We start from the raw sequence: 55,773 nt of genomic DNA on the forward strand, positions 1-55,773 counted from the left end.
AGTTGCCCTGCCCCGGGCCGGCCGTCGTCCGAGGGCGTCCTGTCTGCGGGGTCGTTCGCGGGGTCGGGGCCTTCCGTCGGCGTCGGCGATGAGCCTGATGTGCGGGCGGCGGGATGGACGGGGGACTTGTCTGGGGTTGGTCCGCGGGGGAGTTGCCCTGCCCCGGGCCGGCCGTCGTCCGAGGGCGTCCTGTCTGCGGGGTCGTTCGCGGGGTCGGGGCCTTCCGTCGGCGTCGGCGATGAGCCTGAAGTGGGGGCGGCGGGGCGGACGGGGGGCTCGTCCGGGAGTTGTCCTGGTGGGGCCGGTCCGTCGCTCGGGGGCGTTCTGTCCTCGGGATCGTCCGCCGGGTCCGGGCCCTCGACCGGCGTCGGCCCTCGGCCTGGTCCGTCGGGGCCGGGGGGCTTCGGGGCTGGTGGGTCCGGGAGTTGTCCTGGCGGGGGCGAGGCGGCCGGCGTGCCGGGCTGCGGGGGCGGCGACGTTGCCGTGCTGCTGGGTGCGGCCGAGCAGCTCGGTACCGCTGTCAGGGTCGGGGAGCTCGCTGTGCAACACGCCAGGGTGCGGGAGCAGTTCGGGCAGCCGATCGGGGCCTTCCAAGCAGTCAAGCACCTGTGCGCGCAGATGCTGGTGCGGACCGAGACGGCCCGGGTCGCGGTGTACGCCGCCGCCGTGACCGCGGACCCGCTGGACATCGCCGCGGCCCGGCTGCTGGCCGACGAGGCGGCCGAGCGGGGGGCCCGGGACTGCCTCCAGGTGCACGGCGGCATGGGCTTCACCTGGGAGTGCGAGGTGCACCTGCATCTGAAGCGGGCCTGGGTGCGGGCCCGGCGGGCCGGTGGCGGTGCGGAGAGTGAGGAGTCGCTCGCCGTGGATCTGTTGGCCTGAGGCGGCCCCGACCGGCCCGCTCTCCGAGGCTCCCGCAGCGGATGTCGCGGATTGTGGCACACCGGAATCACGGAGCGTTGATATCGGGTTGTGTCCTATGTGTGACTCGTCACGTCCTGGAGTCGGTGCCCCGCTCCGGTACCTTGTGTGAGATGCGAGTGGTTCCGAGCACGAGCCGTGCCGGTGTTGCCGATGGGGCGGCGCCGGACCCGGCGATGCGCGCCGCTGCTCGCAGGGCGGGAAGGCCCGTGGCCACCGCATGTTCGACTCCCCGCGGCGAGCGTCGCACAGTATCCCGCAGGGGTACTCCTTCGCGCTGGAATATGCCCGAAGCGCTTGTTGGCGTGACTGTACGTCAACCATGCTGTCCCGTAAGGGATTCACGTTCTGTGACCCCGGTTTCGGTCATTGTTCTGGTCATGCAAAAAATGGCTACGATCGTGGCCCTCGTGAGGCGCGAGGCCATGTGCCCGCCGGTTCGGATGGTGTGAGCGGTGCAGGTGCTTCAGGTGCAGCTTGAGATCCGGCCCGACCCCGCAGAGGTGGGGCGAGCCCGGAGGTGGGCCCGCTCGCGGCTCGCCGGCTCCGGGATAGAGGTCGACGAACCGCTCGCCGAGACACTGATCCTGCTCGTGTCCGAACTGGTCACCAACGCCGTGGTGCACACCGGCCGGCCGTCCGTCCTGCGGCTGTCCCTGCCGGGCGCCGAGGGAGAGTGGGCCACGGTCCGCCTCGAGGTCGCCGACCGCAGCGACCGGGCCCCCGTGCCGCGCTGCGTGGACGGTGACGCGACCGGCGGCCGCGGCCTGGCCCTCGTCGACGGGCTCGCGGACCGCTGGGGCTGGAGCCCCGAGGGCGCCGGCAAGAGCATCTGGTGCGAACTCGACCGCTGTGACCGGCCGCGCAAGGCCATGGAGGTCTACGGCATCGACGCCTCGGCCTACGAGGGGCTGGCGTTCGAGGCGGTGTGACGGCGCACGGTGGCAGAGACCGCCCGCACCCCTTTCCCGCCGCGGGGCGGTGCGCCGGGACGTGCACCCGTGCGCGGTCGTGACAAAAGGGTCGTAAGTAATAAATCCCCGTACGGGTGTTGACGCACCGTGTTCGATTGATGACGCTGGTGGTCAGCGATTCGCCGCGAGGGGACGTCGAGGGGTTCGGTGACGGGAGCCCTCGGCGAGTGCGGATCGTGACGCGGTGTCGATTTCCTCAGGGCGGAAGGAAGTCGATGACGGCGGCGCGCGATGCCGTGCTCGGGGCGGACCTGCGCGCCGCCGGCCGACCTCACAGAACGGCCACCGGCGCCACGGGTGTTCCGGTGGCGCCGACGAACGGCTCGGGCATCGCCGACAGCAGGAACGCGTACCGGCCGCTTTCTCCACAGGCTGTGGACAACTCTTCCAGATTCCAGTTCTGGCCCTGGAGCATCCCCATCTCCACGAGGTCCAGCGCGTGCACGGGCAGCCACAGGTCCTCGATCTCGGGCGGGAAGATCTCGAACGTGAGGGTGTCGTCGGCGACCGCGGCCAGGTCGCGCGCGTGGAACCACTCCGGAGTACGGATCGACAGACCTGGTGACGGATAGGCGTACGCCTCGCGGTCGCCGGCGAGATACACCTGGATCTGCCCGGTGCGTACGAGCACGACGTCCCCGGCGCGCACCCGCGTGCCCGCGAGTTCCTCGGCGGCCTCCAGGTCCTCCGGCGTCACGGCGTGCGCCCCGTCGAGCCGGTCCACGCCCCGCGCCCGGGCCACGTCGAGCAGCACCCCGCGCGACACGACGTGCCGGGCCTTGTCGATACCGCCGAACTCGGCGCCGCCGTGCGGGGTGATGGTGCCGGCCGGGCGGCCGTTGTAGAGCATGCCGGAGTGCGAGACATGGGTGAGGGCGTCCCAGTGGGTGGCCGCCTGAAGGCCCATGGTCACCGCGTCGTCGCTGCACGCGACCGTCCCGGGGCCGAAGATCTCCTGGTTGATCTGCACCATCGCGTGCAGCGGGTTCACCCGGCCGGGCATCATCCCGGTCTGCACGCCGTCCTGCCGCAACGGCAGCGCCAGCGGGACGCGGCGGCCGGTGCGGACGGTCGCGGCGGCCTCGCGGACGACCTCGTCGGTGATCAGGTTCAGGGTGCCGATCTCGTCGTCGGCGCCCCAACGCCCCCAGTTGTTCACGCGCTTGGCGATGTCGTGGAACGCGGCCGGAAGTGACATCGGGCCCTCCCCGGGGCTTGTGTCCGCACATCTGACGGGTCATAAAATCTAACGGTCCGTCAGAAACCGCGGGAAGGGGCCGGGCGTGGGGAACTTCTTGGCAGGCAGGGTCGTCGCCGTGACGGGCGCGGGACGCGGGATCGGACGGGCGGTCGCGCTGGCCGCGGCGGGCGAGGGAGCGCGGGTCGTCGTCAACGACTACGGCGTCTCCGTCGACGGGGCGTCCCCCACGAGCGAGATCGCCTCAGGGGTGGTGAAGGAGATCGAGGCGGCCGGCGGTGAGGCCGTCGCCGTCGCCGACGACATCTCGACGATGGCCGGTGGGCAGCGGGTCGTCGACACCGCGCTGTCGTCCTACGGGCGGCTCGACGGCGTGGTCTGCGTGGCCGGCATCCTCCGGGAGCGAATGCTGTTCAACATGTCCGAGGAGGAGTGGGATCCGGTCCTCGCGACCCATCTGAAGGGTACGTTCACCGTCTTCCGGGCGGCCTCCGCGGTGATGCGGCAGCAGCGGTCGGGGACCCTGATCGGGTTCACCAGCGGCAATCACCAGGGCTCCTACTCGCAGGCCAACTACAGCGCGGCCAAGGGCGGGATCATCTCGCTGGTGCGGAGCGCGGCGCTCGGGATGCACAAGTACGGGGTGACCGCGAACGCGGTGGCGCCGGTCGCCCGTACGCGGATGTCGGCGAACGTGCCCTTCGACCTCACGGAGATCGGGGAGCCGGAGGACGTGGCCGCCATGGTGGTCTACCTGCTCTCCGAACGGGCCCGGGAGATCACCGGGCAGGTGTACACCGTGGCGGGGCCGAAGATCGCGGTGTGGGCGCAGCCGCGGGAGTTGCGCGCCGCGTACGCCTCCGGCGGGTGGACGCCGGAGTCGATCGCGGAGTTTCTGCCGGGGGCGGTGGGGGTGGATCCGATGCCGTTGCTTTCGGGGCCGGGGGCCTGAGGGGGTGGGCGCCTGAGGGGGTGGGGCGCGTGGGGGTTGGCGGGTGCGGGTTGTCTGTGGCTGGTCGCGCAGTTCCCCGCGCCCCTAGGTAGTTCGCCCTGGCCGGTGTGGAGAGGAGAGCCCTGTGGACTTCGGGTCTGCCGCTGAGGATGAGGAGTTCCGGGAGGAAGTGCGGGAATGGCTTGCTGCCCACGCCGATGGTTCCCAGGACCGTCGTGCCTGGGAGCGGGCCCTAGGGAAGGCCGGGTGGATCGGGCTGGGCTGGGGAGAGGCTGGCTACGGGAACCGGACGGCCACGCTCACGCAACAGGTCGTGTGGGCCGAGGAGTACGCGCGGTCCGGGGCGCCCGCGCGGTCCGGGCACATCGGGGAGAAACTGCTCGCGCCGACCCTCCTCGCGCACGGCACCGACGAGCAGAAGGCCCGGTTCCTGCCTCCTGTCGCCGCCGGGGACGAGCTGTGGTGTCAGGGGTACAGCGAACCCGGGGCGGGCTCCGACCTCGCCGGGGTGCGGACCAGGGCCACGCGTGCCGGGGACGGGACGTACCGGATCAGCGGGCAGAAGATCTGGACCTCCCTCGCCCACGAGGCGGACTGGTGCTTCGTGCTCGCCCGGACCGATCCGGAGTCCCGTCGGCACCACGGGCTGACCTTCCTCCTCGTGCCCATGGACCAGCCGGGGCGCATCGAGGTGCGGCCCATTCGGCAGATGACCGGGACCAGCGACTTCAACGAGGTCTTCTTCGACGGGGCACACGCGCGTGCCGAGCATGTCGTCGGCGGCGAGGGGCAGGGCTGGCGGGTGGCGATGAGCCTGCTGGGCTTCGAGCGGGGGGTGTCCACCCTAGCCCAGCAGGTCGGATTCGCCGAGGAGTTGAGCGCGGTGCTGCGGGCCGCCGTACGGACGGGCGCCGTGGCCGATCCGGTCGTACGCGCTCTTCTCGTGCGCCAGTGGGCCGAGTTGCGGACCATGCGGTGGAACGCGCTGCGGACACTGGGGGGTTCGGGAGACGCCGGGGCCGCCAGCGTGGCCAAGCTGCTGTGGGCGGGCTGGCACCAGCGGCTCGGGGAGCTGGCGATGCTCGTGCGGGGGGCGCGGGCCACGGTCGGCCCCGCTGACTGGTCCCCCTCCGCGCCGTACGAACTCGACGCGTCGCAGCATCTGTTCCTGTTCTCGCGGGCCGACACCGTCTACGGCGGCTCGGACCAGGTGCAGCGCACCATCATCGCCGAGCGGGTGCTCGGTCTGCCCAGGGAGCCCAAGGGGGTCGTCTGATGCGCGGCGTGCTGTTCGACGGAAGACAGGTCCAGGTCGTCGACGACCTGGAGGTACGGGACCCGGGGCCGGGCGAGGTGCGGGTCGCGGTCGCGGCGGCCGGGCTGTGCCACAGCGATCTGTCCGTCGTGGACGGGACCATCCCGTTCCCGGTCCCGGTTGTGCTGGGGCACGAGGGCGCGGGCGTGGTGGAAGCGGTCGGGCAGGGGGTCACGCATGTCGTGCCCGGGGACCATGTGGCCCTGTCCACCCTCGCCAACTGCGGTGCCTGCGCCGACTGCGACCGGGGCCGGCCGACCATGTGCCGCAGGGCCATCGGGCGCCCCCAGAAGCCGTTCTCACGGGGCGGGGAGCCGGTGTTCCAGTTCGCGTGCAACTCCGCCTTCGCGGAACGGACCGTGGTGAAGGCCGTGCAGGCGGTCCGCATCCCGGCGGACATCCCGCTGCCGTCCGCCGCGCTGATCGGGTGCGGGGTGCTGACCGGGGTGGGGGCCGTGCTCAACCGGGCCCGGGTGGACCGGGGGGAGAGCGTGCTGGTCATCGGGACCGGCGGGATCGGGCTCAACGTGATCCAGGGCGCCCGGATCGCCGGGGCCTCGCGGATCGTGGCCGTGGACGCCAACCCGGCCAAGGAGGCGGTGGCCCGGCAGTTCGGGGCGACGGACTTCCTGGCCTCGGCGGAGGGGGTGCGGGAGCTGCTGCCGCACGGAGTGGACCACGCCTTCGAGTGCGTCGGACGCGTCGAGCTCGTACGGGCCGCCGTCGACCTTCTCGACCGGCACGGTCAGGCGGTCCTGCTGGGGATGCCGGCGGCGGGCGCGGAGGCGTCCTTCGTCGTCTCCTCGATGTTCCTGGACAAGGCCATCCTCGGCTGCCGCTACGGCTCCTCGCGGCCGCAGCGGGACATCCCGCTGTACGCGGAGCTCTACCGCCAGGGACGGCTCCTCCTCGACGAACTGGTCACGGAGACCTACCCGGTCGAGGACTTCGAGAAGGCGGTCGGGGACGCGGAGGCGGGACGGGTGGCGCGGGGCGTGCTCATGTTCTAGCCGGGCTGCTCCTGTTCGGGACGGGGGGACGGACCGGGAGCTCAGTGCGGGGCGGCGACGGCGGTGCGGTGCCGGGCGGGGGTATCGGGGCCGCCGCTTCCGGCGCGGAACGTCCGGCGGTACGCCGTGGGGGTGACCCCGAGGGCCGCCTGCAGGTGCTGGCGCATCGACTGGGCGGTGCCGAAGCCCGCGTCGTGGGCGACCTGGTCGACGGAGAGGTCGGTGGACTCCAGCAGGTGCCGGGCGCGCTCCACCCGCTGCTGGGTGAGCCACTGGCCGGGGCTGACGCCGACCTCCTCGCGGAAGCGCCGGGTGAAGGTGCGCACCGACATGGCCTCCTGCGCGGCCATGTCCCGCAGTTGGATCGGCTCGTGCAGCCGGCCCAGCGCCCAGGCGCGGGCCGAGGTCGTGGTCGACTGCTGCGGCTCCGGCACGGGCCGGTGGATGTACTGCGCCTGACCGCCGTCGCGGTGCGGCGGTACGACGGTGCGGCGGGCCACGTCGGTGGCGACCGCGGTGCCGTGGTCGCGGCGCACCATGTGCAGGCACAGGTCGATGCCGGCGGCGACGCCCGCCGAGGTCAGCACGTCGCCGTCGTCGATGAACAGGACGTCCGCGTCGACCCTGATCCGCGGGAAGAGCCGCTGGAGACGCTCGGAGTCGGCCCAGTGCGTGGTCGCCGGACGGCCGTCGAGGAAGCCCGCGGCGGCCAGGACGTAGACGCCGGTGCAGATCGAGGCGAGCCGGGTGCCGGGGCGGATGTGGGCGAGGGCGGCGGCCAGTTCCTCGGTCAGCACGCCCTCCTCGAAGACCGGGCCCATTTCGTACGACGCCGGGACGAGCACGGTGTCGGCGGTGGCCAGGATCGCGGGGCCGTGCTCCACCTGGACGGCGAAGTCGGCGTCGGTCCGCACCGGGCCCGGCGGGCGGATCGAGCAGGTCACGACCTCGTACAGATGACGTCCCCGGGCGTCCCGGGGCCGCCCGAAGATCCGGTGCGGGATGCCCAGCTCGAACGGCAGGACGCCGTCCATGGCGAGGACGACCACGCGGTGTGGGCGGAACTCCCGGTCCTGACGGTCACTGCTCATGGCCCGATCCTAACGAATGCTGTCCTTCGGGCCAATGGATCGCGGACGGCGCAGACCGCAAGCTCTATGGCGTGACCCAGACAACCGAAGCCGCCGTCCGGACGTCCGGGACGGAGAAGCGGCCCGCACGCGTCCACCGCGCCTGGTTCGTGGCCGCCGTCACCTTCGTGACGATCATCGGCGCGGCCGCCTTCCGCTCCCTGCCGGGCCTGCTCATCGACCCCCTGCACGAGGACTTCGGCTGGTCGCGCGGCACCATCGGCGCGGCCGTCTCCGTCAACCTCGCGCTGTACGGGCTGACCGCGCCCTTCGCGGCCGCCCTGATGGACCGTTTCGGCATCCGGCGGGTGGTCGCGGTCGCGCTGACCGTGATCGCGGTCGGCTCGGGCCTGACCGTGTGGATGACGGCCGCCTGGCAGCTCATGCTCTACTGGGGCCTGCTCGTCGGCCTCGGCAGCGGCTCGATGGCGCTGGCCTTCGCCGCGACCGTCACCAACCGCTGGTTCACCGAGCGGCGCGGCCTGGTCACCGGCATCCTGACCGCCGCCTCCGCCTCCGGCCAGCTCATCTTCCTGCCGGTGCTGTCCTGGATGGTGGAGAAGCACGACTGGCGCCCGGCGGCGATCACGGTCGCCCTGGCCGCCCTCGCGGTGGTCCCCTTCGTCTGGCTGCTGCTGCGCGACCACCCGGCCGACGTGGGCCTGAAGCCGTACGGCGCCGTGGAGTTCGTGCCGAAGCCGGAGCCGGTCCAGGGCGCCGCGCGCCGGGCGGTCACCGTCCTGTTCAAGGCCGCCCGCACCGGGCCCTTCTGGCTGCTCGCCGGCACCTTCGCGATCTGCGGCGCCTCCACCAACGGCCTGATCCAGACCCACTTCGTGCCCGCCGCCCACGACCACGGCATGCCGGTCACGGCCGCCGCCTCGCTGCTCGCGGTCATCGGCGTCTTCGACGTGGTCGGCACGGTGGCCTCCGGCTGGTTCACCGACCGCTTCGAACCGCGCCGCCTGCTCGCCGTCTACTACGCGCTGCGCGGCATCTCGCTGCTGTTCCTGCCCATGCTCCTGGCCCCGTCGGTGCACCCGCCGATGCTCTTCTTCATCGTCTTCTACGGCCTCGACTGGGTCGCCACCGTCCCGCCCACCGTCGCTCTGTGCCGGGAGCAGTACGGCGACGACAGCGCGATCGTGTTCGGCTGGGTCCTCGCCTCCCACCAGGTCGGCGCGGCCCTGGTCGCCTTCCTCGGCGGTGTGGCCCGGGACGTGTTCGGCACGTACGACATGGTCTGGTACGCGTCGGGAGCGCTGTGCGCGGCGGCGGCCCTGATGGCGCTAGTGATCCGGCGGCGCCCGGCCGCGGTGCCCCTGGCCGCGACGGCCTAGCGAAAGCCGCGCGGCGGCGCTGCCTGGCCCCTACCGGAACCGTCCCCTGTGGAACAGCAGCGGAGCCTCGCCCTTGCCCGTCCCCAGCGCCTCCACCCGTCCCACCACGACGAGGTGGTCCCCGCCGGTGTGCACCGCGTGGATCGTGCAGTCGATCCACGCGAGCGTGCCCGCGAGGCGCGGGGAGCCGGAGGCGGGGGCCGGCTCGTGGGGGACGCCCGCGAACTTGTCGGCGCCGCTCACCGCGAACGCCCGGCACAGCCCGCCCTGGTCCGCGCTCAGCACGTTCACGCAGAAGACGCCCGCCCGGGCGATGCGCGGCCAGGTCGTCGACGTACGGCCCACCATGAACGCCACGAGCGGGGGGTCGAGGGAGAGGGAGGAGAAGGACTGGCAGGCGAAACCGGCCGGAGGGGTGCCGGGGGCCGTGATCACCGTGACCCCGGTCGCGAACTCGCCCAGCACGCGCCGGAACTCGGCCGCGTCGACCGGCGCCCGCTCGTCCTCCCGGACGCACCGCAGCTCCGGGCGGGGCAGCGCCTCCACGGCGAGTGCCTTCCCGGACCTGAGATAGCGGACGGCCGCCTCCGCCATTCCTGCTTGTCCCATCACATCCCCATTGAAGCTGACGGGCCGTCAGATGTGAAGGGGCGGGCCGGCCGTACCGGGGGCCTCAACGCCCGCGGAACACCGGGGACCTGCGCTCCACGAAGCTCGCCACGCCCTCCTTCGCGTCGACCGTCGCCATGTTGATCTCCTGGGCGGCGGCCTCCGCGGTGAAGGCGGTGGCGCGGTCGGTGTCCAGGGCGGTGTTCACGAGCTGCTTGGTGAGGGCGAGGGCGCGGGTGGGGCCGGTCGCCAGGCGCTCGGCCCACTCGCGGGCCGTCCCGCCCAACTCCTCCTCCGGCACGACCCGGTTGACCAGGCCCAGGCGCTCGGCTTCGGCGGCGCCGAGCGCGTCGCCGAAGAACATCAGCTCCTTGGCCCGCCGGGGCCCGACCAGGCGGGTCAGGAGATGGGCCCCGCCGCCGTCCGGGACCAGCCCGCGGCGGACGAACACCTCGATGAACCGCGCCGACTCGGCGGCGAGCACCAGGTCGCAGGCGAGGGCGAGATGGGCGCCGAGGCCGGCCGCGGTGCCGTTCACCGCCGCGATCACCGGCTTCTCGCAGTCGAGGACGGCCGCGATCAGTCGCTGGGCGCCCAGCCGGATCGTCCGGGCTACGTCGCCGGGGGCCGTGGCCGCCGGTGCGCCGCGCAGGTCCGCGCCCGCGCAGAACCCGCGCCCCGCGCCGGTGAGGACCACCGCCCGTACGTCCGGGTCGGCCGACGCCCCCGCCAACAGGTCGATGATCCGGTCCCGCCCGCCGGGCGTGAGGGCGTTGAGGACCTCCGGCCTGTTCAGGGTGAGGTACGAGACATGGCCGTCGACGGTGTGGGTCACCTCACTCACCGGCACACCACCAACGCGTCCAGCGCCACCGCCCCCTGCCCCCGGGGCAGCACCATGAGCGGGTTGATGTCGAGCTCCGCGAGGTCGTCCCCGAGCTCCAGGACCATGCGCTGCACGCGCAGCACCACTTCCACGAGCGCGTCGAGATCCGCGGGGGGCCGCCCCCGCACCCCGTCCAGGAGCGCCCGTCCGCGAAGGTCCTCCAGCATGTCCCGGGCCTGCCCCTCACCGAATGGCGGCACCCGTACGGCCGTGTCCCGCAGCACCTCGACCAGGACCCCGCCGAGCCCCACCGTCACCGTCGGCCCGAACAGCTCGTCGTGCGCGGACCCGACGACCGTCTCGACACCCCGCTCGACCATCTGGCAGACCAGGACGCCGTCCAGGGGGACGTCCTCGTAGCGGGCGATGTCGGTCAGCTCGCGGTACGCGTCCCGCACCTGGCTGGCGGAGGTCAGGCCGATCTTCACCAGGCCCAGCTCGGTCTTGTGGGCGATCCTCGCGCCCGACGCCTTCATCACCACCGGGTAGCCCACCAGGCCGGCCGCCCGGACGGCCGCCGCGGCGCTGGTCACCAACTGCTCGCGCGGCACCCGGATGCCGTACGCCCGCAGCAGTTGCTTCGCCGCGTGCTCGCTGAGCTGCTGGCCGGGGCGCATCAGGGCCTGGGCCTTGCGGAAGGAGGGCGAGGGGGTGCGCGGGGCCTCGTCGAAGGGGGAGCGGTAGCCGGTGACGAAGCGGTGGTGGTCCAGGTAGGCGCGCACGGCGGTGATGCAGTTGCCGACCGTGCGGAAGGTGGCCACCCGGGAGGAGCCGAGCAGGACCTCGCGGTAGGCCGGTTCGGTGCCGACGGGCGAGCCCCACACCACGCACACCAGCTTGTCGGTCTCCTCGGCCGCGTCCACCAGGTCCTGTACGAGCCGGTCGCTCAGGGGCGGGAAGGGGCCGGTCACCGGGCAGATCAGCACTCCCACCGAGGGGTCGGCGAGGATCGCGTCGATGATCTTCCGGCCGCGTTCGTCCCCGACCGGGTGCCCGCCGTTGTCCACGGGGTTGGCCACGCTCAGGAACTCCGGTATCCACCGGTGCAGCTCGGCCTGCTTGGCCGCCGAGAGGACGGGCAGCGCCAGCCCCGCCTCCGTGGCCAGGTCGGCGAAGTGCGCGCCGGTGCCGCCGGAGATCGAGTAGACGACGACGCCCTCGGCGCGCGGCGGCCTCGCGCGGGCCAACAGGGCCGCGGTGTCCTGGAGTTCGTCGAGCCCGTCGACGCGGATCACGCCGTACTGCCGCATCGCCGCGTCCACCACCGTGTCGGCGCCGGTGAGCTTGCCGGTGTGGGAGGCGGCGGTGCGGGCGCCGGTCTCGGTGCGGCCGACCTTGACCGCGACGACCGGAACCTTGCGGCGGGCGGCGCGGTCCGCGGCGAGCAGGAAGGAGCGGCCGTCCTTGAGGCCCTCCAGGTAGCAGGCGACGGCCCCGACCTCGGGGCGTTCGGCGAAGTAGGAGAGGAAGTCCGCGGTCTCCAGGTCGGCCTCGTTGCCGGTGGGCGCCCAGTGGGTGAGGCGGATACCGAGTTCCTGGAGGGCGAAGACGGGGCGGCCCTGGTGGCCGGACTGGGTGATCAGGGCGATCCCGGGGCCGTCGAGGTCCTCGCGGAAGCGCTCGAAGGCGTTCAGGTTGGTGTTGGGTCCGAGCAGCCGCATCCCGGACTGTGCCACGGCGGCGGCGAGTCGTTCCTGCGCGGCGGCTCCCGCCGTGCCCGTCTCCGCGAACCCGGAGGCGAAGACGACCGCGAACCTTGCCTTGGCCTCGCCCAGTTGCGCGATCACCGGCAGGGGGTCGGCGATCAGCAGGACGGCGAGGTCGACCTGCTCGGGCAGGTCGGTCACGGACGGCACGCACGGGACGCCGAAGACGGCCGTGCGCGTCGGGTGCACCGGGTGCAGCCGGGCCCCGACCCGCTCCGCCCACTTGAGCAACTGCCGGGTGACACCGGTGTTGGGGCGGCCCTCGGTGTCGGAGGCGCCGATCACGGCGACCGACTCCGGCCGGAAGAAGCGGTCCAGGTCGGGGACGTCGGCGTACAGCGGGCGTCCGCTGACGTCACGGTCGTCGACGGCGGCGGGCCGGCCGTGGACGGCGGGTCCGGGTTGCTCACCGCACGCGATGGCGCGGGCCCGGCGGGAGTCGGTGGTGAGGGTGCCGTGGGTTGATCCAAGCATCGGTCCGCCCGCTCCTGTGTGACAGCCTGAATAACTGACGCTGTGTCAGATTACAGAACTGACGAGGTGTCAGGAATGGTCGTGCACACAGAAACGAGCGGACCGGCAAGGGCCGCTCCACGCCGGGGACCGGCGGGGACCGGTCCTACAGCACCGCCAGGACCTCCTTCGCCACCCGCTCGCCCGAGCGCACCGCGCCGTCCATGAAACCCATCCAGTGGACCGAGGTCTCCGTCCCGGCCCAGTGGATGCCGCCGACGGGGGCGCGCAGGGCGGGGCCGTACTGGGTGAGCACCCCGGGTGCGCCGATGGCGACGGGGCCGCCGCGGGTGTAGGCCTCGTTGTTCCAGCGTTGCAGGACGAAGGAGGTGGGGGAGGCCGCTTTCGAGCCGAAGTAGGTCACGTAGTCCTTGAGGACGGCCGCCTTGACCTCCGCCTCGCTCGCCGCGTCGTACCTGCGCGCCTCGTCGGCCTCGATGAAGCCCATCAGGGCGCCGTAGGAGGCGTCCGGCGGGGAGTTGTCGAAGGTCGAGCTGATCACGCCGGTGTCGCTGACGACCTGGCCGTTGAGGCCGTCGGCCCGCCAGAAGGGCGTGTCGTAGATCGCGATCGCCTTGCCGACCGAGGCCATCGGCAGCCGCTGGGTGAGCTGGTCGCGCGCGGCGGGCAGCAGCGGGTCGTAGGTGATGCGGGCCGCGAGCGGCGGGGGTACGGCGACGACGACCCGCTTGGCGGTGACGGTGACGCCGTCGGCCGTGACGACGTACTTCGCGCCGGACCTGGCGATCGTGCGCACCGGGGCGTTGAGGACGACCCGGTCGCCCAGTGTGGCGGCGAGCTTGACCGGCACGAGCTGGGAGCCGCCGACGAAGCGCAGTTCCTGGGCGCCGCCCGCGGTCTCGGTGAGGCGCTCCAGGGTGCCGGGGGTGGACTCGTTGCCGGCGGCGGCGATGTAGAAGAGGACGAACAGCAGGGACAGTTCCCGGGGTTCGGCCGAGAAGATCGACGTGCAGGCCACGTCCAGGAGGAACTTGGCCGACGGGACCACCGCGTTGGCGCGCAGCCAGGTCTCGAAGGTCTGCCGGTCCCACTCCGCGGCCTTGGGGGCGGTCCAGGGGGCGTCGACCGGGACCTGCTTGGCCATGTCGTCGAGGGAGGCCTGCACGATCGCCGCGTTGGCGAGCCCCGCCGCGTCGATCGGCGGGACCGAGCCGAGGATGCCGTCGGTGGCGTACGGGGTCCTCTTGCCGTCCTTGTAGAGGAGGTTGTTGCCGGTGTTGTAGGTGGCGAAGGTCTGCACCCCGAGCGAGTCGGCGAGCGCCTTGATGCGGTCCTGGGTGGGGCCGATGAACTCGCCGCCGCCCTCGGTGACACCGCCGTTGGCCAGCTTCAGGTTGAGGACCCGGCCGCCGACCCGGTCACGGGCCTCCAGTACGGCGACGGTCCTTCCGCCCGCGACCAGGTCACGGGCCGCGGTGAGCCCGGCGAGACCGGCGCCGACGATCGCGACGTCCACGTCACGGGTGGCGGCGGAGGCGGGGGCGGCGGCGGTGCCGGTGAGGGTGACGGCCCCGGCCGCGGCGGCGGCACCGCCGAGCAGGGAGCGGCGGGAGAGCCGGGGGAGCGGGGGGAGCTGTCTTTCGCGTGCCACGTGCGTCCTCCGTAGTGGAGAGAGTGTGGAGCTAGAACATGAGAAGTGTTCACATTCTGGCCCCGTACGACCGCACACGACAACGCTCCCGTCACATCCGGCACGTGAGCAACGGGAGTCGTCGGGAGGAGAGTTGGGGTCCCGCGCGTCAGACGGGGAGCCGCGAGAGGCTGTCCGCCCCGCCCTTCACCACGGCCTTCGCGATCTTCTCCGCGTCGATCGCGACCTCGCGGAACGTCCCGCTGATGGGCGTGACGTAGCCCGTGAAGTAGAGGCCCGGGGCCTGCTCGGGGGCCCGGGCGCCGTTGACGACCGGGTGGCCGTGCGGGTCGAGGACGCCGAGATGGCCGACCAGCCCGTCCAGGGCCCGGGTGTACCCGGTGGCCGCGATCACCGCGTCCGGGGCGAGACGGCTGCCGTCGGCGAGCAGCACCTCGCCGTCCTCGAAGCCCTCGACGGCGGCCACGACCTCGACCCGGCCCGTGCGGACCGCGTCGACGAGACCGACGTCCTGGACCGGGATGGCGCCCTCCTTGACCCGGCTGTAGAGCCCGGTGTCGGGGCGGGGCAGGCCGTGCGCGGAGAGGTCCGGCACGCTCAGTCTGGCGAGGGGCCGGGCCAGCCGGTCCACGAGGCCGACCGGCAGTCGTCGTACGAGCACGCCCGTGTACTGGGCGGCCCAGCCGGCCGTGGAGCGGCGGACGATGTGCGGGACGGTGCGCACGGACAGCCGTACCCGCGAGGCACCGCCCTCGACCAGGTCCACGGCGATCTCCGCGCCGGTGTTGCCGACGCCGACGACCAGGACGTCACGGCCCGCGTAGGGCGCCGGGTTGCGGTACTCGCCGGCGTGCACGAGCTCGCCCTTGTACTCCTCGCGGCCCGGCCAGTCGGGCAGCAGCGGGGTGTGGTTCCAGCCGGTGGCCACGACCACGGCGGCGCCCGTCAGTTCGCGGCCGCCGGTGGCGTGCAGCAGCCAGCCGGTGCCGTCGGGGGTGCGCTCGACGCGGGAGACCTCGACGCCGGTGACGGTCTCCAGCTCGTGGTGCTCGGCGTACTTCTCCAGGTAGCGCACCACGTCGTCGCGGGAGACCCAGCGGCCGAAGCGGCGGGGCATCGGCAGGCCGGGCAGCGCCGACAGCCGGCGGGTGGTGTGCAGGTGCAGCCGGTCGTAGTGGCGCCGCCAGGACGCGCCGACGTGCTCGGACCTCTCCAGGACGACCGCGCGGACGCCCCGGGCCCGGAGCGCGTACGCGACGGAGAGCCCGGCCGGGCCCCCGCCGACGACGTACACGGGACGATCGGGCTGCTCGGGGCGGGTTGGGGGTGTGGAGTCGGCCATGAGCGCGAGCGTAATCAGACAGCGCGTTGATGGGTCTCGGTCAAGACGGGAATTGGTTGCGGATCGATCACGCCTGTAGGAGAGGGGGGTGGGGCCTGTGGCGTAGGTCACCTGGTTGTGGGGGTACGGAAAAGACCACGGCGCCGGGCCCGCCGGAGCGGGGCTCGACGCCGTGGGGTGCGGCGGCCGGAGACTGACGGGAAACCGGGGCCGCGGTCGGGGGTGCCGTGGGGTGCCCGGCTACTTCTTCCGGGCCTTCTTGTGGCCGGTGACGTCCGCGATCCAGGTGATGAAGTCGCCCGGGTCGGTGTTGGCGCCGTGGCCCTGGTCCCAGTAGTAGAGGTGGTTCACGTCGTCGCCGAGGCCGGCCGCGGCGGCGGCGAGGTTCGCGGAGACCGTCAGCGAGGTGTCCGAGTCCTTGGTGCCGAGGCGGATCCACCAGTGCTTCGAACGGCCCTCGTTCCCGCGCTCCAGGAAGTACATGGGGTTCATCAGGTTGAGCTTCTCGGGGATGTCGCTCGCGACCCGCTTGCCGGTCAGGCCCGTGGTGTCGTTCTCCGCGCCGTACGCCGTGAAGTGCCGGCTGATGGTGGTGCCCGCGCCGAACTCGTTGTTCTCGCCGGCCGACAGGTCGAAGGCGTCGAAGGCGGGGGCAGTCTTCTTGCGGGCGCCCACGTGGGTCAGGAAGTCGGCCCAGGAGAAGGTGGCCCGGCCGCCGGACCAGGTGATGAAGGTGTTGGCGGCGAGGTAGCTCTCGCGGGCGGAGTCCGACAGGGCGGCGAGGTAGGTGGTCGCCGAAGGTTCCAGGTACTGCTTGACCAGGTACTCGTCGTAGTTGCGGGCGTTCAGGGCACCGAAGCCGTTCAGGCCGCGCAGCTTGAGCTTCGCCTGGTACTCGGCGAACTGCGACCGCAGCTCCTTGGACACCGTCTGGTCCACCTGCTTGCCGGTGCTCAGCGCGTTGCCGCCCCAGCACCACTCGTAGGCGCCGTCGGCGTGCTCCAGGTCGGTGATCGGGCACCAGGCGCCGGTCGCGAAGATCGCGTCGGAGGCGTCGGCGGCGCCGATCTCCTTGAGGTAGGTGTCGTAGGCCGGGCTGTCGCCGGAGGCGCCGAGCAGCGAGGACAGGGCGCCGCCCGCGCTGGTGCCGGCGGAGACGATCCGCTCGACGTCACCGGGAATGCGGCCCTTGTTGGCCTTGATGTACCGCACGGCCGCCTTGAGGTCGACGATCGCGGCGGGCGCGGTGCCGTAGTACTCGCCCGCGGAGTTCTTGAGGGTACGGCCGCGGGCGCCGGGCTCGATCACGACGTACCCGGCGGCCAGTGCGAGGAGCTGGTTGCTCGCGGTGGCGCCGCCGGTGGCGTTGGTGTTCTCGTTGGCGTTGGGTGCGGCCGAGGCGCTCGCGGAGGTGCTGCCGGTGGGGGCGGCGCCGCTCGGGGCCCCGCCGCCCATGCCGCCGGCGCCGACGCCGGTGGCGTCCGCCACGGAGGACGGCATGTAGCCGCCGACGGAGTTGGCGAGCAGGATCGGGGCGTTGCTCGCGTCGACCGCGGTGCCGTCGATCTCGACCGGGGCGCTGACGATCAGGGACTGGTAGGTCGCGTCGACCGGCTTGGAGACGTAGGTGATCGCCTTCCAGAAGTGGTAGGTGACCGAGTGCTCGGTGCCCGCGGTGTCCGTGACGCTGGTCGTCAGTCGCGTGTACGCGTCCGGGTCGAAGACGAGGCTGCCGTCGCCGCTCGTGGTGGAGCTGTCGGTCGACGCGCTGGCGTTCAGGGCCATGCCTCCGACGGCCGCGGCCCCGGCCGTCGCGCCGATGCCGATGACGACGTTCCTGCGCTTGATTGCCCTGTGCTTCACGGTTGGCTCCCTAGGCGGTGTGGCTGGCGGAAACGAACGTATCCAGGTCTCCGACAAAATTGCCAACAATCCGGGGGTATTCACGGGGGACCCACAGCTTCTCAGGGAGCGCACAGCCGTCTCTCATGGATTCTTACCGTGGGCGCGGTCTTCCCGGGTCCTCGTATCTGACGTACCGTCAGATTCCATGGACACCATCTGGCTGACCGGCGCGCAATGGCTGGCCGTCCTGCGCATGGGCCTCGGCCTGTGGTGGCTGGAGAGCTGGCGGCACAAGGACAAGAGCACGTGGTTCGAGGGTGGCGGCATCACCTGGGCCGCGGACATCGCCGCCAAGCACCGCTGGACCCCGGTCCGCAGCGGCTTCGACGTGCTGGTCGCACCGCGTCCGAAGACGATGGCGTACGTCGTCGCCTACGCCGAACTCGCCCTGGGCGCGGGCCTGATACTCGGTTTCCTGACCCCGCTGGCCCTGGCGGGCGGTGCGCTCCTCAACGTCCTCTACTTCACCCTGATGATCCACGACTGGGCCGAGCAGGGGCAGAACTCGATGATGGCCCTCATCTCGGTCGTCGCCCTGTTCGCGATGTCCTGGCAGACGTGGTCGCTCGACGCGGCGCTGGGCTGGTTCTGATGGGCGCGAGGTACGACCTGCCGGAGACGGACGCCTTCACCCGGACCTACTGGGAGGCGGCGGCGCGCGGTGTCCTGCTGCTCCGGTACTGCGGGGCTTGCGCCCAAGTGCACCACTACCCGCGCGAGTTCTGCCCGCGCTGCTGGAGCGAGGACGTCACCTGGCGCCCGGCGACCGGCCGCGCCACGCTCCACACCTGGTCCGTCGTCCACCGCAACGACCTGCCCCCCTTCAGGGACCGCACCCCGTACGTCGCCGCCGTCGTCGACCTCGCCGAAGGCCCCCGCATGATGACGGAACTGATCGACTGCGACCACGAGTCCCTACAACCGAGCCTGGCCCTGACAGCGGTGTTCCCGGAGGGGGTACCGAGGTTCCGGCCTGTGGGGGAGGGGGAGGGCGGGGGGTAACCCACCGACGGGGAGCTGCGAGCCCTCGCGCCGACGCTCAGGTCTGCGTCGTGGAGGTGCCGTAATTGGGGCTGCGTGGGACGGGGGCGGACGTTTGAATGGGCTGATGGACGACGTCGACGATCAGCACCTCATACCTGCCTTCACCCCCCTGCACGGCCACGGACTGCGCCTGTGCGCCTGGGACGCGGACTCGGACGCGCAGGCCGAGGACTGGCTGCGTGCCGCGCTGGACCCCGAGTTCGGGCGCTGGAACACCCCCCTCACCCTGATCCGCGATCTCGACGGCGCCCGTGACGCCCTGCGCCGCCGGGCCGAGCAGGCGGAGCAGGGCACGAGCGTGTCGTACCGGATCACGGACGAGTCGAGCGGTACGACCCTCGGGCACCTCGGCCTCAACATGATCGACCACGTCTTCCGCACCGCCCGCGTCGGCTACTGGGTGCTCCCCGAGGCCCGAGGCCAGGGCGTCGCCACCCGCGCCCTGCGCCTCGCCGCCCGCGGGGCCCTCACCGACCTCGGACTGCACCGCCTGGAACTGGGGCACGCCCTCGGCCACGAGGCCTCCTGCAAGGTCGCCGAGCGGTGCGGCTTCCGCTACGAGGGCACGCTGCGCGGTGCGATGTTCGAGGCGGGGCGGCACGACGCGTTCCGGGACGTGCACCTGCACGGCCGGCTGGCGACGGACCAGGAGCCGGACCCGGAGCCGGCGTAATTCGGAGGCGTCCGGCGCGGTCGCGCAGGACCATGAGACATGCGCCCCACTGGATGGCACACCACCGACGACCTCGACGAGTTCCTCACCCGCGCCGGTGACTTCCTGCGCTCCCGGCCGGACCTGCACACCGTCCTGCTCACCGTGACCGACGTGCTGCGCACCCGGGGCCCGCGCGCCTACGGGAGCCAGGCACCCTTCTTCGGGCTGCTGGAGGAGGACGGGAGCGTGCGCGGGGCGTACTTCCGGACGCCACCGCACCGGCTGCACCTCACCCCGCTGACCGCGGAAGGGGCCGACTCCCTCGCCGCCCACCTGGAGGCCCTGGGCCGGACCGTCCCCGGCGTCGGCGCCGAGACCGCGACCGCCACCGCCTTCGCCGAGTCCTGGCGGCGCCGCACCGGGGCCGCACCCTTGCCGTACCAGCGGCAGCGGTTGTACCGGCTCGGCACCCTCACCGTGCCGCAGCCGCTGCCGCGGGGGCGGCCGAGGATCGCCGGGGAGCGGGACCGGGAGCTGCTGGCGCGCTGGTTCACCGAGTTCAGCAGGGACGTCGGCGAGAGCGGGAACGTGCGCGCCGAGGCCTGGGCCGACGCCCGCCTCGCCCACGCCGGCGTCACCCTCTGGGAGGACCCCGACGGCACCCCCCTCGCCATGGCCGGCCTCACCCCGCCGGTCGCCGGCCAGATCAGGGTGGCGCCCGTCTACACCCCGGCCCCGCTGCGCGGCCGCGGCTACGCCGGTGCCGCCACCGCCGAGGTCAGCCGGCTCGCCCGGGAGCGGGGCGCCGAGCAGGTGCTGCTCTTCACCGACCTGGCCAACCCGACGAGCAACGGCCTCTACCAGCGCATCGGTTACCGCCCGGTGGCGGACTTCGCGGTGTACGACTTTCAGGGCCAGAGCAGTTCCTGAGCCCAACCGCTGTCCGTGCGCCGGTAACTGAGCCGTACGTGCCGTCTGCGCTCGTCCCCCTGGAAGAACTCCACCTCATCGGGGAGGAGCCGGTACAGCGTCCAGGACGGGACGGGCGCCGCGGGCTCCCGCTGCGCCCGCTCCCACGCCTCCTCGGACGCCCGCGCCAACTCGTCGAGGGAGCCGAGGACTTCGCTCTGCCGGCCGGTGAGCGCGGCGGCCAGGGCCCCGGTGGAGCGGGCGTGCAGATCCGCCGCCGCCTGCGCGGAGGGCGCGGTGGTCACCGGCCCCCGCACCCGCACCTGCCGGCCGAGGACCGGCCAGTAGAAGCCGAGGGCGGCGTACGGCCGGGCCGTCAGGTGCCCGCCCTTGCGGCTGTGGGCGTGGCTCGCGAAGGCCCAGCCGTCCGCGTCGGCTCCGTGCAGCATCACGGTCCGTACGTCCGGCAGGCCCGCCGCGTCCGCCGTGGCGAGGGACATGGTGTGCGGCTCGGTCTGCCCGGCGGCCACCGCCTGCGCGAACCACGCGGTGAAGAGCTCCAGCGGGGTCGCGGGTGCGGTGGCGGGGTCGAAGGAGGGCAGCGAGGTGACCTCCGGGTCCCACACCCGGAGCGATCTGAGCAGCTCGTGAAGATCCGTTCCCATGCCTCAGACGGTACCGAGGTCGGACGTCACCCACCGCTCGGGCCGCATCCGGACGATGACCTGCTCGCCGTGGTTCTTCGCGGCGAACTCCACGTACCCGTCGACCTTCTCGGCCGGCAGGTAGCGGGCGGAGATCTCCCGGAGGTGGGCGAGGGTGCCCGGCTGCGTGTCGAGGACCGGTCCCTCGACGGACACGTACCGGATGGTGGGTTCGATTCGCTCGACCAGCAGGGAGAAGCGGCCGGCCACCCGGATCAGCTCGTGCTTGCGGGAGCCGGCGCCGGTCAGGATCCAGAGGTCGCCGCCCGGTTCGTACTGGTACCAGAGGGGCACGGTGAGCGGTCCGCGCCCCTCTCCCGCGTCGACCGCCAGCGCGGCGACATGCGGCTCGGCCAGGAACTGTTCACGTTGCGCGCGAGTCAGGGCCATACCGTGCAGGGTACGCGGGCCGCTGCGGAGGCCCCAGGGGACGGAGGGGAAGAAGCGGTGAACCGCTGGTCGGGCACGGCAGTCGGCGTCGCCCACCAGGGGAGGGGTTCGGCCGGACCGTGGGACGTGGTCCGCCGGGACTCGGACGTCTCCCCTGGTGGCCGGGCGACCGTCCGGGTCGTGCCCTAACGGCCCAGCACGACCGTCCCCGACGAGCAGAACCAGCCGCCCGTGCCGGACGCCACCGCCAGCCCCGGCACCGAGCCGTCCCGGCGCCGCACCTGCCGTGCGCCCGCCTCCCCGCGCAGTTGTCGTACGGCCTCCACCAGCAGGAACAGGCCGCGCATGCCCGGGTGCTGGGCCGACAGTCCGCCGCCGTCGGTGTTGACCGGCAGGTCCCCGCCCTCGACGAGCAGCCGCCCCTTCTCCACGAAGGAGCCGCCCTCGCCCTTCCCGCAGAACCCGAGGTCCTCCAGCGTCACCAGCGTCATGTAGGTGAACGCGTCGTAGATCTCGGCGAGTTCGATCTCCCCGGGGCGTACCCCGGCGCGCTCGAAGGCCAGCCGGCCGCTCACCGCCGCCGGGGACACCGTGAAGTCGGGCCACTCGGACATGCTGACGTGCGAGACGTGCTCCCCGGTGCCCAGCACCCAGACGGGCGCGGTACGGCAGTCCCGGACGTACTCCTCGGCCGTGAGCAGCACGGCCGCGCCGCCGTCGGAGCGGATGCAGCAGTGCAGCTTGGTGAAGGGGTCCGCGATCATCGGGCCGGACAGGACCTCGTCGACGGTGATCGGGTCGCGGAACATCGCCTCGGGGTTGAGGGCGGCGTTCGCCCGGGCCTGGACCGCGACCTGCGCCAACTGCTCGATGGTCGTGCCGTGTTCGATCATGTGGCGGCGGGCCGCCATCGCGTACTTGGCGATCAGGGTGTGGCCGTAGGGCACCTCGAACTGGAGGGGGCCGCGGGCGCCGAAGGAGAGGGTGCCGGTGCGGCGGCCCGCCTTGATGTCGGCGCGGGCCGTGGACCCGTAGACCAGCAGTACGGCGTTCGCGTGTCCGGCGGCGATCGCGTCGGCCGCGTGGGCCGCCATGACCTCCCAGGTGGCGCCGCCGACCGAGGTGGAGTCGACCCAACTGGGGCGCAGGCCCAGGTACTCGGCGATCTCGGCGGGGGCGAGGGTGCCGGTGCCGGCGGAGGCCAGGCCGTCGACCAGCCCGCGGTCCAGGCCCGCGTCGGCGAGGGCGCGGCGGGCGGCCTGGGCGTGCAGGGCGTAGGGGGTCGTGCCGTCCACACGGCCGCAGTCGGCCAGGGCCACACCGGCGATCGCGACTTTCCGGCTCCCGGGGGGCATGAGGGCCTCCTGCCTCTGGGCATCTGGTGCGGGCGCTCCTAATATGACGGACCGTCAGATCGGGAGGGAAGAGGAAGAGCCATGGACGCTCGCTTCACCGCCGAACAGGACGAGATCCGGGGCGCGTTGCGGGAACTGCTGCGCAAGCGGTGCGGGCCCGCGGAGTCGAGGAGCGCGGCCGACACCCCGGCCGGGTACGACCCGGCGCTGTGGACGGCCCTCGCCGAACAGCTCGGGCTGCCGGGGCTGGCCCTTCCCGAGGAGTACGGCGGTGTCGGGTGCACGGTCACCGAACTCGCCCTGGCCTGCGAGGAGACGGGCCGGGTGCTGGCCCCCACCCCCCTGCTCGCCACCGCGGTCCTCGCCGCCCCCCTGGTGCTGGCCCTGGGCACCCGGGCCCAGTGCGCGGACCTGCTGCCGCGGATCGCGTCGGGCTCCCTGACGGCCGCCCTGGCCGTTCCCCCGGGGCCGGCCCTCGCCCTGACCGCCGACAACCACGGCGACTGGGCCGGAGGCGGCCGCGCGGGCGGCGTACAGGCCCGCCCAGCCACGGCAGGGGCGGACCGGGCGGCGACGGCGGGGGCGGACCGGCCGGTGACGGCGGGGGTGGATCGGGTGGCGGGGGCGGACCGTCCGGCCACGGCGGGGGCGGACGGGGCGGCGGGGGTGGACCGGGCGGCCGCGGCGGGGGTGGACCGGCCGGTGACGGCGGGGGTGGAAGGGGTGGCGACGGCGGGGGAGGACCGGGCGGCCATGGCGGGGGTGGACCGTGCGGCCACGGCGGGGGAGGACCGGCCGGCGACCGTCCCCGGCGGGCCCCAAGCGGTGGCGGGCGCAAGGGCGGCGGTGGGCGGCGGCGGGTGGCGGCTCTACGGGCAGGTGGATCAGGTGCTCGACGGGCACAGCGCCGACCTCCTCCTGGTCGCCGCGCACGCCGGGGGCTTCGCCCGCTCCCGGACCCTGCTCTTCCTCGTCCGGGGCGACGCCCCCGGACTCGTCCGCACCCGGCAGACCGCCCTCGACGCCACCCGCCCCCAGGCCCGGGTGCAGCTCCGGGACGTCGAGGCCGAACTGCTCGGTGCCGACGGGGCCGATGTCCTCGGGGCGCTGGCCCGCACCGGGGACACCGCCGCCGCTGTGCTCGCCTGCGAGGCCGTCGGGGCGGCCGACCGGGTGCTGGGCACGACCGTCGAGTACGTCGGGCAGCGGGAGCAGTTCGGGCGGCCGATCGGGTCCTTCCAGGCCGTGAAGCACCGGCTCGCCGATGTGTACGTCCAGCTCCAGGCGGCCCGCTCCGCGGCCTGCTTCGCCGCCTGGGCGGCCGCCCACGAGGAGCAGCGGGCCGGCGGGCTGGCCCTGGCCCAGGCCCTGGAAGCCTTGCGGACGGCCGCCGCCGAGGGGATCCAGTTCCACGGGGGAATCGGCTTCACCTGGGAACACGAGGTGCAGCGGTACTTCAAGCGCGCCGCAGCCGACGAACTCCTCTTCGGGCCGGCGCACCGGCTGCGGGCGCACGCGGCCGACACGGCGCGGCTGTTCGAGCGGACGGAGGTGTCGGTGTGATCGGCGAACGGCTCATCCAGAAGGTGTCGTCCACGCGCGGCTTCGCCAAGGTCGCGCCGCATGTGATCCCCGCGCTGGACCGGCGTGTGCACCGGCTCACCCGGGGCCGGGTGCTGCTCAGCGCCCGGATGCTGCCGGGGGTGATCCTCACCTCCACGGGGGCGCGGAGCGGCCTGCCGCGCCGGACCCCGCTGGCCTGCATGCCCGAGGACGACGGCCGCACCTGGATCCTGGTCGGCTCCAACTTCGGCCGTGCCGGGCACCCCGCCTGGACCGCCAACCTGATCGCCCACCCCGACGCCGAGGTCAACTGGAAGGGTGCGGACATCCCGGTGCGGGCGACGCTCTTGACGGGGGAGGAGCGGGCGGCCGTGTGGAAGACCGCGCTGGCGTTCTGGCCGCCGTACGCCACCTACCAGGCGCGGGTGGAGCGGGAGATACGGCTCTTCCGGCTCGTACGCACGACAGGCGGCCGTCCACCGTGTGAACAGCCGCCTGCCTGACAGGACGTGGAACCGGGAGCGTGCCGAGCTACTTGGTCGGCTTCTTCCCGGTGACACCCAGGTGCACCAACAGCGCGAGATTCGGCTTGAGTTCGGCCTGCTTGACGCCCCAGGTCTGGAAGCCCTTCTGGTGCGAGGCCACCGCCGCGAGCATCGCGACGAGCGACCCGGCGACCGCTGCCGGGTTGACGTCCTTGTCGACCCTGCCCTTGGCCTGGAGCTCGGCGACGGCGTCCGCGAGGGAGTTGTTCACCGAGTTGAGGATCTTCATGCGGATCTTGTAGAAGCGTTTGTCCCCCTCGGCGGCCCCGAGATCGACCACGCGCAGGATGGCGTCGTTCCTGCGCCAGAACTCCAGGAAACCGTCCACGAGTTCCTGCGCGGTCTGCCAGCCCGCCTTGCCGACCCACGACCGGCCTTCGAGCAACTGCGTCAACTGGCCGCCCTCGGTGGCCATTTGCTCGGCGATCTCCAGGACGGCGCCCTCGACGTCCGGGAAGTACTGGTAGAAGGTCGCGGGTGAAGTGCCCGCCTTCCGGGCGACATCGATGACCTTGACGTCCCGGTAGGGGGAGGAGCTGAGCATCTCGCTGAGGCAGTCGAGCAGCTTCTGCCGGGTCGCCTGCCCACGCCGGCCGGCCACCCGGCCGTCGACGGTACGCACTTGTCCTGTCATGCCGTCAGCTTACCGAGGGGTGATCGGAGCGCGATTCGGCCGACTGCAAATGGGGTGCACGAGGTCCTGGAGGCGGGTGTGCCTGGTCCTGCGGGGTACGTGCGTCGCCGTTACTTTGACGGTATGGCCGAAAACAGGGCATCCGCAGACGGAACGGGATACGGCGAGGGAGTCCCCTGCTGGGTGGACGCGCAGTTGCCCGACGTGGCAGCCGGGAAGCGCTTCTACGGTGAGCTCTTCGGGTGGACCTTCCGCGACCGGCCGGAGGCCCCCGGCGGCTCGGTGTGGGCCCACCACGAGGGCCGTCCCGTCGCCGCGCTCGCGCACAAGGCGGACGGCCGCATGCCCACCGTGTGGACGGTCTACTTCGCCACCCCGGACATCGAGAACCTCGCCGACCGGATCTGGGCGGCCGGCGGACAGGTCGTCACCGCGCCCATGCCGGTCGCCGAGCTGGGCACGTCCGCCCTGGTCACCGACCCGGAGGGGGCCGTCTTCGGACTCTGGGAGCCGGCCGGCCACCTCGGCTTCGGGGTCCGTCACGAGCCCGGCACCTTCGCCTGGGCCGAGCTGTACGCGCGCGACACCGAGGCCGCCAACACCTTCTACGGCGGGCTCTTCCACGACGCCCTCTTCGGGCCCGAGGCCCACCCCGACTTCGGCCGCGCCCCCGTCTCCGACGTCTTCCCCGCCGAGATGCCGCCCCACTTCCTCGTGCACTTCGCCGTCGAGGACTGCGAGGGGGTGCTCGGGACGGTCGGCCGGCTCGGCGGGCGGGTCCAGGCGCCGCCATTCGAGACGTCGTACGGAAAAGTGGCCGTCGTCACCGACAATCAGGGGGCGTCGTTCGCCGTACTGGAGCGATCGGAGCGGTAGAAGGTACCGCTTTGAGGTGTGACACCCTGTTTGACCCCGGGTTCGCCACCAGGCCTCCGGCCAGGAAGAATCAGGGTTGCGTGCCGCCATGGCGGTGCGGTGGTGAGACGCTGCACGGGGTCGCGTACATATGTGGGTGGCGCGGCTTGTACGGGGAGGTGGCAGGCAGAGTGGTGGATCAGCTAACGCAGCACGATCCGCGCAGGATCGGGCCGTTCGAGGTACTGGGGCGACTCGGTGCCGGCGGCATGGGGCTGGTCTATCTCGCGCGTTCGGCGTCGGGCCGGCGCGTGGCGATCAAGACGGTCCGCACGGAGCTGGCCGAGGACCAGCTCTTCCGTGTCCGCTTCACCCGTGAGGTGGAGGCGGCCCGGGCGGTCTCCGGCTTCTACACGGCGGCCGTGGTCGACGCCGACCCGCGCGCGGCCGTGCCCTGGCTCGCCACCGCGTACGTCCCCGCGCCCTCCCTCGAGGAGATAGTGAACGAGTGCGGGCCGCTCCCGGCCCAGGCGGTGCGCTGGCTCGCGGCGGGCGTCGCCGAGGCCCTGCAGTCCATCCACGGCGCCGGGCTGGTCCACCGCGACCTCAAGCCCTCCAACGTCCTGGTGGTCGAGGACGGGCCCCGGGTGATCGACTTCGGCATCGCGTCCGGTGTCTCGAACACCCGTTTGACGATGACCAACGTCGCCGTCGGCACCCCCGCCTACATGTCGCCCGAGCAGGCCAAGGACTCCCGCAGCGTCACCGGCGCCAGCGACGTCTTCTCGCTCGGCTCCATGCTGGTCTTCGCCGCCACCGGCCACCCGCCCTTCCACGGCGCCAACCCGGTCGAGACGGTCTTCATGCTGCTGCGCGAGGGCCCCGACCTCGAAGGCCTCCCGCACGAGCTGCGCCCGCTGATCGAGTCCTGCATGCAGATGGAGGCCACCGGCCGGCCCAACCCGGCCGACCTCCAGGCCCAGCTCGCCCCCCATCTCTTCGGCTCCGGCTCCGACGACAGCGGCACGGCCTCGGCCTGGCTGCCCGAGAAGGCCGTCGCCCTGATCGAGTCGCGGCGCGGCGGCCGCGCGGCGCCCACGCAGGTCGGCGGTGCCCGCAACGGAGGCGGCCGCCCCGCCGTACCGCCGCCGCCCTCCTACGACCCGCCGCAGCCCGCCCCGGTCCCCGTGGGCGCCCCCGACACCGGTCCCGTGCGCCTCGCCGGCGCCCAGGTGCCCATCGGGCCCGGACCGCGCGTCGCCGACGCCCGGGCCGCCGCCGTGCAGGCGCCCCCGCCGGAGGCCGGCCTGGTCGCCTCCTGGTCCCGGCCCCGCCCCGGTGTCAACGGCACCGACGCCGCCGTGGGCCCGGCCGTACCGGCGCCCCCGCCCGCGCCGCCGGAGACCGCGGCCGGCTGGCGGCCCTGGCGGTTCCGCATGTCGAACGACGTGTGGGGCACCCCGGCCGTCGCCGGGGACCTCGTCTACGTCACCTCCTTCGAGGTGCACGCCCTGGACGTCGGCACCGGCCGCCGCCGCTTCAAGACGCGGGACGTGGCCTGGTCGATGGCGGTCGCGGACGGCCGTATCCACGCCTCCGACGGCCCCACCCTGTTCGCCCTGGACGCCCGCGAGGGCGCCGACCAGTGGCGGATCGGCACGGACGCCTGGGTGTACTCCCTCAAGGCCGAGCGCGGCACCGTCATCACCGGCACCCGCGGCGGTGGCGTCCAGGCGTGGGACGCCTCGGGCGGCCAGAAGCTCTGGGAGATCTCCGGCTGCCAGACCGACTTCGAGTCCCCCGAGGCCGGACCCGCGCTCCACGAGGGCACGGTCTACGTCTGGCAGGAGGGCCGCCTGCGGGCCCTGGACGCCCGTACCGGCGAGGAGCGCTGGGCGATCCCCATCGGTGACGCGGCCTCCTGCGGCGGGGTGCCCGTCCGGGTGGCCCAGGCCCACGACGGGTTCGTGTACATCTCGGCCGGCACCCGGGTCATGGCCCTGGACGTGGCGAGCGGACGGGTGCGCTGGCACTTCGAGGCCCCGGCGGTCTTCCTGTGCCCGCCGACCTTCGTACCCGGCGCCGCGGTGACGGGCGGCGGGGTGTACCTCGCCGACTACCTCGGCACGGTGTACGCCCTCGACGCGACCGACGGCCGCGACCGCTGGCGCATCGCCACCGAGGCCCGGTCGTCGGTCGAGCCGGTGCTGGTGGCCGGGGGTCATGTCCACGTGGGCAGCGGCAAGGGCCTGTACACCCTGGACGCCGTCACGGGCACGCCGAAGTGGCGGTTCCAGGCCGGCGGGGACATCGTCGGGGCGCCCGCGGTGGCCGAGGGCCGGATCCACTTCGGGTCCACCGACCACCTGCTCTACACCCTGAAGGCCGACGACGGCCGACTGCGCTGGAAGCTCGCCACCGGCGGGGAGATCACCGGCTCGCCGGTGGTCAAGGACGGCGTGGTGTACGCGTGCAGCAAGGACCGGTGCGTGTACGCGCTGGACGCGGAGAAGGGGACGGGGACGGCCCGCACGAACTAGCCCGCCCGCGGGGCCGCCGGGAAGCATACGCCCGCGCGGGGCGTCGACTTTGCTAACGCAATCGAAATCCGGGCTGCCGGGAACGGAACAGTCCGGACTGTTCCTCCGGTGGCAGGTTCCCGAGCGCGACGAGGTGCGGCGCCTGCGCGAACCCCCGTTGCACGGCGGCCTCCTTGGCGGCCCAGAGCGCGCGGACCGTGCCCTGCACCCCCTGGGGCGGATACCCGGCGACGAGCTCCGCGGCGGCGGTCGCGGCCGCCAACGCCCCGCCGGGAACGGTGACTTCGGTGACCAGGCCGATGGTGTGGGCGCGCTCGGCGGAGAGCCGTTCCGCCGTTCCCATGAGCGCCAGCCGCGCGGCCTCCCCGTGGGGCATGACCTGGGCCATGAGCACCGACTCGTAGGCGCTGACCATTCCGTAGGCGGTGTGCGGGTCGAAGAAGGTGGCGGCCGGGTCGGCGACGAGGAAGTCGCACTCGCCCAGGAGGTAGAAGGCACCCCCGCAGGCCATCCCGTTCACCGCCGCGACGACCGGCTTCCACAGGTCGTTGGACTTCGGGCCGACGCGCAGCAGCGGATCGTCGGCCATGTAGGGGGAGTTCGGCTGCGGGACCTCGGCGTCCCGGTCGAGGCCGGTGCAGAAGGCCCGCTCCCCGGCACCGGTCAGGACCACGGCCCGTACCGAGTCGTCGCGGCGCAACTCCTGCCAGGCGGTGACCAGTTCGTCGCGCATTTCCAGGTCGACGGCGTTCAGCCGGTGCGGCCGGTCCAGGGTGACGACCGCGACCCCGGTGTCCTTGTCGGCGGCGACCCGCAGGCCCGTCACGCCGGCACCCACTGCGGCAGCCCGTCCGAGAACACCACGTGCACCCGGGCCCCGACGCGGATCCGGCCCGGATCAACGGAGTCGAGGGCCGCCCCGGCCGCGGCGACCAGATTGCCGACCAGGCGGATCCGGGGAGCCTCCTCCAGCTCGACCACGATCACGTTGTACGGCGCCAGCGCCGCGTAGTCGGGCAGCAGGGGCGGGTGGGGGACCACCCAGGACCAGACCCGGCCGCGGCCGGAGACCTGCCGCCACTCGGCCTCGAAGGACTGGCAGTGCGGGCAGCAGGGCCGGGGCGGGAAGCGGAGCTCGCCGCAGTCGGCGCAGGCCTGGACGCGGAGTTCGCCCCGGGCGGCGTACTGCCAGAAGGGGGCGCCCGAGGCGTCCGTCACCGGTTCGAGCATGGTCAGCTCCTGTTGGTCAGCAGCAGGGCGGAGGTGGGGACGCCCTCGCCGGCGGTGACGAGGCAGGTGGCGGCGTCCGGGACCTGCGCGGTGCTGGTGCCGCGCAGTTGCCGTACGCCCTCGTCGATGAGGTTGAAGCCGTGCACGTACGCCTCGGAGAGCCCGCCGCCGCCGGTGTTGATCGGCAGCCGTCCGCCGATCTCCAGGGCGCCGCCCTCGGTGAAGGCGCCGCCCTCTCCTCGCCCGCAGAAGCCGTAGCCCTCCAGGGAGAGCGGGACGAGGGAGGTGAACGCGTCGTAGATCTGGGCCACGTCGACGTCCTGCGGGGTGAGGTCGGCGTGCTTCCACAGGTGCCGGGCGGCGGTCCAGGCGGGCCCGGTGAGCGGGTCGTCGTTCCAGTAGTTGACCATGCCGTGGTGCTGGGCGGGCAGGCCCTGGGCGGCGGAGTGGACGTAGACGGGGGTGCTGGGGCAGTCCCGGGCGCGGTCCCGGCTGACCAGCACGCAGGCCAACGCCCCGTCCGTCTCCAGGCAGTTGTCGAAGAGGCACAGCGGCTCGCTGATCCAGCGGGAGGTCATGTACATCTCGCGGGTCAGGGGGCGGTCGTACATGATCGCGGCGGGGTTCTGGTTGGCGCGGTTGCGGCAGGCGAGGGCGACGTTGAACAGGTGGTCGCGGGTGGCGCCGTACTCGTGCATGTAGCGGCGGGTGAGCATGGCGATCTCGTCGGCGGGGCGGAGCAGCCCGAAGGGTCTGGTCCACTGGGCGGGGGTCGGGAGCTGGACGGTGGTGTTGGTCCAGGGGCGGGGGCCCGAGCCGCGCTTGCGGGACCGCCAGGCGACCCCGACGGTGGCCTGGCCGCTCGCTATCGCCGCCGCGAGGTGGGCGACCGTGGCGCACGAACCGCCGCCGCCGTAACCGACCTTGCTGAAGAAGGTGAGGTCGCCGAGGCCGACCGCCTTCGCCAGCTCGACCTCGTCCGTCTCCTCCATGGTGTACGAGGCCAGGGCGTCGACCTCGCCGGGGGCGATCCCGGCGTCGTCGAGGGCGGCGAGCACGGCCCGGCAGGCCAGGGTCCGCTCGTCCTCGGCGAGGTGTTTCGCGAAGGGGGTCCGTCCGATGCCCACGATCGCCGTGGCGTCCTTGAGGGTCACGCTGCACGCACCTCCGCACGCTGTGAGGCCTGCTGACAGCCCGTCAGGCTACAGCTAATCTGACGGGTAGTCAGCTAATGTGTTTCCGCTTTCGGGGAGGCCGATGTGGAGTGGCGGAGCGTCCCGGAGCTGGTCCGGTGGGCGGCGGAGCGCTACCCCGCCACGGAGGCGGTCGTGGAGGGCCGGAACCAGGTCACCTACGCCGAGTTGGGCGCCCGTGTGGAGCGTGCGGCGGCGGCCTGCATCGCGAACGACGTGCGTCCCGGCGACCGGGTGGCCGTCTGGGCCCCCAACTCCCTGGACTGGATGGTCTCGGCACTGGGCGCGGTGTCGGCCGGAGCCGTCCTGGTGCCCCTCAACACCCGCTTCAAGGGCACCGAGGCCGCGGACGTGCTGCGCAGGAGCGGGACCCGGCTGCTGTTCGTCACCGGGACCTTCCTCGGCACCTCGTACGTGGCCTCGCTGCGCCGGGCCGTCGCGGAGGGCCCCGGCCTGCCCGACCTGGAGCAGGTGGTGGTGCTGTCCGACGACGCCCCCGCCGACTACCGCACCTGGAAGGACTTCCTGGCGAGCGGCGACAAGGTGGGCCGGGCGCAGGTCCGGGCGCGGGCCTCGGCCGTCGAGGGGGCCTGGCCCTCGGACATCGTCTTCACCTCCGGCACCACCGGCCGCCCCAAGGGCGCGGTCATCACCCACGAGCAGACCCTGCGGGCGTACGACGTCTGGTGCGAGCTGGCCGGGCTGCGGCACGGCGACCGCTATCTGATCGTCAACCCCTTCTTCCACACCTTCGGTTACAAGGCCGGGGTGATCGCCTGCCTCATGCGGGGCGCGACGATGATCCCGCAGCCGGTGTTCGACGTCGACACCGTGCTCGCCAACATCGCGGCGGAACGCGTCTCGGTGCTGCCCGGCCCGCCCACCCTCCACCAGTCCCTCCTGGACCACCCGGCACGGACCTCCCACGACCTGTCCGCGCTGCGGCTGGTGGTGACCGGCGCGGCGGTCGTGCCGCTCAGGCTGGTCGAGCAACTGCGCGGCGAACTGGGCGTGGAGACGGTCCTGACCGCGTACGGCCTCTCGGAGGCGAGCGGCATCGTGACCATGTGCCGGCGCGGCGACCCGCTGCCCGTGATCGCGTCCACGTCCGGGCGGGCCATCCCCGGCACCGAGGTGCGCGTGGCGGCCCCGGAGGGGCAGCCCGGTGAGATCCTGGTCCGCGGCTTCAACGTGATGCGCGGCTACTACGAGGACGAGGCGGCGACCGCGGAGGCGGTGACCGAGGACGGCTGGCTGCGCACCGGCGACATCGGCGTCCTGGACGCGGCGGGCAACCTGCGGATCACCGACCGGCTGAAGGACATGTTCATCGTGGGCGGCTTCAACGCCTACCCGGCGGAGATCGAGCAACTCCTCGGCCTGCACCCGGCGGTGGCCGACGTGGCCGTGGTCGGGGTGCCGGACGCGCGGCTCGGCGAGGTCGGCAGGGCGTACGTGGTGCGCCGCCCGGACGCGGTCCTGACCGCCGACGACCTGATCGCCTGGGCCCGCCGGGAGATGGCCAACTACAAGGTGCCCCGGACCGTGGCGTTCGTGGCGCGACTGCCCCGCAACGCGAGCGGAAAGGTGGTGAAGGGGGAGCTGCGCCGGCCCTGAGCGGGCCGGGCCCCGGACACGCCTCGGCCGCGACGGCTCCCCCTCCGCGCCGCCGCGGCCGATCCCCGTGCGTACGGAAAGGTCCTCGTCAGACCGTCTCGTCCGTGGCGTGGTTGTCGAGCGGCTTGACCGTGCCGTCCGTGGTGCCGACCGCCAGGGTGACGACCTTCTCGGCGCCCGTGGCGTGGTTGTCGAGGGTGGTGACCTCGTCCTCGGTCCCCGTGGCGTGGTTGTCGAGCGGCTTGACGGTGCCGTCCTGCTTCTCGGTTTCACTCATGGGTGGTGACTCTCCCGTTCGATGATGGGCCGGACCGCCCGGCGACTCCCCCGAGGGCCGCCGGGCGGACATGTCAGGGTCGGTAACCCTAGCGATGGAGTCCACCGCTGACCCGTCTGCCCCCCGACGCGACGGATCGACAGGACTAGTCTGCCGAGCGGCGATAAACGAACGATGAACGTCCGTCCCGCAGGTCCGTCCCCGCACCCGGCGGCACGGTCTACACGGTGGCCGACGGCGTGAGCAGGTGCCGTACCTCGGCGGCCTCCGGCGAGCCGAGTTGCTCGAAGATGCCGAGCGCCTCCTGCCAGCACGCCACCGCCCGGCCGGGCTGCCCGAGCCCGCTCAGGGCGCGGCCGAGGACCGTCAGGACGTTGCCGCGCCGCCACTCGCCGCCGATGCCCCGCAGCACGGCCAGGGCCTGCTCGGTCAGGGCGGCGGCCTGCGCGGGGCGGCGCCCGGCGAGGTGGGCCTCGGCGAGCCGGAAGAGCGTCATGCCCTCCCACAGCCGCTGCCGGCTGTCGCGGAAGACCTCCAGCGCCTCCGTCAGCCGGTCCACGGCGGCGTCCAGCCGCCCCTGCCCGGTGAGCGCGAGACCGAGCGCGTACCGGCCGTTCGCGCCGCGCAGCGTGTGCCCCAGCCGGTCGTAGATGACGATGCCCTGCCGGGCGAGCTCCACGGCGCTGGTGCTGCGCCCCATGGCCAGGTGGATCCGGGAGAGGTTGCACAGCGCGCTGGCCTCGCCCGCGGGGTTCCGGTCGCGCCGGAAGCTCTCGATGGCCTCCTTCAGGTACGCCTCGCCCTCGGGGTGGCGGCCCTGGTAGAGCGCGATGATGCCGCGGTCGTTGGCGGCCCAGCAGCTCGGCGCCAGGTCGTCCGCCGCCCGGGCGAGCTCCATGGCCAGCCGGGCCACCGCGTCGGCCTGGTCGAAACGGCCGGCGACGATGTGGACGTTGGTCAGGGCGGTGAGCACCCGCGCCCGGGTGCGCGGGTCGTCGGCCGCGTCGGCCGCGTCCCGCAGGGCGACGGCGGCGACCTCGTACTGCTTGGCGTTGGCCCCCGACTCGGCCAGGTCCTTGGCCACCCACAGCAGGTCCACCGCGCGCCGCAGCAACGTCCCCTGCGCGCACTGCTGGACGAACGCGAGCAGGGCGTTGGCCTCCGCGTACAGCCAGTCCTGGGCGGCGTGGCGGTCCTCGAAGGACAGTCCCGGGTAGCGGATCTGCTCCAGGTGGTCCACCAGCCGGTCCCCGGGCCGCTCGATGGCGTACACGCCCGCCGTGGTCGCCAGGTAGAAGTCCAGCAGCCGCGACAGCGCCGCCTCGCGCTCGCTGGGCGGCCACTCGTCGCGTTCGGCGCACGCACGCGCGTAGAGCCGTACGAGATCGTGGAACCGGTAGCGGCCGGGCGCCGCCGACTCCAGCAGCGAGGTGTCGACGAGGGCCTCCAGCAGGTCCTCGGTGTCCTCGACGGGCAGGTCCAGTACGGCGGCGGCCGCGGCCAGGGAGATGTCCGGGCCGTCGGCGAGGCCCAGCAGCCGGAAGGCACGGGCCTGCGCGGGTTCGAGCTGGCCGTAGCCGAGTTCGAAGGTGGCCTTCACGGCGAGGTCGCCGGCCTGGAGTTCGTCGAGGCGACGGCGTTCGTCGGCGAGCTTCGCGGCGAGGACGGAGACCGTCCAGGTGCGGCGGGCCGCCAGGCGGGAGGCGGCGATGCGGATGGCGAGCGGGAGGAAGCCGCAGGCGGCGACCACGTCGAGGGCGGCCTTGCGCTCCGAGGCGACCCGCTCCTCGCCGACGATCCTGGTGAAGAGCTGGAGTGCCTCGTCGGGGGACATGACGTCCAGGTCGACCAGGTGCGCACCGGCGAGGTCGACCATCCGCACCCGCGAGGTCACGAGGGCCGCGCAGCCCTCCGTGCCCGGCAGCAGGGGCCGTATCTGGGCCGCGTCACGGGCGTTGTCGAGCAGGACGAGGACCTGGCGGCCGTCGAGGACCGAGCGGTACAGGGCGGCGCGTTCCTCCAGGGAGTCGGGGATCGCCGAGTCGGCGGTGCCGAGGGCCCTGAGGAAGGCGCCGAGGACCGTCTCCGGGTCGGCGGCCCGGGCACCGGCGCCCTGGAGGTCGACGTACAACTGCCCGTCGGGGAAGGCCGAGCGGGCCTGGTGGGCCACGTGGACGGCCAGCGTGGTCTTGCCGACGCCGCCGATGCCGGCCAGCGCGGAGACCGCCATCACCCGGCCCGCGGCACCGGAGGCGAGCACCTCGCTCAGTTCGGTGACGAACGCGGCGCGGCCGGTGAAGTCGGGCACGGTGGCCGGGAGCTGGGCGGGGCGGACGGGGGCCGCGACCGGTTCGGGCTGCGGGGAGGAGGGCTCCGCGAGGCCGGGGTCGGCCTGGAGGATGCGCTGCTGGAGCTCGCGCAGTCCGGGGCGCGGGTCGACGCCGAGTTCGTCGGCGAGCAGCCGGCGGGTGTCGGCGTAGACCGCGAGGGCCTCCGCCTGCCGGCCGCTGCGGTACAGGGCCAGCATGAGCAGTTCGCGCAGGCGCTCGCGCAGCGGGTGCTCGGCGGTGAGGGCGGTGAGCTCGGAGACCGCCTCCGCGTGGCAGCCCTGCTCCAGGTCCATGTCGAGCCGGGACTCCAGGAGTTGCAGCCGCCACTCCTCCAGCCGGACGCGCTGTGCCTCGGCGTACGGTCCGGGGACGCCCGCGAGCACCTCGCCGTCCCACAGCGCCAGCGCCCGGGTCAGCACGTCCCGCGCGTGGCACAGGTCCCCGGCGCTTCTCGCCTTCTCCGCCCCGGTGGCGAGTTCCTGGGCGGCGGCCAGGTCCAGCGCGTCCTCGCCGAGCCCGCGGATCGCGTAGCCGCCGGACTCGCTGACCAGGATCCCGGGGTCGAGGATCTTGCGGAGCCGGGAGGCGTAGGTGCGCAGCGCGGCCAGGGCCTGCTCCGGCGGTTCCTCGCCCCACAGGGCGGAGATCAGCTCGGCGGCGGTCGCGGTGCGGCCCTCGCGCAGCAGCAGGGCGGCGAGCAGGGCGCGTTGCTGAGGGGAGCCGGTGTTCAGCAGTTCCTCGCCGCGCCGGGCGCGCACCGGTCCGAGCACGCTGAAGCGCAGCGGCGCGCTCTGCGCCGCGGAACCCGTGTCCTGCCCGGCCCCCGCCGGGGAGCCGGGACGCCTCTGCTCCGGCACCCGCGGTACACCGTCCATCGCCGTCCCCCTAGGGCCTGTTTACAACCCCGTCAGTCTGCCTTGTCCACGGCGGCCGCGTCAGCCGTGGAGAGCCTGATCACAGGAGGACGCGCGGGATGTCACAAGGCCCTCACCCGCCCTCCGCACACGTCCGCACACGATCCGTCGCGATCGGCCGCCGTCCACGGAGCTGACGGGTCGTCAGATCGGCGCTACCGTGAGCGCCATGGAGACCACGACGGCACTTCCGAAGATCATCTCCGTCGACGACCACACGGTGGAGCCCTCCGACGTCTGGCAGAACCGGCTCCCGAAGAAGTACCTGGACACCGGCCCGCGCGTGGTCCGCGCCCCGCTCAAGGAGATCAGCTTCCTCGGCGGCCGGTTCAGGCCCGTGATGGGCGCCCCGGGCGACGACGGCCCGCTCGGCGACTGGTGGCTCTACGAGGGACTCCAGCGCCCCCTCACCCGCCTCGACACCGCGGTCGGCTACAGCAGGGACGAGATCAAGCTGGAGGTCATCACCTACGAGCAGATGCGCCCCGGCTCCTACGACGTCCCGCAGCGCCTCGCCGACATGGACGTCAACCACGTCCAGTCCGCGCTCTGCTTCCCGACCTTCCCGCGCTTCTGCGGCCAGACCTTCACCGAGGCCGAGGACCACGAACTGGGCCTGCTGTGCGTGCGGGCCTACAACGACTGGATGGTGGAGGAGTGGTGCGGCCCCCAGGCGCGGGGCCGGCTCATCCCGCTCACCCTCGTCCCGCTCTGGGACGCCGAGTTGGCGGCCGCCGAGGTCCGCCGCAACGCCGCCCGCGGGGTACGGGCCGTCGCCTTCTCCGAGATACCCCCGCACCTGGGCCTGCCCTCCGTCCACTCCGACGACTGGGACCCTTTCCTCGCCGCCTGCGACGAGACCGGCACGGTCGTCGCGATGCACATCGGCTCCAGCAGCCGGATGCCCTCCACCTCCGCCGACGCCCCGCCCGCCGTCGGCTCCACCATCACCTTCGCCAACTGCTGCTTCTCGATGGTCGACTGGCTGATGAGCGGCAAGTTCGAGCGCTTCCCGAACCTCAGGGTCATGTACGCCGAGGGCCAGATCGGCTGGATCCCCTACATCCTGGAGCGCGCCGACGTGGTCTGGGAGGAGAACCGGGGCTGGGGCGGCGTCGCCGACAAGGTGCACCGCCCGCCGTCCGAGCTCTTCGCCGAGCACGTCCACGGCTGCTTCTTCGACGACGCCTTCGGGCTGCGCAACCTCGACGCCATCGGCGTCGGCAACGTCCTCTACGAGACCGACTACCCCCACTCCGACTCCACCTGGCCGAAGTCGAAGGAGGTCGGCGAGGCCCAGATGGGACACCTGGACGCCGAGGTGGTCGAGCGGATCGTGCGGGGCAACGCCATCGACCTGCTGGGGCTCACCCCGGTCGGCCTGTGGGACGGCCCCCGGTGACCGCGTACGGCATCCAGCTCCCGATCCAGTCGCAGAGCACGATCTACGCCGAGCCCTGGGAGGCCGGTGCCGGCCCCGGGGACCTCGTCGAGGTGGCCCGCGCCGCCGAACGCGCCGGCTTCGCGTACCTCGCCGCCTGCGACCACGTGGCCGTCCCGCGCCGTCTCGCCCCCGCGATGAGCACCGTCTGGTACGACCCGGTCGCCACCCTCGCCCACCTGGCGGGCGTGACCGAACGCGTACGGCTGCTCAGTCATGTGGCGGTGGTCGGACTGCGGCACCCGCTGGTCACCGCCAAGCAGTACGCCACCCTCGACCACCTCAGCGGCGGGCGGCTGATCCTCGGGGTCGGCGCCGGGCACGTGCGGGAGGAGTTCGAGGCGCTCGGGGTCGACTTCGACGGCCGCGGGGCCGTCCTCGACGAGTCGATCGACGCCCTGCGCACCGCCCTCGGCCCCGAGGAGTTCCCCGAACACCACGGCAAGCTCTACGACTTCGCGGGCCTCGGCCAGCGCCCCCGGCCCGCGCAGGCCCGCGTCCCGGTGTGGGTCGGGGGCTCCTCCCCGGCCGCGGTGCGCAGGGCCGCCCTCAAGGGCGACGGCTGGCTGCCCCAGGGCGACCCCCGAGACGAACTGCCCGCGCAGATCGAGCGGATCCGGCGGCTGCGGGCGGAGGCGGGCCTCGAAGGGCCGTTCACCGTCGGGGCCATCACCGAGCCGCTCTACCTCGGCACCCCCTCCTGGGACGTCGGCCGCCGGACGCTCAGCGGCGCCCCCGACGCGGTCGCCGAGTCCCTGCGCGCCTACCGCGCGATGGGTGTGGACCAGATCCAGGTGCGGTTCCGCAGCCGCGACCGCGCCGAACTCGTCGACCAGATAGCGGCGTTCGGCGCCGACACCGCCCCCCAACTCTGAGGAGTCACCGCATGGGCAAGCTGGACGGACGTGTCGTCCTCGTCACCGGTGCGGCACGCGGGCAGGGGGAGCAGGAGGCCCGCCTGTTCCGGGAGGAGGGCGCCGAGGTCGTCGTGGGCGATGTGCTGGACGAGCAGGGCAAGGCGCTCGCCGAGGAGATCGGGGCGCTGTACGTGCACCTCGACGTGGGCCGGGAGGCCGACTGGCGGCGGGCGACGGAGGCCGCCGTGGCGGAGTACGGGCGGGTCGACGGGCTCGTGAACAACGCCGGCATCCTGCGCTTCAACGCCCTCCTGGACACGCCTCTCACGGAGTTCATGGAGGTGCTGCAGGTCAACCAGGTCGGCTGCTTCCTCGGGATCAGGACCGTGGGGCCGGTGCTGTCCGACGGGGGCACGATCGTCAACACCGCCTCCTACACCGGTGTGACCGGGATGGCCGGCGTGGGCGCCTACGCGGCCTCCAAGCACGCGATCCTCGGGCTCACCCGGGTCGCCGCGCTGGAGCTGGCGCCGCGTGGCATCAGGGTCAACGCGATGTGCCCCGGGGCCGTCGACACCGCGATGTCCAACCCGGCGGCCCTGGACCCGTCCGCGGACGGCGCGGAGGCCGCCCGGGGGCTCGACCGGTTCTACCGCAAGCTCGTGCCGCTCGGCCGCATCGGACGGCCGGAGGAGGTGGCCCGGCTCGCGCTGTTCCTGACCTCGGCCGACTCCTCGTACATCACCGGCCAGCCGTTCGTGATCGACGGCGGTTGGCTCGCCGGGGTCTCCGTCATCTGAGTGACCGTCAGCTATTGACGGTGTCTGCGCCCGGTGCCACAGTCGGCGGCAGATCAGGAATCTGACGGAGTGTCAGAAACAGGAGTGTCAGAGACAGACTGGGGACGGTGAACCTCCTTGGAATTCGGGCTCTTTGTACAGGGATACGTGGGCAAGCGCGCCGAGACCGACCCGCTGGCCGAGCACAAGGCGCTGATGGAGGAGACCGAGTACGTCATCCAGGCGGACCGCTCCGGCTTCAAGTACGCCTGGGCCTCCGAGCACCACTTCCTGGAGGAGTACTCGCACCTCTCCGCCAACGACGTCTTCCTCGGCTACCTGGCGCACGCGACCGAGCGCATCCACCTCGGCTCCGGGATCTTCAACCCGCTCGCCCAGGTCAACCACCCCGTGAAGGTCGCCGAGAAGGTCGCCATGCTCGACCATCTCACCGGCAACCGCTTCGAGTTCGGCAGCGGCCGCGGCGCCGGCTCGCACGAGATCCTCGGCTTCCTCCCCGGCATCACCGACATGAACCACACCAAGGAGATCTGGGAGGAGACCATCGCCGAGTTCCCGAAGATGTGGCTCCAGGACGAGTACGCCGGCTTCCAGGGCAAGCACTGGCAGTTGCCGCCGCGCAAGGTCCTGCCGAAGCCGTACAGGAAGTCGCACCCCGCGATGTGGTACGCCGCCGGGTCGCCGCCGTCGTACGCCATGGCGGCCAGAAAAGGGCTCGGGGTGCTCGGCTTCAGCGTGCAGAAGGTCTCCGACATGGAATGGGTCCTCGAGCAGTACAAGACGGCGGTCGTGGACGCCGAGCCGATCGGGGACTTCGTCAACGACAACGTCATGGTGACGACCACCGCGATCTGCGCGCCCACGCACGCCGAGGCGATCGACATCGCGGTGCGCGGCGGCCTGCACTACCTGCCCTCGCTGGTCTTCCGCTACCACGACACGTTCCCGCGGCCAGAGGGGTTCCCGGTGTGGCCCGAGACGCTGCCCGAGTACACCGCGGAGTTCGTCGAGGTGCTCATCGAGGAGGAGCTGCTGATCTGCGGGGACCCCGACGAGGTGGTCCGCCAGTGCAAGCGCTGGGAGCAGGCCGGGGCGGACCAGCTCAGCTTCGGGCTGCCGGTGGGGGTTCCGAAGGAGGAGACGCTCCAGACGATTCGGCTGATCGGGGAGCACGTGATCCCGAAGATCGACACGGATCCCGTGCACCGGACATCCCGGTTCCGGGGTGCCGCGTAATCGCCGTTGCGGTGTGCGGGCGCGTTGTGGCTGGTCGCGTAGTTCCCCGCGCCCCTGAGTAGGACGATCCCCTGTATGCCAGGAGGCGAACCCCATGCTCGATCACGTCATCAAGGGTGCTGCCGTTGTCGATGGGACCGGTGCGGCCGCCTTCGGAGCCGATGTCGGCATCCGTGACGGACGTATCGCCGTCGTCGGCAACGTCACCGAAGATGCCCGTACCCGCGAGGACGCCTCCGGGCTCGTCCTCGCCCCCGGGTTCGTCGACCCCCACACCCACTACGACGCCCAGCTCTTCTGGGACCCGTACGCCACTCCCTCCCTCAACCACGGGGTCACCACGGTCGCCGCCGGGAACTGCGGGTTCACGCTCGCCCCGCTGAACCCGGCCCGCCCGGACGACGCCGACTACACCCGCCGCATGATGTCCAAGGTCGAGGGGATGTCCCTGGTCGCCCTGGAGGAGGGGGCGCCCTGGAGCTGGCACTCCTTCGGGGAGTACCTGGACGCCCTGGAGGGACGGATCGCCGTCAACGCCGGTTTCATGGTGGGGCACTGCGCCCTGCGCCGGTACGTCATGGGACCGGACGCCGTCGGCGGACAGCCGTCCGAGGCCCAACTCGACGAGATGCTGCGGCTGTTCCACGAGGCGATGGACGCCGGTGCCTGGGGGTTCTCCACCACCCAGTCGTCCACGCACTCCGACGGCGACGGAAAGCCCGTCGCCTCCCGGCAAGCGCTGCCCGCCGAACTCCTCGCACTCTCCCGGGCCGTCGGGGAGCACGAGGGAACTCAGATCGAGGCCATCGTGGCCGGCTGCCTCGACCAGTTCAGCGACGCCGAGATCGAGCTGTTCGTGGAGATGAGTGCGGCGGCCGGACGGCCCCTGAACTGGAACGTGCTGACCATCGACGCGGCCGTCCCGGAGCGGGTGCCCAGGCAACTGTTCGCGAGCGAGCAGGCCCGCAAGGCGGGCGGCCGGGTCGTCGCCCTCACCATGCCGATCCTCACCCCGATGAACATGTCCCTGGGCACCTTCTGCGCGCTGAACCTGATCCCCGGCTGGGGTCCGGTGCTCGCACTGCCCGTCCCCGAGCGGATCGGGAGACTGCGCGATCCGGACGTACAGCGGGAACTGCTCCGGCACTCCCAGTCCAAGGAGGCCGGCGTCTTCCGGCGACTGACCAACTTCGGGCGGTACGTCATCGGGGACACCTACAGCGACACCAACCGCGGGCTCAGCGGGCGGGTCGTGGAGGACATCGCCGCCGAGCGCGGACAGGAGCCGTTCGCCACCCTCGTGGAGATCTGCGCGGCCGACTCGCTGCGCACGGTCCTGTGGCCCATGCCCACCGACAACGACCCGGCGTCCTGGGCCCTGCGGGCCGAGACCTGGCAGCACGAGGACGTGCTGCTCGGCGGGTCCGACGCGGGCGCGCACCTGGACCGGATGTGCGGGGCGCCGTACACGACCCGCTTCCTCGGGGACTGTCTGCGCGGGCGGCGACTGACCTCGCTGGAGCAGGCCGTGAAGATGCTCACCGACGACCCGGCCCGGCTGTTCGGGCTGCGCGAGCGGGGCCGGATCGAGGAGGGCTTCCATGCGGACCTCGTGCTCTTCGACCCGGAGCGCATCGCCGCGGGTCCGGCCACCCTGGTGCACGACCTGCCGGGTGACAGTCCGCGGCTCGACTCCCGGGCGATCGGCGTCCGGGCCGTGTGGGTCAACGGCGTCGAGGCGATCCGGGACGACGTGGTGAGCGGAGCCGTGCCGGGCCGGGTGCTGCGGTCAGGGCGGGACACCAGGACGGTGAGCACCAGGTGAGTGCGCCGGAGGAGGGGCAGCCGCTGTTCGTCGGCGGCGCGTGGGTGGCCCCCGACGCCGGGCACTACGCGGTGGTCGACCCGGCCACCGAGGAGACCGCCGGATGGGCTCCGGAGGCCTCGCGGGATCAGGTGCACGCGGCCTGTGCCGCGGCCCGCGAGGCCTTCGGGCCGTGGTCGCGCACGGCACCCGAGGAGCGGGGCGCCGTGCTGGCCCGGGCCGCCGACCTCATCCGTTCCCGGCTGGAGCCGTACGCCGAACTGGCCCGGGCCGAGACCGGCGCGACCACGGGGGTGGCCCGGGGCATGCAGGTCGGCGTGGCCGCCGCCCGCTTCCGAAGGTACGCCCGGGTGGAGCCCGCAGAGTGGGCGATCCCGCCGCAGGTCAACGAGGCCGGGCCGATGGGCAGGGCCGCGGTGATGGGCGCGCTGGCCGTCCGCCAGCCCATCGGGGTCGTCACTTGCGTCACGTCGTACAACAACCCGTGGGCCAACCCCGCCGGGAAGGTCGCCCCCGCGCTCGCCATGGGCAACACGGTGGTGGTGAAGCCCGCCCCGCAGGACCCCCTCTCCGTGTACCGCATGGCGGAGGCGCTGGAGGCGGCCGGGGTGCCGCCCGGGGTCGTGAACGTGGTGAGCGGGCGTTCCGTGGCGGTGGGCGAGGCCGCCGTCGACTCGGCCGACGTCGACATGGTCAGCTTCACCGGCTCCACGGCGGTCGGCCGGCGCATCGCCGAGGTGTGCGGGCGGTCCATGAAAAGGCAGTTGATGGAGCTGGGCGGGAAGGGCGCGGCACTCGTCCTCGACGACGCGGACCTCGGATCGGCCGTGGCCGGGATCGGCACCACCTTCTCCTTCTACAGCGGACAGATCTGCACGGCGCCGACGCGGGTGCTGGTGCAGCGGGCGGTCCACGACCGCCTCGTGGAACAACTGACGGCTTTCGCATGCCGGTTGAAGGTCGGCGACCCGCGCGCGCCCGGGACGGTCGTCGGTCCGGTGATCTCGGCGGCACACCGCGAACGGGTCGAGTCGTACGTCGAACTGGCCCGCAAGGAGGGCGCGACGGTGGCCGCCGGTGGTGAACGCCCGCCGCTGGACCGGGGTTTCTACGTCGCCCCGACCCTCCTCGTCGACTGCCGACCCGACATGCGCGTGGTCCGCGAGGAGATCTTCGGCCCCGTCGTGACCGTGACGCCCTTCGACGACGAGGAGGAGGGCATCGCCCTCGCCAACGACAGCGACTACGGCCTGATCGACTACGTCTGGTCGGCGGACGTCGGCCGCGCCTTCCGCGTGGCACGGCGGCTGCGGGCCGGGGGAGTCGGGGTCAACACGGTCGGCCGGAACATGGAGGCGCCGTTCGGCGGCTTCCGCAGCAGCGGGGTCGGCCGGGATTGCGGGTCGTACGCGCTGCACGCCTACAGCGAGGTGCAGTCGATCGTCTGGCCGGGCTGAGTGGCCCCCGGGGCGGGCTTCGGCCAACTGGCCGGTAACCGGCGGGAGGGACCGTAGAGTCCCGGAGCGGAGGGCGGCGGCTTTCGGCCCGACGCCCTGACCGACCGTCAAGATCCTTACCGGAGAACCGACTTGAAGCTCACCAAGCGACTCGCCCTGACCACCGCGGGCCTCGCCTGCGCGACCGCCCTGCTGGGCGCGGCCACCGGTCACGCCACCCCCTCGGACCCCGCGCCCAGGCCCGTTAAGGCCCCCGCCGCGCTCAAGGTGCCCGACGGCAACAAGCTGACCGGCGTGTACCCGGCCCGGGGCGTCCAGACCTACACCTGCACCGACGGCGCCTGGAAGCTCCTGGAGCCCGCCGCCACCCTCTCCGACCGGAGGGGCCGCACCGTCGCCCTGCACTCCCGCGGCCCCGTCTGGGTCTCCACGGTGGACGGCAGCGCGGTGAACGCCACGGCGGTCGCCAGCTCGCCCAAGGCCGGCACCATCCCCGAACTCCTCCTCCAGGCCACCGCGACCCGCGGCGCGGGCGTCTTCGGCGGCGTCTCCTACATACAGCGCCTCAACACCACCGGCGGCGTGGCCCCGACCACCGCCTGCACCGGCACGGACCAGGTGAGCGTGGCCTACACGGCGACGTACGCCTTCTACAAGCCGGCGAAGTGACCCACGCGCCTCACTGAGCGGCGCGGCGGCCCCTCCGCCCGGGGTCGCCGCCGCGCCGCCCCTCACCCGTCCAGATCCACCCGTACGGTCAACTGCCCCGCCCCTATGGCCCGTACCGCCGCGCTGTTCAGCGCGGGCAGCGAGCGCAGGCGTACGGCGATGTCGTCGTCCGGCAGGAGACGGGCGGTCCCGGTGTGCCAGCGTCCCCGGATGCGCACCCTGACCCGTGCGTCCGCCTTGATGTTGCGGACGTACTGCGACCGTTCCCCGAACTCCGAGACCAGCCAGAAGGAACCGCCGACCCGCCTGCCGCCCACCGGGGTCCGGCGGGGCAGCCCCGAGCTGCGGCCGGTGGTCTCCAGGACGGTCTGCAGGGGCAGTCGGCGCATGACCGGGTTGAGGAGGCGCTGAACGGCCCTGGCGGCACGGTACTTGCGCTCGGCGTCGCGGGACATGGGTGGTGAGACTCCTGTCTCTTGTCTTCCGTAACCTGACCGGAGGCCCCGATGATCTCAGGGTGCGGCCGGGTGGACGAAGGGTGTCGGCGATGCGCGTGGTGACCTGGAACCTGTGGTGGCGCTTCGGCCCCTGGGAGGAACGGCAGAAGGCGATCCTGGCCGTGCTGCGGGAGCTGCGGCCCGACGTGGTCGGCCTCCAGGAGGTGTGGTCGGCGGGCACCGAGAACCTCGCCGAGTGGCTCGCCGGAGAGCTGGGCCTGCACTGGGCGTGGGCCGCGTCGCCCGCCTCGGAACGCTGGCAGCGGCGGATCGGCGACCCCGGGGTGGAGGTCGGCAACGCGGTGCTGAGCCGCTGGCCGGTGATCGACCGGGCGGTCCTGCACCTGCCCGCGCCCCAGGACCTGGACGACGGCCGGGTGGCCTTCCACACCCGTCTGGCGGGACCTTCCCACGAGATCCCCTTCTTCACCACCCACCTCGCCTCGGCCCCCACTGCCTCGGCGGTCCGCTGCCAACAGGTCACCGCGCTGGCGGAGTTCGTGGCCGCCCACCGCGCCGGCACCGACTTCCCGCCGGTCGTCACCGGCGACTTCAACGCCTGGCCCGACTCCGACGAGGTCCGCCGCTTCGGCGGCTACAAGACGGGCCCGGCCGCCCCCGGCCAACTCTTCCTGGACGCCTGGGAGTACGCCGACCCCACGGCCCCCTCCGCGACCTGGGACCCCGCCAACCCCTACGTCCGCCACGACCCGCCCGTTCGCATCGACTACATCCACGTGGGCCCACCGAGCGCGACGGGCCTCGGCCACGTACGAGGAGTCCGCCGCGCGGGCGACGCCCCGGTGGACGGGGTATGGCCGTCGGACCATCTGGCGGTGGTGGCGGATCTGGCGGACGGGTCGGACTAGGCCGGCGCGGGGGGCGAGAGAAAGGAGCACCGGTGGGCATCTACGTGTCGGTCAGAGGCTGGCTGGAGTGCGACGAGGACCAACTCGCCGCGGCGCAGGAGATCATCAAGGCCCACGAGGACGGTCACTACTCCCACGGCTGGGGCTCCCCTCGTCGGCACGTGAACTGGACCCACTACCTGTTCTACGGCGCTGACATCCGCGAGTCGGGCGTGGACTGGCTCGTGCACCAGATCCGCGAGATCGCGGCGATCCCGGCCAACGAGGACGGAGACCGCGTCTCGGGTCTCTTCCTGGCGAGCCACGAGATCGACGGCCCGTCCGAATGGCAGGTGCGGGAAGGCGAACTCCACATCTCACCGGGCGACGGCAGACACCGCTACCTCGACGGGTGACCCGTCACCACCCCCGCCCCAACCAGCAGCACCCCACCCCCTCCCAGCAATCCCGACCAGTCGGTATGGACATCCCCGGCCCGGCCCGGTACAGATGCCTCATGCGTATTTCCGTGACGATCTTCCTCACCGACGAGACCATCACCCCGACCCGGCTCGCCCGTGAGCTGGAGGCGCGGGGCTTTGCCGGGATGTATCTGCCCGAGCACACCCACATCCCCGTCGAGCGGGTCACCCCGTACCCGGCCGGCGGTGAGCTGCCGCGTGAGTACGGCCGTACCCTCGACCCCTTCGTCGCGCTCGGCCAGGCCGCCGCCGTCACCGAGCGGCTCGGTCTCGGCACCGGCATCACGCTGGTCGCCCAGCACGACCCGATCGACCTCGCCAAGCAGATCGCCACGCTCGACCACCTCTCCGGCGGACGGTTCACGCTCGGGCTCGGGTTCGGGTGGAACGTCGAGGAGGCCGCCGACCACGGCGTCGAGTGGCGCACCCGGCGCGAGCTCGTCCGCGACCGGATGGCGCTCATGCAGGCCCTGTGGGCGGACGAACCGACGGCGTACGAGGGGGAGTTCGGCAGCGTCAGGGCCAGCCACGCCTTCCCCAAGCCCGTCCAGAAGCGGACCCTGGTGGGCGGCGCCGCCGGGCCCAAGCTGTTCTCCCACATCTGCGCCTACGCCGACGGCTGGCTCCCCATCGGCGGACGGGGCCTCACCGAGTCCGTGCCCGCGCTGCGCGCCGCCTGGACCGACGCGGGCCGCGACCCCGGCGCCCTCCAGGTCGTCCCGTACGCCGTCCTGCCCACCCCCGGCAAGCTCGCCCACTACGCCGAGCTCGGCATCGAGGAGGTCGTGCTGCAGTTGCCGCCGGCGGGCGAGGCCGAGGTGCTCAAGGTGCTGGACGAGTATGACCGTTATGTCCAGAACGGCACCGGCGGTGTGTGACCGCCCCCCGACAGGGCGGCACTCCTGCGCTGATCACACCGCTCGTATGCTCGAAGGATGACGACTTCCGCGACCTCCGGAACCGGCCCCACCGAGAACTCCATGCGTCGCGCTCTCAAACGTGCCCGGGACGGCGTCGCCCTGGACGTGACAGAAGCGGCGGTCCTGCTGCAGGCGCGCGGCGAGGCCCTCGCCGACCTCACCGCCTCCGCCGCCCGCGTCCGGGACGCCGGCCTCGAACAGGCCGGCCGCCCCGGTGTCATCACGTACTCGAAGAGCGTCTTCATCCCGCTGACCCGGCTGTGCCGGGACAAGTGCCACTACTGCACCTTCGTGACCGTGCCCGGCAAGCTCCGCCGGGCCGGCCACGGCATGTTCATGTCCCCGGACGAAGTCCTCGACGTGGCCCGCAGGGGCGCCGCGCTGGGCTGCAAGGAAGCCCTGATCACCCTCGGCGACAAGCCCGAGGACCGCTGGCCGGAGGCCAGGGAGTGGCTGGACGCGCACGGCTACGACGACACCCTCGCCTACGTCCGGGCCGTCTCCGTCCGCATCCTGGAGGAGACGGGCCTGCTGCCCCACCTCAACCCGGGCGTGCTGTCCTGGACCGACTTCCAGCGGCTAAAGCCGGTCGCGCCGAGCATGGGCATGATGCTGGAGACGACCGCCGAGCGGCTGTGGTCCGAGCCAGGGGGCCCGCACCACGGCTCCCCGGACAAGGAGCCCGCCGTACGGCTGCGGGTCCTGGAGGACGCCGGGCGCTCGTCCGTCCCCTTCACCTCCGGCATCCTCATCGGCATCGGCGAGAATTACGAGGAGCGCGCCGAGTCGCTCTTCGCGCTCCGGCGCACAGCGCGGGCGTACCACAGCATCCAGGAACTGATCATCCAGAACTTCCGCGCCAAGCCGGACACCGCGATGCGCGGCATGCCGGACGCGGAGCTCGACGAACTGGTCGCCGCCGTGGCCGTCGCCCGTCTCATCATGGGCCCGGCCGCCAACATCCAGGCCCCGCCGAACCTCGTCGACAGCGAGTACGAGCGCCTGATCGGCGCGGGGATCGACGACTGGGGCGGCGTCAGCCCGATCACCATCGACCACGTCAACCCCGAACGCCCCTGGCCGCGGATCGAGGAGCTCACCGAGCGGTCCGCCGCGGCCGGCTTCGAGCTGCGCGAACGCCTGTGCGTGTACCCCGAGTTCGTCCAGCGCGGCGAACCCTGGCTGGACCCGAGGCTGCGCCCGCACGTGGCGGCGCTGGCCGACCCGGAGACGGGCCTCGCCCGCCCCGACGCCCTCCCGCGGGGACTGCCCTGGCAGGAGCCGGAGGAGGTCTTCGTGGCCACCGGCCGCACGGACCTGCACACCTCCATCGACACCGAGGGCCGTACGTCCGACCGCCGCGACGACTTCGACGAGGTCTACGGCGACTGGGGCGCCCTGCGCGAGGCGGCCGCCCCCGGCATGGTGCCCGAGCGCATCGACACGGACGTACGGGACGCGCTGCGGACCGCCGCCGACGACCCCACCCGGCTGACCGACGACGAGGCCCTCGCGCTGCTGCACGCCGACGGCCCGGCCCTGGACGCCCTGTGCCGGGTGGCCGACGACGTCCGCAAGTCGGCGGTCGGTGACGACGTGACGTACATCGTCACGCGGAACATCAACTTCACCAACGTCTGCTACACCGGCTGCCGTTTCTGCGCCTTCGCCCAGCGGCGCACCGACGCCGACGCCTACACGCTCTCCCTCGACCAGGTCGCCGACCGCGCCCAACAGGCCTGGGAGGTGGGCGCGGTGGAGGTCTGCATGCAGGGCGGCATCCATCCGGACCTGCCCGGCACGGCGTACTTCGACATCGCGAAGGCGGTCAAGGCCCGCGTCCCCGGCATGCACGTGCACGCCTTCTCGCCGATGGAGGTCGTCAACGGCGCCACCCGCACCGGCCTGTCGATCCGCGAGTGGCTGACCGCGGCCAAGGAGGCCGGCCTCGACTCCATACCCGGCACCGCCGCCGAGATCCTCGACGACGAGGTCCGCTGGGTGCTGACCAAGGGCAAGCTGCCCACGGCGACCTGGATCGAGGTGATCGAGACCGCGCACGAGGTCGGCCTGCGCTCCTCCTCGACGATGATGTACGGCCATGTCGACCAGCCCCGCCACTGGCTCGGCCACCTGCGCACCCTGGCCGGCATCCAGCAGCGCACCGGCGGCTTCACCGAGTTCGTGACCCTGCCCTTCATCCACACCAACGCCCCGGTGTACCTGGCCGGCATCGCCCGCCCCGGCCCCTCCATGCGGGACAACCGGGCGGTCACGGCGATGGCCAGGCTGCTGCTGCACCCCTGGGTGCCGAACATCCAGACGAGCTGGGTGAAGCTCGGCACCGAGGGCGCGGCCGAGATGCTCCGCTCCGGGGCGAACGACCTCGGCGGCACGCTGATGGAGGAGACGATCTCGCGGATGGCGGGCTCGTCGTACGGCTCCTACAAGTCGGTGAAGGACCTCGTCGCGGTGGCGGAGGCGGCCGGCCGTCCCGCGCGGCCGCGCACCACGCTGTACGGACAGGTCACGGAGGAGCGGCAGCAGGCCGCGCGGGCCTCCGACGGGCACCTGCCGGAGCTGCTGCCGGTGCTGGACTGACCGGAGAGGTGTTCGGGCGGGGGCCGGTACGATGATCCGACCCCCGTTCGACGGGGATCCTGAGCCGAGGAGATGCGTGCCGTGCCAGCCCCGAAGGTCTGGGTGACGGGTCTGACCGTGGGGGCGATCGCCGCCGTCGTCGCCCTGGCCGTACAGGCCGACAAGGGAACCAAGCCGGGAGTGGCCCTCACCGGCAGGCCGAGCGTGTCGGCGTCGCCCAGCGCGTCCGCGCGCCCCGAGCCGTCCGCGACCGCGGTCCCGGACGACTCCGGCACCGGCCGCCGGATCGTCTACTCGCTCGGTGAGAAGCGGGTGTGGCTGATCGACGCGAGCGAGGCGGCCCGCCGGAACTTCGCCGTCTGGCCGGGGACGATCGACCCCGCCCCCGGCACCTACTCCGTCTCCCTGCGCCGGGGCGAGCCGACCACCGGTTCCGACGGCGTGCGGATCGAGCACATCGTGTACTTCACCGCCGTCGACGGCGTGAACGTCGCCTTCTCCAACGCGGTGGACGGCTCCTCGCCCCCGCCCGCGAACGGCGCGCAGACCGGCGGCATCCGCATGAAGGCGGCGGACGGCTCGGCCCTGTGGACGTTCGGCGAGACGGGGACGAAGGTCGTCGTCGTCAACTAGCGCTGCGGTCGGGCAGGTTGACCACCAGCAGGGCGACCCCGCTGAACACGAACACCCGCAGCGCCGCGTCCAGGCCGTTCCAGGTGTCCGACTGCCACATGGAGAACCACTCGCCGCCGATCGCGATGAACCCGGCGCCGAACAGCAGCATGAGCATGAGCAGCCCGTAGGTGGAGAAGCGCCGGGCGGCCTGGTCGTCCCGGCGCACCCACAGCCACGTGCCGTAGATCAGCACAAGCGCCGCGAGCGTCTCCCAGACGATGATCGCCACGTACGCGGTGTTCTGAAGTCCCTTGCTGGTGACGGCTCTCCACATCAGGTCGTCGTCCTTGAACGTCGTGTCCATCGCGAGAACGTGCTGCACGAACGCCTGGTTCGTCCCGAAGTCCGTGATGTTCCCGAACGCGACGAGCGCTATGTACAGCGCGACGCTCGCGGTGAGCAGGGCGGCGGAGAGGTGGAGTGCGCTGCGTGGGGTGCGGGGGGTTGTCGATGACATGGAGGCCATCTTCCCCTCGCGGGGCGGTGTGATCCAGATCGGTTGCGCCAGAATGAGAGGCGGACGGGCCGCGACGAGGGGACGGACGCATGGCACAGGCGGAGCCGTCGGCGCAGGAGCTGATCCTGCGGCGCGCACGGGCCGGATTCGTGGGCCGCGAGGCCGAACGGGCCCTGTTTCTGGGCAACTTCGACATCCCGCCCGGTGACCCCCGGCACCGCTTCCGGTTCCACGTCCACGGCAGCGCCGGCATCGGGAAGACCTCCCTCGTCCAGGAACTGGCCCACCTCGCCAGGGAACGCGGGGCGCTCACGGCCCATGTCGACGACGGCGTGGGCAGCGTGCCCGAGGCGATGGAGACGCTGTGCCATGAGTTCTCCGCGCAGGGACGCCGGTTGAAGGACCTGGAGCGGCGCCTCGCGACCTGGCGGGAGCGGCGACGCGAGGCGGAGGCGGCCAGCCTCGCCGCGCTCGCACCCGAAGGCGCCCTGGAGACCGCCTCGACCGGCAGCAGAATGGCCGTGGACGTCGGCCTGGGCGCCCTGGAGGCCGCCCTGCCGGGCGCCCAACTCGTCACCCGCGCCCTGCCCGCCGACCGGCTCGCGCAGAGCGCCGACCGGCTGCGGGCCGGCCTCGGCGCCCGCTTCCGCAACCCCGACGACGTCGACCTGGTCCTCACCCCCGAGCGGGTCCTCACCCCGGTGCTGCTCGGCGAACTGCGCTCCGCGGCCGCCGCCGTACCGTGGATCGTCCTGTTCTTCGACACGTACGAGCGGACCGGCCCCTTCCTCGACCCGTGGCTGTACGACGTCCTCACCAAGCCCCGGGAGCACGGCCGGCTGCCCGCCGCCGTCGTCGTGGTCACCGCGGGACAGCGCCCCCTGGACGCCTCTCGCTGGGGCGGCCTGGACGCGGTGGCGGACATGCCGCTCGCCCCCTTCACCGAGGCCGAGGCGCGCCGTCTGCTCGCCGCGCGGGGCGTGGTGGCGGAGCCGGTCGTCGAGGAGGTGCTGCGCCTGACGGGAGGCCTCCCGGTCCTCGTGTCGACCCTCGCGGCCAAGCGGCCCGACGGCCCGGACAACGTGATCGACCCGAGCGCCACGGCGGTGGAGCGGTTCCTGAAGCCGGAACCGGAGGCCCGCCGCAAGGTCGCCAGGGCCTGCGCGCTGCCTAGGCGGCTGGACGCCGACGTCTTCCGGCTCCTCGTCCCCGCTCCGGAGGACGAACTCGACTCCCTGTACGCCTGGTTGACGGCACTGCCGTTCGTCGGGCAGCGCGGCGAGCGGCTCCGGTACCACGACGTGGTCCGCGCGCAGATGCTCCGCCTGGAGCGGCTCCGGTCCCGCACCGACTGGACGAGCCGGCACCGCAGGCTCGCGCAGGCGTACACCGAGTGGCGTGAGGACACCGAACTCGGCCGCCGCCGCGAGGAGTTGTGGGCGGACGAGGAATGGTGGGAGCTTCGGCTGGAGGAGGTGTACCACCTGCTGTGCGCCCGCCCGCCCGCGGCGCTCGCCGAGGCGCTGCGCGGTTTCGTCGCCGCGTGCCGCGAGGACGAGGTCGTCGCCCGCCGCTGGGCACGGATGCTGGAGGAGGCGGGGGACGCCACGGACCACGCCGTCCTGCGCGAGTGGGGACGCGCGCTGGGCGCGGCACTCGCCGACGAGGAGAACGGCGTGAGCGCCGCCCTGGACCTGTTGCTGACCCGCCCCGGCCTCGACCCGCCCGGCCGGGCGGAGGCGCACGCGCTGCGCGGCCGGGAACTGCGCCGGCACCAGGAGTACGGACAGGCCCTCCAGGAGTACGACCGGGCGGTCGAGCTGGACCCGCTGCAACCCCTCGCCCACTACGGCCGGGGCCTCACCCACCAGTTGCTGGGCGACCACCCGGCGGCCCTGACCGCCCTCGACCGAGCCGTCGAACTGGCTCCCGACGCGGCGTGGATCATCGCCGAGCGGGCCGAGACGTACCGTCTGGCGTCCCGCCTCCAGGAAGCGGACGCCGACTACACCCGTGCCCTCGCCCTCGACCCCACCGACGACATCGCCCTGGCCGGACGGGCGGTGTGCCGGCACGGCCTGGGCCGGCTCGACGAGTCGATCGCCGACTTCGACCGGGCGCTGCGCATCGATCCCGAGTACCTCTGGGCGCTGGTGCGCAGGGCCCGGCTGCACCGCACGCGCGGCGACCTGGACAAGGCGTTCGCCGACCTCGACCGGGCGGCCGCACTCGCCCCCGACCGGGCCTGGATCGCCTCGGAACGCGGGGACGCGTACCGGGCCGAGGAGCGCTACGAGGAAGCCGTGGCGGAGCTGGCGCGCGCGGTCGAGCTGGAGCCGGCCTACGCGACGGCACTGGCGGGCCGGGGGCAGGCGCTGGGCGAACTCGGGCGCAGGGAAGAGGCGTTGGCCGATCTGGACCGGGCGCTGGCGCTGATCCCCGACTATGCGTGGGCGCTGGTGATGAGGTCCCGGGTGAAGCGCGGGCTGGGCGACCGGGACGGGGTGTTCGAGGACCTGCGGCGGGCCGTCGCGGCGGACCCGGAGTCCGCCTGGATCCAGACCGAGCTCGCCTCCGCGTACCGCTTCGAGGGCCGCTACGACGAGGCGCTGCCCCTCTTCCACGCCGTCCTCGCGCAGGAGCCCACCAACGCGACCTGTCTGGCCGGCCTGGGCGCGATCCACCACGTCCGCAAGTCCTACGGGGAGGCCCTGGACCATCTGGACCGTGCCCTGGCGTCCGACCCGGAGTACGCCTGGGCCCTCGGCCGGCGGGGCCGGGTGTGCCTGGCGATCGGCCGCACCGAGCAGGCCCTGGCCGACCTGGACCGCTGTGTGGCGCTGGATCCCGAGATGACGGAGGAGCGGGAGGCGGCGATCGGGCTCCTGCTGCTCGTCGGGCGCTGGGAGGAGGTGGAGGAGCGGCTGGCGGCTTCCTCCCACCCGGAGCTGGACGACACCTGCGTGGAGGTGGACCGCCACCACGGCCGCTGGGCGCAGGCCCGCGCCCTCGCCGAGCGCCTGCGGGACAGGGAGCCGGCCGTCGGCACGTTCCAACTGGCCATGACGGTCCACTGCGCCGAAGGCCCTGAGGCCGCCGAACCCTTCTGGCAGGACCTCGCCCGACTGGTCGAGCAGGACGCCGACATGGAGCCCGTGATGCGAGCCCAGGCCCATGTCTTCCTGGGCTGCGCACTGGCCGACGACCCGCTGGCGGACCGGGGCCTGTCCGAACTCCTCGCCCTCACCCCGGAATGGGACGACCTGGCCACCCTGGCCGTCATCCTCACCGAACTCCTCGCCGCCCCGGGCGCCGACCGCCCCTCCCGCCTCACCGCATGCCTGACCGCGGCGACCGAGGCGAGGGACGCGGTCCAGGAGCGGTGGTCCACGAGGAGCTGACCCAGGGGGCGTCACGTCGGCCGGGAAAGTGGCGCATACCCCCCACGCCCCCTGAACCCCCCACCCCCCGTCGATTACAGTGCTGAGCGTCGTACATACGGACGGTCGCCACGGGAGGTCTTGGTGGGTGCGACAGCCGGGGCCGTCGTCTGGGGGCGTGCCGAGCAGCAGGACTTCCGGAGCCGGGTGCGCGGGACGCTCCTCGGGGTCGCGGTGGGCGACGCGCTGGGCGCGCCGGTCGACGGGCTCGGGACGGACGAGATCCGGGAGGCGTACGGCGCCGAGGGCCTGGTGGACCTCGGCTTCGGGTACGGCCGACGCGGAGCCGTCACGCATCTCACCCAGCTCAGTCTCTTCACCGTGGACGGGCTCATACGGGCGCAGGTGCGCCGGGACACCGGTGCCTGGCACCCGCCCACCGACCTGCACCGGGCGTATCTGCGCTGGGCCGCCACCCAGCGCGACTGGGGACCCGACGAGCGGCGCAAGGACGACGGCTGGCTGGCCCGCGAGGAGTGGCTGTACGCCCGCCGCGACCCGACCCGGTCGCTGCTCATCGGGTTCGGCGACGACGTCATGGGGACCCTGGAGTCGCCCAAGAACCCGAACGAACTCGGGCCCGAGGCCACCGCCCGGTCCGCGCCCTTCGGGCTGCTCGTCGGATGGGAGCCGCAGCTCGTCGTACAGCTCGCCGTGGAGTGTGCCGCGCAGACCCACGGGCACCCCGTCGCCTATCTGTCGGCGGGCGCGTACGCCGTGATCGTGCACGCGCTGGCCCTCGGCGACAGCCTGGACGGGGCGGTCCAGCGGGCGCTCGCGCTGCTGGCCGCGCGGCCCGGGCACGAGCCGGTGTCGGACGCGCTCCAGCACGCGCTGGGTGCCGTACGGCAGGGGATGCCCACTCCGGCCCGGGTGGAGGAGCTCGCGGCCGACGGTTCGGCGGACGGGCTGCTGTCCGCCGCCGTGTACTGCGCGCTGGTGGGGGAGGACGTACGGCACGGGCTGTGCCTCGCCGTGAACCACGACGGTCCCTCCGCCGCGGCCGGCGCCCTCACCGGCGGCCTGCTGGGCGCCCTGCACGGCGAGACGGCCCTCCCGCCGGCCTGGCTGGCCGAGCTGGAGGGCCGTCCCACACTGCTGGAACTCGCCGACGACTTCGCGATGGAGATGACCCAGGGCCCCGCCCTGCACGGACCCGCGGGCGCGTCCCCGGGATGGCTGGCCCGCTATCCGCGGGCCTGAAGCGGAGGCCCGCTATCCGAGGGCCTGAAGCGGGGGCCTGAAGCGGAGGCTTGGAGCCCGAGGCCCGAGGCCAATGGCTGAAGCCCGTGGCCCGAGCCCGAGGACCTGAAGCCCGAGCCCGTGGCCCGGGGACCTGAAGCCCGAGCCCGTGGCCCGGGGACCTGAAGCCCGAGCCCGTGGCCCGGGGACCTGAAGCC

At 72.9% G+C, this 55,773-nt stretch carries 47 protein-coding genes and 1 pseudogene; 29 read left to right on the plus strand and 19 right to left on the minus strand.

Annotation, left to right across the window (positions count from 1 at the left end):
• Window positions 1-474 precede the first annotated feature (474 nt).
• Together ACZ66S_RS30555 and ACZ66S_RS30560 are read left to right on the plus strand one after the other, a co-directional pair.
• Window positions 475-882: pseudogene (locus ACZ66S_RS30555) on the plus strand (acyl-CoA dehydrogenase family protein); the annotation flags it as partial.
• 509 nt (window positions 883-1,391) lie between these two features.
• Complete coding sequence (locus tag ACZ66S_RS30560; RefSeq protein ID WP_469904779.1) at window positions 1,392-1,853, plus strand: ATP-binding protein; 462 nt, start codon at window positions 1,392-1,394, stop codon at window positions 1,851-1,853.
• Window positions 1,854-2,166: 313 nt separating this feature from the next.
• Here the strand turns inward: ACZ66S_RS30560 and ACZ66S_RS30565 are convergent, their stop codons facing one another.
• Window positions 2,167-3,093 (minus strand): cyclase family protein, encoded by a 927-nt coding sequence (locus ACZ66S_RS30565; protein ID WP_469904780.1) that lies wholly within the window; start codon window positions 3,091-3,093, stop codon window positions 2,167-2,169.
• A gap of 85 nt (window positions 3,094-3,178) precedes the next feature.
• Between ACZ66S_RS30565 and ACZ66S_RS30570 the strand changes: the two genes are divergently transcribed.
• The 3 genes from ACZ66S_RS30570 to ACZ66S_RS30580 all read left to right on the plus strand — a co-directional run bounded on the left by ACZ66S_RS30570 (window position 3,179) and on the right by ACZ66S_RS30580 (window position 6,370).
• Window positions 3,179-4,045 carry an SDR family oxidoreductase gene (locus tag ACZ66S_RS30570; RefSeq protein WP_469904781.1) on the plus strand — a complete coding sequence of 289 codons (867 nt, stop codon included), beginning with the start codon at window positions 3,179-3,181 and terminating at the stop codon, window positions 4,043-4,045.
• Between the two features lie 124 nt (window positions 4,046-4,169).
• Window positions 4,170-5,321 carry an acyl-CoA dehydrogenase family protein gene (locus tag ACZ66S_RS30575; RefSeq protein WP_469904782.1) on the plus strand — a complete coding sequence of 384 codons (1,152 nt, stop codon included), beginning with the start codon at window positions 4,170-4,172 and terminating at the stop codon, window positions 5,319-5,321.
• The gene (locus tag ACZ66S_RS30580) at window positions 5,321-6,370 is read left to right on the plus strand and encodes a Zn-dependent alcohol dehydrogenase (protein WP_469904783.1); all 1,050 of its coding nucleotides are present in this window, start codon (window positions 5,321-5,323) and stop codon (window positions 6,368-6,370) included. Before ACZ66S_RS30575 ends, ACZ66S_RS30580 begins: the two co-directional genes overlap by 1 nt.
• A gap of 41 nt (window positions 6,371-6,411) precedes the next feature.
• Here the strand turns inward: ACZ66S_RS30580 and ACZ66S_RS30585 are convergent, their stop codons facing one another.
• Window positions 6,412-7,461 (minus strand): GlxA family transcriptional regulator, encoded by a 1,050-nt coding sequence (locus ACZ66S_RS30585; RefSeq protein ID WP_469904784.1) that lies wholly within the window; start codon window positions 7,459-7,461, stop codon window positions 6,412-6,414.
• Between the two features lie 71 nt (window positions 7,462-7,532).
• Between ACZ66S_RS30585 and ACZ66S_RS30590 the strand changes: the two genes are divergently transcribed.
• Window positions 7,533-8,840 (plus strand): MFS transporter, encoded by a 1,308-nt coding sequence (locus tag ACZ66S_RS30590; protein WP_469904785.1) that lies wholly within the window; start codon window positions 7,533-7,535, stop codon window positions 8,838-8,840.
• Window positions 8,841-8,870: 30 nt separating this feature from the next.
• Here the strand turns inward: ACZ66S_RS30590 and ACZ66S_RS30595 are convergent, their stop codons facing one another.
• The 6 genes from ACZ66S_RS30595 to ACZ66S_RS30620 form a co-directional block, all read right to left on the minus strand.
• Window positions 8,871-9,449 (minus strand): flavin reductase family protein, encoded by a 579-nt coding sequence (locus ACZ66S_RS30595; protein ID WP_469904786.1) that lies wholly within the window; start codon window positions 9,447-9,449, stop codon window positions 8,871-8,873.
• 64 nt (window positions 9,450-9,513) lie between these two features.
• On the minus strand, window positions 9,514-10,299 hold the full coding sequence (locus tag ACZ66S_RS30600) for an enoyl-CoA hydratase/isomerase family protein (RefSeq protein ID WP_469904787.1): 786 nt from the start codon (window positions 10,297-10,299) through the stop codon (window positions 9,514-9,516).
• Window positions 10,290-12,515 carry an acetate--CoA ligase family protein gene (locus ACZ66S_RS30605; protein WP_469904788.1) on the minus strand — a complete coding sequence of 742 codons (2,226 nt, stop codon included), beginning with the start codon at window positions 12,513-12,515 and terminating at the stop codon, window positions 10,290-10,292. Before ACZ66S_RS30605 ends, ACZ66S_RS30600 begins: the two co-directional genes overlap by 10 nt.
• A 145-nt stretch (window positions 12,516-12,660) precedes the next feature.
• Window positions 12,661-14,166: a flavin monoamine oxidase family protein gene (locus ACZ66S_RS30610; RefSeq protein ID WP_469904789.1), complete on the minus strand. Its 1,506-nt coding sequence runs from the start codon at window positions 14,164-14,166 to the stop codon at window positions 12,661-12,663.
• 148 nt (window positions 14,167-14,314) lie between these two features.
• Window positions 14,315-15,508, minus strand: coding sequence for a flavin-containing monooxygenase (locus tag ACZ66S_RS30615; protein WP_469904790.1), 1,194 nt, complete (start codon window positions 15,506-15,508; stop codon window positions 14,315-14,317).
• A 240-nt stretch (window positions 15,509-15,748) separates the two neighbouring features.
• Window positions 15,749-17,335, minus strand: coding sequence for a subtype B tannase (locus tag ACZ66S_RS30620; protein WP_469905024.1), 1,587 nt, complete (start codon window positions 17,333-17,335; stop codon window positions 15,749-15,751).
• Window positions 17,336-17,558: 223 nt separating this feature from the next.
• Between ACZ66S_RS30620 and ACZ66S_RS30625 the strand changes: the two genes are divergently transcribed.
• From ACZ66S_RS30625 to ACZ66S_RS30640, 4 genes are all read left to right on the plus strand, one after another.
• On the plus strand, window positions 17,559-18,005 hold the full coding sequence (locus ACZ66S_RS30625; RefSeq protein WP_469904791.1) for a DoxX family membrane protein: 447 nt from the start codon (window positions 17,559-17,561) through the stop codon (window positions 18,003-18,005).
• Complete coding sequence (locus ACZ66S_RS30630; protein ID WP_469904792.1) at window positions 18,005-18,415, plus strand: Zn-ribbon domain-containing OB-fold protein; 411 nt, start codon at window positions 18,005-18,007, stop codon at window positions 18,413-18,415. The genes ACZ66S_RS30625 and ACZ66S_RS30630 overlap by 1 nt, the downstream gene beginning before the upstream one ends.
• Window positions 18,416-18,521: 106 nt before the next feature.
• The gene (locus tag ACZ66S_RS30635; protein ID WP_469904793.1) at window positions 18,522-19,130 is read left to right on the plus strand and encodes a GNAT family N-acetyltransferase; all 609 of its coding nucleotides are present in this window, start codon (window positions 18,522-18,524) and stop codon (window positions 19,128-19,130) included.
• 39 nt (window positions 19,131-19,169) lie between these two features.
• A complete protein-coding gene (locus ACZ66S_RS30640) occupies window positions 19,170-20,042 on the plus strand; it encodes a GNAT family N-acetyltransferase (protein WP_469904794.1) in 873 nt (290 codons plus the stop codon).
• Here the strand turns inward: ACZ66S_RS30640 and ACZ66S_RS30645 are convergent.
• From ACZ66S_RS30645 to ACZ66S_RS30655, 3 genes are all read right to left on the minus strand, one after another.
• Window positions 20,021-20,686, minus strand: coding sequence for a pyridoxine/pyridoxamine 5'-phosphate oxidase (locus ACZ66S_RS30645; RefSeq protein WP_469904795.1), 666 nt, complete (start codon window positions 20,684-20,686; stop codon window positions 20,021-20,023). The genes ACZ66S_RS30640 and ACZ66S_RS30645 overlap by 22 nt on opposite strands.
• Before the next feature lie 3 nt (window positions 20,687-20,689).
• Window positions 20,690-21,115: a pyridoxamine 5'-phosphate oxidase family protein gene (locus ACZ66S_RS30650; RefSeq protein WP_469904796.1), complete on the minus strand. Its 426-nt coding sequence runs from the start codon at window positions 21,113-21,115 to the stop codon at window positions 20,690-20,692.
• A gap of 185 nt (window positions 21,116-21,300) precedes the next feature.
• Window positions 21,301-22,470: a thiolase C-terminal domain-containing protein gene (locus ACZ66S_RS30655; RefSeq protein ID WP_469904797.1), complete on the minus strand. Its 1,170-nt coding sequence runs from the start codon at window positions 22,468-22,470 to the stop codon at window positions 21,301-21,303.
• A gap of 81 nt (window positions 22,471-22,551) precedes the next feature.
• Here ACZ66S_RS30655 and ACZ66S_RS30660 point away from each other — a divergent pair, with 81 nt between their 5' ends.
• Window positions 22,552-24,033 (plus strand): acyl-CoA dehydrogenase family protein, encoded by a 1,482-nt coding sequence (locus ACZ66S_RS30660; protein WP_469904798.1) that lies wholly within the window; start codon window positions 22,552-22,554, stop codon window positions 24,031-24,033.
• Complete coding sequence (locus tag ACZ66S_RS30665; RefSeq protein WP_469904799.1) at window positions 24,030-24,536, plus strand: nitroreductase/quinone reductase family protein; 507 nt, start codon at window positions 24,030-24,032, stop codon at window positions 24,534-24,536. Before ACZ66S_RS30660 ends, ACZ66S_RS30665 begins: the two co-directional genes overlap by 4 nt.
• Window positions 24,537-24,564: 28 nt before the next feature.
• Here ACZ66S_RS30665 and ACZ66S_RS30670 read toward each other — a convergent pair whose 3' ends face one another.
• Window positions 24,565-25,200, minus strand: coding sequence for a TetR family transcriptional regulator (locus ACZ66S_RS30670; protein WP_469905025.1), 636 nt, complete (start codon window positions 25,198-25,200; stop codon window positions 24,565-24,567).
• A gap of 135 nt (window positions 25,201-25,335) precedes the next feature.
• Between ACZ66S_RS30670 and kbpA the strand changes: the two genes are divergently transcribed.
• Together kbpA and ACZ66S_RS30680 are read left to right on the plus strand one after the other, a co-directional pair.
• Entirely contained in the window at window positions 25,336-26,088 is a 753-nt protein-coding gene (gene kbpA, locus ACZ66S_RS30675) for an AfsK-binding protein KbpA (RefSeq protein WP_469904800.1), read from the plus strand.
• A 170-nt stretch (window positions 26,089-26,258) separates the two neighbouring features.
• Entirely contained in the window at window positions 26,259-28,607 is a 2,349-nt protein-coding gene (locus ACZ66S_RS30680) for an outer membrane protein assembly factor BamB family protein (protein WP_469904801.1), read from the plus strand.
• A gap of 52 nt (window positions 28,608-28,659) precedes the next feature.
• Here ACZ66S_RS30680 and ACZ66S_RS30685 read toward each other — a convergent pair whose 3' ends face one another.
• From ACZ66S_RS30685 to ACZ66S_RS30695, 3 genes are read right to left on the minus strand one after another with little or no spacing between them, the layout of a single operon-like run.
• A complete protein-coding gene (locus ACZ66S_RS30685; protein WP_469904802.1) occupies window positions 28,660-29,445 on the minus strand; it encodes an enoyl-CoA hydratase/isomerase family protein in 786 nt (261 codons plus the stop codon).
• Window positions 29,430-29,837 (minus strand): Zn-ribbon domain-containing OB-fold protein, encoded by a 408-nt coding sequence (locus ACZ66S_RS30690; RefSeq protein ID WP_469904803.1) that lies wholly within the window; start codon window positions 29,835-29,837, stop codon window positions 29,430-29,432. Before ACZ66S_RS30690 ends, ACZ66S_RS30685 begins: the two co-directional genes overlap by 16 nt.
• 2 nt (window positions 29,838-29,839) lie before the next feature.
• On the minus strand, window positions 29,840-30,991 hold the full coding sequence (locus tag ACZ66S_RS30695; protein ID WP_469904804.1) for a lipid-transfer protein: 1,152 nt from the start codon (window positions 30,989-30,991) through the stop codon (window positions 29,840-29,842).
• Window positions 30,992-31,096: 105 nt separating this feature from the next.
• Here ACZ66S_RS30695 and ACZ66S_RS30700 point away from each other — a divergent pair, with 105 nt between their 5' ends.
• Window positions 31,097-32,647: a FadD3 family acyl-CoA ligase gene (locus tag ACZ66S_RS30700; protein ID WP_469904805.1), complete on the plus strand. Its 1,551-nt coding sequence runs from the start codon at window positions 31,097-31,099 to the stop codon at window positions 32,645-32,647.
• 88 nt (window positions 32,648-32,735) lie between these two features.
• On the opposite strand, the gene ACZ66S_RS30705 is transcribed toward ACZ66S_RS30700, so the two are convergent.
• Both ACZ66S_RS30705 and afsR read right to left on the minus strand, forming a co-directional pair.
• On the minus strand, window positions 32,736-32,924 hold the full coding sequence (locus tag ACZ66S_RS30705; protein ID WP_469904806.1) for a hypothetical protein: 189 nt from the start codon (window positions 32,922-32,924) through the stop codon (window positions 32,736-32,738).
• Window positions 32,925-33,144: 220 nt separating this feature from the next.
• Window positions 33,145-36,129 carry an SARP-family global regulator AfsR gene (afsR, locus tag ACZ66S_RS30710; RefSeq protein ID WP_469904807.1) on the minus strand — a complete coding sequence of 995 codons (2,985 nt, stop codon included), beginning with the start codon at window positions 36,127-36,129 and terminating at the stop codon, window positions 33,145-33,147.
• Window positions 36,130-36,328: 199 nt separating this feature from the next.
• Between afsR and ACZ66S_RS30715 the strand changes: the two genes are divergently transcribed.
• The 7 genes from ACZ66S_RS30715 (at window position 36,329) to ACZ66S_RS30745 (ending at window position 44,453) form a co-directional block, all read left to right on the plus strand.
• Entirely contained in the window at window positions 36,329-37,570 is a 1,242-nt protein-coding gene (locus tag ACZ66S_RS30715; RefSeq protein ID WP_469904808.1) for an amidohydrolase family protein, read from the plus strand.
• On the plus strand, window positions 37,567-38,484 hold the full coding sequence (locus tag ACZ66S_RS30720) for an LLM class F420-dependent oxidoreductase (protein ID WP_469904809.1): 918 nt from the start codon (window positions 37,567-37,569) through the stop codon (window positions 38,482-38,484). The genes ACZ66S_RS30715 and ACZ66S_RS30720 overlap by 4 nt, the downstream gene beginning before the upstream one ends.
• A gap of 11 nt (window positions 38,485-38,495) precedes the next feature.
• Window positions 38,496-39,266, plus strand: coding sequence for an SDR family NAD(P)-dependent oxidoreductase (locus ACZ66S_RS30725; RefSeq protein ID WP_469904810.1), 771 nt, complete (start codon window positions 38,496-38,498; stop codon window positions 39,264-39,266).
• Window positions 39,267-39,383: 117 nt separating this feature from the next.
• Window positions 39,384-40,502: an LLM class flavin-dependent oxidoreductase gene (locus ACZ66S_RS30730; RefSeq protein WP_469904811.1), complete on the plus strand. Its 1,119-nt coding sequence runs from the start codon at window positions 39,384-39,386 to the stop codon at window positions 40,500-40,502.
• Between the two features lie 94 nt (window positions 40,503-40,596).
• Window positions 40,597-42,327 (plus strand): N-acyl-D-amino-acid deacylase family protein, encoded by a 1,731-nt coding sequence (locus ACZ66S_RS30735; RefSeq protein ID WP_469904812.1) that lies wholly within the window; start codon window positions 40,597-40,599, stop codon window positions 42,325-42,327.
• A complete protein-coding gene (locus tag ACZ66S_RS30740; protein WP_469904813.1) occupies window positions 42,324-43,784 on the plus strand; it encodes an aldehyde dehydrogenase family protein in 1,461 nt (486 codons plus the stop codon). The genes ACZ66S_RS30735 and ACZ66S_RS30740 overlap by 4 nt, the downstream gene beginning before the upstream one ends.
• A gap of 132 nt (window positions 43,785-43,916) precedes the next feature.
• Window positions 43,917-44,453, plus strand: coding sequence for a DUF3455 domain-containing protein (locus tag ACZ66S_RS30745; RefSeq protein ID WP_469904814.1), 537 nt, complete (start codon window positions 43,917-43,919; stop codon window positions 44,451-44,453).
• Window positions 44,454-44,515: 62 nt separating this feature from the next.
• Here the strand turns inward: ACZ66S_RS30745 and ACZ66S_RS30750 are convergent, their stop codons facing one another.
• Window positions 44,516-44,908, minus strand: coding sequence for a nitroreductase/quinone reductase family protein (locus tag ACZ66S_RS30750; protein ID WP_469904815.1), 393 nt, complete (start codon window positions 44,906-44,908; stop codon window positions 44,516-44,518).
• A 92-nt stretch (window positions 44,909-45,000) separates the two neighbouring features.
• On the opposite strand from ACZ66S_RS30750, the gene ACZ66S_RS30755 reads away from it, so the two are divergent.
• The 5 genes from ACZ66S_RS30755 to ACZ66S_RS30775 all read left to right on the plus strand — a co-directional run bounded on the left by ACZ66S_RS30755 (window position 45,001) and on the right by ACZ66S_RS30775 (window position 50,434).
• Window positions 45,001-45,819: an endonuclease/exonuclease/phosphatase family protein gene (locus ACZ66S_RS30755; RefSeq protein WP_469904816.1), complete on the plus strand. Its 819-nt coding sequence runs from the start codon at window positions 45,001-45,003 to the stop codon at window positions 45,817-45,819.
• Between the two features lie 32 nt (window positions 45,820-45,851).
• The gene (locus ACZ66S_RS30760) at window positions 45,852-46,214 is read left to right on the plus strand and encodes a hypothetical protein (protein WP_469904817.1); all 363 of its coding nucleotides are present in this window, start codon (window positions 45,852-45,854) and stop codon (window positions 46,212-46,214) included.
• A 101-nt stretch (window positions 46,215-46,315) separates the two neighbouring features.
• Window positions 46,316-47,158, plus strand: coding sequence for an LLM class F420-dependent oxidoreductase (locus tag ACZ66S_RS30765; RefSeq protein ID WP_469904818.1), 843 nt, complete (start codon window positions 46,316-46,318; stop codon window positions 47,156-47,158).
• 57 nt (window positions 47,159-47,215) lie between these two features.
• Window positions 47,216-49,801 carry a bifunctional FO biosynthesis protein CofGH gene (locus ACZ66S_RS30770; protein ID WP_469904819.1) on the plus strand — a complete coding sequence of 862 codons (2,586 nt, stop codon included), beginning with the start codon at window positions 47,216-47,218 and terminating at the stop codon, window positions 49,799-49,801.
• A 72-nt stretch (window positions 49,802-49,873) separates the two neighbouring features.
• Complete coding sequence (locus ACZ66S_RS30775) at window positions 49,874-50,434, plus strand: hypothetical protein (RefSeq protein WP_469904820.1); 561 nt, start codon at window positions 49,874-49,876, stop codon at window positions 50,432-50,434.
• Here ACZ66S_RS30775 and ACZ66S_RS30780 read toward each other — a convergent pair.
• Window positions 50,427-50,933: a DUF2165 domain-containing protein gene (locus tag ACZ66S_RS30780; protein ID WP_469904821.1), complete on the minus strand. Its 507-nt coding sequence runs from the start codon at window positions 50,931-50,933 to the stop codon at window positions 50,427-50,429. The genes ACZ66S_RS30775 and ACZ66S_RS30780 overlap by 8 nt on opposite strands.
• Before the next feature lie 89 nt (window positions 50,934-51,022).
• On the opposite strand from ACZ66S_RS30780, the gene ACZ66S_RS30785 reads away from it, so the two are divergent.
• Together ACZ66S_RS30785 and ACZ66S_RS30790 are read left to right on the plus strand one after the other, a co-directional pair.
• Entirely contained in the window at window positions 51,023-54,334 is a 3,312-nt protein-coding gene (locus tag ACZ66S_RS30785) for a tetratricopeptide repeat protein (RefSeq protein ID WP_469904822.1), read from the plus strand.
• Between the two features lie 123 nt (window positions 54,335-54,457).
• Complete coding sequence (locus tag ACZ66S_RS30790; RefSeq protein ID WP_469904823.1) at window positions 54,458-55,576, plus strand: ADP-ribosylglycohydrolase family protein; 1,119 nt, start codon at window positions 54,458-54,460, stop codon at window positions 55,574-55,576.
• The last annotated feature ends 197 nt before the right edge of the window (window positions 55,577-55,773 follow it).

This window comes from Streptomyces sp. NPDC107471 (genome assembly GCF_055582845.1).

Coding starts and splice junctions, on each gene's coding strand:
- ACZ66S_RS30565 (WP_469904780.1), bottom strand. CDS start 3,093: ATGTCACTTCCGGCCGCGTTCCACGACATCGCCAAGCGCGTGAACAAC.
- ACZ66S_RS30580 (WP_469904783.1), top strand. CDS start 5,321: ATGCGCGGCGTGCTGTTCGACGGAAGACAGGTCCAGGTCGTCGACGAC.
- ACZ66S_RS30585 (WP_469904784.1), bottom strand. CDS start 7,461: ATGAGCAGTGACCGTCAGGACCGGGAGTTCCGCCCACACCGCGTGGTC.
- ACZ66S_RS30595 (WP_469904786.1), bottom strand. CDS start 9,449: ATGGGACAAGCAGGAATGGCGGAGGCGGCCGTCCGCTATCTCAGGTCC.
- ACZ66S_RS30605 (WP_469904788.1), bottom strand. CDS start 12,515: ATGCTTGGATCAACCCACGGCACCCTCACCACCGACTCCCGCCGGGCC.
- ACZ66S_RS30615 (WP_469904790.1), bottom strand. CDS start 15,508: ATGGCCGACTCCACACCCCCAACCCGCCCCGAGCAGCCCGATCGTCCC.
- ACZ66S_RS30625 (WP_469904791.1), top strand. CDS start 17,559: ATGGACACCATCTGGCTGACCGGCGCGCAATGGCTGGCCGTCCTGCGC.
- ACZ66S_RS30630 (WP_469904792.1), top strand. CDS start 18,005: ATGGGCGCGAGGTACGACCTGCCGGAGACGGACGCCTTCACCCGGACC.
- ACZ66S_RS30635 (WP_469904793.1), top strand. CDS start 18,522: ATGGACGACGTCGACGATCAGCACCTCATACCTGCCTTCACCCCCCTG.
- ACZ66S_RS30640 (WP_469904794.1), top strand. CDS start 19,170: ATGCGCCCCACTGGATGGCACACCACCGACGACCTCGACGAGTTCCTC.
- ACZ66S_RS30645 (WP_469904795.1), bottom strand. CDS start 20,686: ATGGGAACGGATCTTCACGAGCTGCTCAGATCGCTCCGGGTGTGGGAC.
- ACZ66S_RS30650 (WP_469904796.1), bottom strand. CDS start 21,115: ATGGCCCTGACTCGCGCGCAACGTGAACAGTTCCTGGCCGAGCCGCAT.
- ACZ66S_RS30655 (WP_469904797.1), bottom strand. CDS start 22,470: ATGCCCCCCGGGAGCCGGAAAGTCGCGATCGCCGGTGTGGCCCTGGCC.
- ACZ66S_RS30660 (WP_469904798.1), top strand. CDS start 22,552: ATGGACGCTCGCTTCACCGCCGAACAGGACGAGATCCGGGGCGCGTTG.
- kbpA (WP_469904800.1), top strand. CDS start 25,336: ATGGCCGAAAACAGGGCATCCGCAGACGGAACGGGATACGGCGAGGGA.
- ACZ66S_RS30690 (WP_469904803.1), bottom strand. CDS start 29,837: ATGCTCGAACCGGTGACGGACGCCTCGGGCGCCCCCTTCTGGCAGTAC.
- ACZ66S_RS30705 (WP_469904806.1), bottom strand. CDS start 32,924: ATGAGTGAAACCGAGAAGCAGGACGGCACCGTCAAGCCGCTCGACAAC.
- afsR (WP_469904807.1), bottom strand. CDS start 36,129: ATGGACGGTGTACCGCGGGTGCCGGAGCAGAGGCGTCCCGGCTCCCCG.
- ACZ66S_RS30725 (WP_469904810.1), top strand. CDS start 38,496: ATGGGCAAGCTGGACGGACGTGTCGTCCTCGTCACCGGTGCGGCACGC.
- ACZ66S_RS30735 (WP_469904812.1), top strand. CDS start 40,597: ATGCTCGATCACGTCATCAAGGGTGCTGCCGTTGTCGATGGGACCGGT.
- ACZ66S_RS30750 (WP_469904815.1), bottom strand. CDS start 44,908: ATGTCCCGCGACGCCGAGCGCAAGTACCGTGCCGCCAGGGCCGTTCAG.
- ACZ66S_RS30755 (WP_469904816.1), top strand. CDS start 45,001: ATGCGCGTGGTGACCTGGAACCTGTGGTGGCGCTTCGGCCCCTGGGAG.
- ACZ66S_RS30765 (WP_469904818.1), top strand. CDS start 46,316: ATGCGTATTTCCGTGACGATCTTCCTCACCGACGAGACCATCACCCCG.
- ACZ66S_RS30770 (WP_469904819.1), top strand. CDS start 47,216: ATGACGACTTCCGCGACCTCCGGAACCGGCCCCACCGAGAACTCCATG.
- ACZ66S_RS30775 (WP_469904820.1), top strand. CDS start 49,874: ATGCGTGCCGTGCCAGCCCCGAAGGTCTGGGTGACGGGTCTGACCGTG.
- ACZ66S_RS30780 (WP_469904821.1), bottom strand. CDS start 50,933: ATGTCATCGACAACCCCCCGCACCCCACGCAGCGCACTCCACCTCTCC.
- ACZ66S_RS30785 (WP_469904822.1), top strand. CDS start 51,023: ATGGCACAGGCGGAGCCGTCGGCGCAGGAGCTGATCCTGCGGCGCGCA.